Origin of the sequence: Spirilliplanes yamanashiensis, assembly GCF_016863475.1 — a bacterium.
Classification (GTDB): domain Bacteria; phylum Actinomycetota; class Actinomycetes; order Mycobacteriales; family Micromonosporaceae; genus Spirilliplanes; species Spirilliplanes yamanashiensis.
Window position 1 is genome coordinate 1 of record NZ_BOOY01000036.1, and the last position, 57671, is coordinate 57671.

General features: G+C 74.3%; 52 protein-coding genes and 1 pseudogene (1 of these 53 running past the window's edge). 35 read left to right on the plus strand and 18 right to left on the minus strand.

Annotated features, from left to right (window positions below):
- Positions 1–1074, minus strand: a pseudogene (locus Sya03_RS24880) (hypothetical protein); the annotation flags it as partial.
- A 58-nt stretch (positions 1075–1132) separates the two neighbouring features.
- Here Sya03_RS24880 and Sya03_RS24885 point away from each other — a divergent pair.
- Positions 1133–1651 (plus strand): acyl-CoA thioesterase, encoded by a 519-nt coding sequence (locus tag Sya03_RS24885; RefSeq protein ID WP_203940835.1) that lies wholly within the window; start codon positions 1133–1135, stop codon positions 1649–1651.
- A gap of 29 nt (positions 1652–1680) precedes the next feature.
- Positions 1681–3573: an acetoacetate--CoA ligase gene (locus tag Sya03_RS24890; RefSeq protein WP_203940836.1), complete on the plus strand. Its 1893-nt coding sequence runs from the start codon at positions 1681–1683 to the stop codon at positions 3571–3573.
- A gap of 7 nt (positions 3574–3580) precedes the next feature.
- On the opposite strand, the gene Sya03_RS24895 is transcribed toward Sya03_RS24890, so the two are convergent.
- A complete protein-coding gene (locus tag Sya03_RS24895; RefSeq protein WP_203940837.1) occupies positions 3581–4264 on the minus strand; it encodes a TIGR03089 family protein in 684 nt (227 codons plus the stop codon).
- A 189-nt stretch (positions 4265–4453) separates the two neighbouring features.
- Between Sya03_RS24895 and Sya03_RS24900 the strand changes: the two genes are divergently transcribed.
- Together Sya03_RS24900 and Sya03_RS24905 are read left to right on the plus strand one after the other, a co-directional pair.
- Complete coding sequence (locus Sya03_RS24900) at positions 4454–5599, plus strand: glycosyltransferase family 4 protein (RefSeq protein WP_203940838.1); 1146 nt, start codon at positions 4454–4456, stop codon at positions 5597–5599.
- A gap of 74 nt (positions 5600–5673) precedes the next feature.
- Entirely contained in the window at positions 5674–6771 is a 1098-nt protein-coding gene (locus Sya03_RS24905; RefSeq protein ID WP_203940839.1) for a mannose-1-phosphate guanylyltransferase, read from the plus strand.
- Between the two features lie 63 nt (positions 6772–6834).
- On the opposite strand, the gene Sya03_RS24910 is transcribed toward Sya03_RS24905, so the two are convergent.
- From Sya03_RS24910 to cofD, 3 genes are read right to left on the minus strand one after another with little or no spacing between them, the layout of a single operon-like run.
- A complete protein-coding gene (locus tag Sya03_RS24910; RefSeq protein ID WP_203940840.1) occupies positions 6835–7410 on the minus strand; it encodes an NUDIX domain-containing protein in 576 nt (191 codons plus the stop codon).
- Positions 7411–7423: 13 nt separating this feature from the next.
- On the minus strand, positions 7424–8452 hold the full coding sequence (locus Sya03_RS24915; protein ID WP_203940841.1) for a coenzyme F420-0:L-glutamate ligase: 1029 nt from the start codon (positions 8450–8452) through the stop codon (positions 7424–7426).
- Positions 8449–9396, minus strand: coding sequence for a 2-phospho-L-lactate transferase (gene cofD, locus Sya03_RS24920; protein ID WP_203940842.1), 948 nt, complete (start codon positions 9394–9396; stop codon positions 8449–8451). The genes Sya03_RS24915 and cofD overlap by 4 nt, the downstream gene beginning before the upstream one ends.
- A 147-nt stretch (positions 9397–9543) precedes the next feature.
- Here cofD and Sya03_RS24925 point away from each other — a divergent pair, with 147 nt between their 5' ends.
- The 3 genes from Sya03_RS24925 to Sya03_RS24935 all read left to right on the plus strand — a co-directional run bounded on the left by Sya03_RS24925 (position 9544) and on the right by Sya03_RS24935 (position 14444).
- Entirely contained in the window at positions 9544–10554 is a 1011-nt protein-coding gene (locus tag Sya03_RS24925; protein WP_203940843.1) for a hypothetical protein, read from the plus strand.
- A gap of 779 nt (positions 10555–11333) precedes the next feature.
- Positions 11334–13907 carry a bifunctional FO biosynthesis protein CofGH gene (locus Sya03_RS24930; protein ID WP_203940844.1) on the plus strand — a complete coding sequence of 858 codons (2574 nt, stop codon included), beginning with the start codon at positions 11334–11336 and terminating at the stop codon, positions 13905–13907.
- Between the two features lie 276 nt (positions 13908–14183).
- On the plus strand, positions 14184–14444 hold the full coding sequence (locus tag Sya03_RS24935) for a WhiB family transcriptional regulator (protein WP_203941132.1): 261 nt from the start codon (positions 14184–14186) through the stop codon (positions 14442–14444).
- Positions 14445–14517: 73 nt separating this feature from the next.
- Here the strand turns inward: Sya03_RS24935 and Sya03_RS24940 are convergent, their stop codons facing one another.
- Positions 14518–15003 carry a metallopeptidase family protein gene (locus Sya03_RS24940; protein WP_370871962.1) on the minus strand — a complete coding sequence of 162 codons (486 nt, stop codon included), beginning with the start codon at positions 15001–15003 and terminating at the stop codon, positions 14518–14520.
- A gap of 203 nt (positions 15004–15206) precedes the next feature.
- Between Sya03_RS24940 and Sya03_RS24945 the strand changes: the two genes are divergently transcribed.
- The 6 genes from Sya03_RS24945 (at position 15207) to Sya03_RS24970 (ending at position 20173) form a co-directional block, all read left to right on the plus strand.
- On the plus strand, positions 15207–15569 hold the full coding sequence (locus Sya03_RS24945; RefSeq protein WP_203940845.1) for a DUF3499 domain-containing protein: 363 nt from the start codon (positions 15207–15209) through the stop codon (positions 15567–15569).
- 156 nt (positions 15570–15725) lie between these two features.
- Complete coding sequence (locus tag Sya03_RS24950) at positions 15726–16889, plus strand: polyamine ABC transporter substrate-binding protein (protein ID WP_203940846.1); 1164 nt, start codon at positions 15726–15728, stop codon at positions 16887–16889.
- A complete protein-coding gene (locus Sya03_RS24955) occupies positions 16886–18019 on the plus strand; it encodes an ABC transporter ATP-binding protein (protein ID WP_203940847.1) in 1134 nt (377 codons plus the stop codon). The genes Sya03_RS24950 and Sya03_RS24955 overlap by 4 nt, the downstream gene beginning before the upstream one ends.
- The gene (locus tag Sya03_RS24960; RefSeq protein WP_239107818.1) at positions 18016–18891 is read left to right on the plus strand and encodes an ABC transporter permease; all 876 of its coding nucleotides are present in this window, start codon (positions 18016–18018) and stop codon (positions 18889–18891) included. The genes Sya03_RS24955 and Sya03_RS24960 overlap by 4 nt, the downstream gene beginning before the upstream one ends.
- Positions 18888–19649 (plus strand): ABC transporter permease, encoded by a 762-nt coding sequence (locus Sya03_RS24965; protein WP_203940848.1) that lies wholly within the window; start codon positions 18888–18890, stop codon positions 19647–19649. The genes Sya03_RS24960 and Sya03_RS24965 overlap by 4 nt, the downstream gene beginning before the upstream one ends.
- A 41-nt stretch (positions 19650–19690) precedes the next feature.
- Positions 19691–20173: a hypothetical protein gene (locus Sya03_RS24970; protein WP_203940849.1), complete on the plus strand. Its 483-nt coding sequence runs from the start codon at positions 19691–19693 to the stop codon at positions 20171–20173.
- A 15-nt stretch (positions 20174–20188) separates the two neighbouring features.
- On the opposite strand, the gene Sya03_RS24975 is transcribed toward Sya03_RS24970, so the two are convergent.
- The 6 genes from Sya03_RS24975 to Sya03_RS25000 all read right to left on the minus strand — a co-directional run bounded on the left by Sya03_RS24975 (position 20189) and on the right by Sya03_RS25000 (position 26496).
- A complete protein-coding gene (locus Sya03_RS24975; protein ID WP_203940850.1) occupies positions 20189–21193 on the minus strand; it encodes a hypothetical protein in 1005 nt (334 codons plus the stop codon).
- A 27-nt stretch (positions 21194–21220) separates the two neighbouring features.
- The gene (locus tag Sya03_RS24980) at positions 21221–21964 is read right to left on the minus strand and encodes a type 1 periplasmic-binding domain-containing protein (protein ID WP_203940851.1); all 744 of its coding nucleotides are present in this window, start codon (positions 21962–21964) and stop codon (positions 21221–21223) included.
- 38 nt (positions 21965–22002) lie between these two features.
- The gene (locus tag Sya03_RS24985) at positions 22003–22377 is read right to left on the minus strand and encodes a DUF779 domain-containing protein (RefSeq protein ID WP_203940852.1); all 375 of its coding nucleotides are present in this window, start codon (positions 22375–22377) and stop codon (positions 22003–22005) included.
- A 4-nt stretch (positions 22378–22381) separates the two neighbouring features.
- Positions 22382–23905, minus strand: coding sequence for an acetaldehyde dehydrogenase ExaC (gene exaC, locus Sya03_RS24990; protein WP_203940853.1), 1524 nt, complete (start codon positions 23903–23905; stop codon positions 22382–22384).
- Positions 23906–23943: 38 nt separating this feature from the next.
- Positions 23944–25224, minus strand: coding sequence for a GAF domain-containing protein (locus tag Sya03_RS24995; protein WP_203940854.1), 1281 nt, complete (start codon positions 25222–25224; stop codon positions 23944–23946).
- A gap of 90 nt (positions 25225–25314) precedes the next feature.
- On the minus strand, positions 25315–26496 hold the full coding sequence (locus Sya03_RS25000) for an SUKH-3 domain-containing protein (protein WP_203940855.1): 1182 nt from the start codon (positions 26494–26496) through the stop codon (positions 25315–25317).
- Between the two features lie 88 nt (positions 26497–26584).
- Between Sya03_RS25000 and Sya03_RS25005 the strand changes: the two genes are divergently transcribed.
- The 10 genes from Sya03_RS25005 (at position 26585) to ahcY (ending at position 38792) form a co-directional block, all read left to right on the plus strand.
- The gene (locus Sya03_RS25005) at positions 26585–26911 is read left to right on the plus strand and encodes a hypothetical protein (RefSeq protein WP_203940856.1); all 327 of its coding nucleotides are present in this window, start codon (positions 26585–26587) and stop codon (positions 26909–26911) included.
- The gene (locus tag Sya03_RS25010; RefSeq protein ID WP_203940857.1) at positions 26908–30840 is read left to right on the plus strand and encodes a toxin glutamine deamidase domain-containing protein; all 3933 of its coding nucleotides are present in this window, start codon (positions 26908–26910) and stop codon (positions 30838–30840) included. Before Sya03_RS25005 ends, Sya03_RS25010 begins: the two co-directional genes overlap by 4 nt.
- On the plus strand, positions 30833–31285 hold the full coding sequence (locus tag Sya03_RS25015; protein WP_203940858.1) for a hypothetical protein: 453 nt from the start codon (positions 30833–30835) through the stop codon (positions 31283–31285). The genes Sya03_RS25010 and Sya03_RS25015 overlap by 8 nt, the downstream gene beginning before the upstream one ends.
- On the plus strand, positions 31282–32046 hold the full coding sequence (locus tag Sya03_RS25020; protein WP_203940859.1) for an endonuclease V: 765 nt from the start codon (positions 31282–31284) through the stop codon (positions 32044–32046). The genes Sya03_RS25015 and Sya03_RS25020 overlap by 4 nt, the downstream gene beginning before the upstream one ends.
- A complete protein-coding gene (locus tag Sya03_RS25025) occupies positions 32039–33415 on the plus strand; it encodes a phosphomannomutase/phosphoglucomutase (protein ID WP_203940860.1) in 1377 nt (458 codons plus the stop codon). The genes Sya03_RS25020 and Sya03_RS25025 overlap by 8 nt, the downstream gene beginning before the upstream one ends.
- Before the next feature lie 92 nt (positions 33416–33507).
- The gene (locus Sya03_RS25030) at positions 33508–33699 is read left to right on the plus strand and encodes a Trm112 family protein (RefSeq protein ID WP_203940861.1); all 192 of its coding nucleotides are present in this window, start codon (positions 33508–33510) and stop codon (positions 33697–33699) included.
- Positions 33699–34922 carry an SIS domain-containing protein gene (locus Sya03_RS25035; RefSeq protein ID WP_203940862.1) on the plus strand — a complete coding sequence of 408 codons (1224 nt, stop codon included), beginning with the start codon at positions 33699–33701 and terminating at the stop codon, positions 34920–34922. The genes Sya03_RS25030 and Sya03_RS25035 overlap by 1 nt, the downstream gene beginning before the upstream one ends.
- On the plus strand, positions 34919–35884 hold the full coding sequence (locus Sya03_RS25040; RefSeq protein WP_203940863.1) for a cation diffusion facilitator family transporter: 966 nt from the start codon (positions 34919–34921) through the stop codon (positions 35882–35884). Before Sya03_RS25035 ends, Sya03_RS25040 begins: the two co-directional genes overlap by 4 nt.
- Entirely contained in the window at positions 35884–37032 is a 1149-nt protein-coding gene (gene manA / locus Sya03_RS25045; protein WP_203940864.1) for a mannose-6-phosphate isomerase, class I, read from the plus strand. Before Sya03_RS25040 ends, manA begins: the two co-directional genes overlap by 1 nt.
- A gap of 275 nt (positions 37033–37307) precedes the next feature.
- On the plus strand, positions 37308–38792 hold the full coding sequence (ahcY, locus tag Sya03_RS25050) for an adenosylhomocysteinase (RefSeq protein WP_203940865.1): 1485 nt from the start codon (positions 37308–37310) through the stop codon (positions 38790–38792).
- 157 nt (positions 38793–38949) lie between these two features.
- Here ahcY and Sya03_RS25055 read toward each other — a convergent pair whose 3' ends face one another.
- The gene (locus Sya03_RS25055) at positions 38950–39246 is read right to left on the minus strand and encodes a hypothetical protein (protein WP_203940866.1); all 297 of its coding nucleotides are present in this window, start codon (positions 39244–39246) and stop codon (positions 38950–38952) included.
- Between the two features lie 124 nt (positions 39247–39370).
- Here Sya03_RS25055 and Sya03_RS25060 point away from each other — a divergent pair, with 124 nt between their 5' ends.
- From Sya03_RS25060 to hpf, 10 genes are all read left to right on the plus strand, one after another.
- Positions 39371–40240: a helix-turn-helix domain-containing protein gene (locus Sya03_RS25060; RefSeq protein WP_239107819.1), complete on the plus strand. Its 870-nt coding sequence runs from the start codon at positions 39371–39373 to the stop codon at positions 40238–40240.
- Positions 40241–40271: 31 nt separating this feature from the next.
- Positions 40272–40484, plus strand: coding sequence for a DUF397 domain-containing protein (locus Sya03_RS25065; RefSeq protein WP_239107820.1), 213 nt, complete (start codon positions 40272–40274; stop codon positions 40482–40484).
- A 123-nt stretch (positions 40485–40607) separates the two neighbouring features.
- Complete coding sequence (gene efeU, locus Sya03_RS25070) at positions 40608–41471, plus strand: iron uptake transporter permease EfeU (protein WP_203940868.1); 864 nt, start codon at positions 40608–40610, stop codon at positions 41469–41471.
- A gap of 9 nt (positions 41472–41480) precedes the next feature.
- Positions 41481–42617 (plus strand): iron uptake system protein EfeO, encoded by a 1137-nt coding sequence (gene efeO / locus Sya03_RS25075; protein ID WP_203940869.1) that lies wholly within the window; start codon positions 41481–41483, stop codon positions 42615–42617.
- Positions 42614–43882, plus strand: a complete 1269-nt coding sequence (gene efeB / locus Sya03_RS25080; RefSeq protein WP_203940870.1) for an iron uptake transporter deferrochelatase/peroxidase subunit — start codon at positions 42614–42616, stop codon at positions 43880–43882. The genes efeO and efeB overlap by 4 nt, the downstream gene beginning before the upstream one ends.
- 58 nt (positions 43883–43940) lie before the next feature.
- Positions 43941–44630, plus strand: coding sequence for an MtrAB system response regulator MtrA (gene mtrA, locus Sya03_RS25085; RefSeq protein ID WP_203940871.1), 690 nt, complete (start codon positions 43941–43943; stop codon positions 44628–44630).
- A gap of 13 nt (positions 44631–44643) precedes the next feature.
- Complete coding sequence (gene mtrB / locus Sya03_RS25090; protein ID WP_203940872.1) at positions 44644–46329, plus strand: MtrAB system histidine kinase MtrB; 1686 nt, start codon at positions 44644–44646, stop codon at positions 46327–46329.
- On the plus strand, positions 46326–48134 hold the full coding sequence (locus tag Sya03_RS25095; RefSeq protein ID WP_203940873.1) for an LpqB family beta-propeller domain-containing protein: 1809 nt from the start codon (positions 46326–46328) through the stop codon (positions 48132–48134). Before mtrB ends, Sya03_RS25095 begins: the two co-directional genes overlap by 4 nt.
- Positions 48131–48934 (plus strand): ComF family protein, encoded by an 804-nt coding sequence (locus Sya03_RS25100; RefSeq protein WP_203940874.1) that lies wholly within the window; start codon positions 48131–48133, stop codon positions 48932–48934. The genes Sya03_RS25095 and Sya03_RS25100 overlap by 4 nt, the downstream gene beginning before the upstream one ends.
- 217 nt (positions 48935–49151) lie before the next feature.
- Complete coding sequence (hpf, locus tag Sya03_RS25105) at positions 49152–49781, plus strand: ribosome hibernation-promoting factor, HPF/YfiA family (protein ID WP_203940875.1); 630 nt, start codon at positions 49152–49154, stop codon at positions 49779–49781.
- A gap of 47 nt (positions 49782–49828) precedes the next feature.
- Here hpf and Sya03_RS25110 read toward each other — a convergent pair whose 3' ends face one another.
- Together Sya03_RS25110 and Sya03_RS25115 are read right to left on the minus strand one after the other, a co-directional pair.
- The gene (locus tag Sya03_RS25110) at positions 49829–50980 is read right to left on the minus strand and encodes a GNAT family N-acetyltransferase (protein ID WP_203940876.1); all 1152 of its coding nucleotides are present in this window, start codon (positions 50978–50980) and stop codon (positions 49829–49831) included.
- Positions 50977–52116, minus strand: coding sequence for a GNAT family N-acetyltransferase (locus Sya03_RS25115; protein ID WP_203940877.1), 1140 nt, complete (start codon positions 52114–52116; stop codon positions 50977–50979). Before Sya03_RS25115 ends, Sya03_RS25110 begins: the two co-directional genes overlap by 4 nt.
- A gap of 184 nt (positions 52117–52300) precedes the next feature.
- Between Sya03_RS25115 and secA the strand changes: the two genes are divergently transcribed.
- Entirely contained in the window at positions 52301–55216 is a 2916-nt protein-coding gene (gene secA, locus Sya03_RS25120) for a preprotein translocase subunit SecA (RefSeq protein ID WP_203940878.1), read from the plus strand.
- Between the two features lie 184 nt (positions 55217–55400).
- On the opposite strand, the gene Sya03_RS31905 is transcribed toward secA, so the two are convergent.
- The 3 genes from Sya03_RS31905 to Sya03_RS25135 form a co-directional block, all read right to left on the minus strand.
- Complete coding sequence (locus tag Sya03_RS31905) at positions 55401–55877, minus strand: Rv3235 family protein (protein ID WP_239107822.1); 477 nt, start codon at positions 55875–55877, stop codon at positions 55401–55403.
- A gap of 701 nt (positions 55878–56578) precedes the next feature.
- Positions 56579–56788 carry a helix-turn-helix domain-containing protein gene (locus tag Sya03_RS25130; RefSeq protein WP_203941137.1) on the minus strand — a complete coding sequence of 70 codons (210 nt, stop codon included), beginning with the start codon at positions 56786–56788 and terminating at the stop codon, positions 56579–56581.
- A 47-nt stretch (positions 56789–56835) separates the two neighbouring features.
- Positions 56836–57324: an Lrp/AsnC family transcriptional regulator gene (locus Sya03_RS25135; protein ID WP_203940879.1), complete on the minus strand. Its 489-nt coding sequence runs from the start codon at positions 57322–57324 to the stop codon at positions 56836–56838.
- A 93-nt stretch (positions 57325–57417) separates the two neighbouring features.
- On the opposite strand from Sya03_RS25135, the gene Sya03_RS25140 reads away from it, so the two are divergent.
- Positions 57418–57671, plus strand: partial view of a rhodanese-like domain-containing protein gene (locus tag Sya03_RS25140; RefSeq protein ID WP_203940880.1) — the 5' portion only. The gene runs 151 nt beyond the window's last position; only the first 254 of its 405 coding nucleotides appear in the window; the start codon lies at positions 57418–57420; its stop codon lies beyond the right edge, outside the window.

Here is a 57671-nt window from a genome sequence, read left to right on the forward strand (position 1 = left end):
CGGGTCCTCGCCTGCGGCGGCCGGGGGCAGCACCGTGGTCTGCTCGCTGTCGTCCCGGGCCGGGAGCGTCGTGGTCGCCTCGTCGTCGGACCCGGCGGCGGGATCGGACACCGGCTCGTCCTCGGACCCGACGGCGTCGTCCGCTGCGGGATCGGGGTCGGCCGGCGGCTCAGGAGCGGTGGTGGCCCCGACGGTGGGTGGCTCGTCGTCGGCCGCCGGGTCGGCGGCGGGCGGCTCGGCCGTGGTGGCCGCGGCCGTGTCCGGCTCGTCGCCGGCCGCCGGGGGAGGCGGGGGAGTCGGCGGAATCGGGGGAGTTGCCGCCCGCTGGAGGGTGGCGCTGTCGAGGATGCGCGTCGTGGGCTCCTCGGCGGCGGCGGCGGTCGCGGCGGCCAGGCGGGCCGGGTGGATGACCTGGGTGGCGTCGCCGGGCAGGTCGGCCGGGGTGGCGTGGCCGAGGCGGGAGCGGGTCGCCGGGGTGATCACCTGGGTGGCCTCCGCGGTGGCCGGCCGCACCACCTGCGTCGCCTCCGCGGAGGGCGGGAAGACGACCTGGGTGGGTTCCTCGATGGGGCGGCCGCCCGGCACCAGGGCCGCCGGGACGGGCCGCGGCGGCGGGAACACCGCGGGCGCCGGTGGGGCCGGTGGGGCCGGCGGGGCGGTCACCGGGGCGAGGTCGAGGCCGCGCCAGCGGCTGGTGCTCAGCGCCGTGCACAGCAGCGGCACCGCGAGCAGCAGGCCGAGGCCGTGGGCGGGCAGGCTCAGGTCGAAGCCGGGTTTCTCGACCGCGGGCGGGAACAGCGCGGCGAAGCTCGCCGGGCCGGCCAGGGCCCACGCCGTCGCCGTCAGGTAGAGGACCGCCGCCAGCACCGGGCCGGCGGGGGAGAGGCGGGTGAGCAGCAGGACCGCGTACGCGGCGCCGGCGAGGACGAGCAGTGCGACGCCGCCGAGCGTCTCGAGGGTCACCCCGCCGGTGAACGCGCGCCCCTCGACGCCGCGGCCGAGACCGACCGCGCCGAGGATCCACACCGCCGGGGCCAGCACGAGGGCGTACAGGACGGATCTCACGTGCCGCATGCGCCGAACGCTACCGGGACCTGGCAATGCCGGCCATCGTCGGCCGTACCGTGAGGGCATGAGCGATCAGCTGGACGGCCGGCCCACGTCGCACTCGCGGGTGACCCTGAGCCGGATCATGACCGCCATCGACGTGAACCTGTACGGGACGGTGCACGGCGGCGTCCTAATGAAGTTCGTCGACGACGTGGCGGGCGCGGCGGCGGCCCGGCACAGCGGCGGCACGGCGGTGACGGCGGCGATCGACGAGATCGCGTTCCTGGAGCCGGTGCGGGTGGGCGACCTGGTGCACGCGCACGCCCAGGTCAACTGGACGGGTTCCAGCTCGATGGAGGTCGGCGTCAAGGTCGAGGCGGAGCGCTGGGACGCGGCCGGCGGCGAGCGGATGACGGTGGCGACCGCGTACCTGGTGTTCGTGGCCGTCGACGTGGCGGGCGGGCCGCGGCCGGTCCCGCCGATCGTGCCCGAGACCCCGGACGACGAGCGCCGCTGCCGGGAGGCGCTGATCCGCCGCGAGCACCGGCTGGCGCGCCGGCAGGCGATCCTGGCGGCCCGTGCCGCGGGCCACCCGGGCTGAATGTACGTTCAGGTCCGAGGAGGTGAAGCGTGGGCACAGTGTTGTGGACCGCGCCGGCCGACGTCCTGGAGACGTCCCGCATCGGCGACTACATGCGCGCCGTGGGACGCGAGGGCGACTACGCCGGGCTGTGGCGGTGGTCGACGGAGGACGTCGCCGGCTTCTGGCGCTCGATCTGGGACTACTTCGGCGTCGTCGCGCACGACCCGCCGACGGAGACGCTGGCCGATCCGGGCATGCCGGGCGCGCGCTGGTTCCCCGGGGCGACCCTGAACTACGCGGAGCACGTCCTGCGGATGCCGGGCGTGGGCGACGACGAGCCGATCGTCCACGCGTACTCGCAGAGCCGTGACCCGCAGGTGCTCACGGCCCGGCAGCTGCGCCACGAGGTGGCGCGGGTGGCGGCCGGGCTGCGGGCCCTGGGCGTCGCGCAGGGTGACCGGGTCGCGGCCTACGCCCCGAACATCGCCGAGACGTACGTGCTGATGCTGGCCGCGGCGAGCATCGGCGCGGTGTTCTCCAGCTGCGCCCCCGAGTTCGGCGCCCGCAGCGTCATCGACCGCTGGCAGCAGATCGAGCCCACCGTGCTCGTCGCGGTCGACGGCTACCGGTACGGCGACAAGGCGGTCCCGCGCGCCGACGAGGTGAAGGCCGTCGTGGCCGCGCTGCCGTCGGTGCGGCACCTCGTCACCATCGGCTACCTCGACCCGGCGACGGACACGTTCGAGGCGATGAAGCGCGACGCCCCGCTGGAGTTCGCGGCGGTGCCGTTCGACCACCCGCTGTACGTGCTGTACTCCTCCGGCACCACGGGCCTGCCGAAGCCGATCGTGCACGGCCACGGCGGCATCCTGCTCGAACACCTCAAGATGCTCGCCCTGCACTGCGACCTGGGCCCCGGCGACCGGTTCTTCTGGTTCTCCACCACGGGCTGGATGATGTGGAACTTCCTCGCGTCCGGCCCGGCCGTCGGGGCGGCGATCGTGCTGTTCGACGGCAACCCCGGCTGGCCGAGCCTGGACGCGCTGTGGCAGCTCGCCGAGGACGCCGGCATCACCTACTTCGGCACGTCCGCGCCGTTCCTGCTCGCGTGCCGCAAGGCCGGGCTCACGCCCGGCCGCGACCACGACCTGTCCGCGCTGCGCGGCCTCGGCTCGACCGGTGCGCCGCTGCCCCCCGAGGGCTTCGACTGGGTGTACGCCTCCGTCAGCGACTCCCTGCAGCTCCAGTCGATCAGCGGCGGCACCGACGTGTGCACCGGTTTCGTCGGCTCCGCCCCGATGCTGCCCGTGCACTCGGGTTCGATCGCGTGCCGCTGCCTGGGCGCGAAGGTCGAGGCGTACACGCCGGAGGGCAAGCCGGTGATCGGCGAGCTGGGGGAGCTGGTCATCACGGCGCCGATGCCGTCGATGCCGGTCGGCTTCTGGGGCGACGCCGACGGGTCGAAGTACCGCGAGGCGTACTTCGACGTCTTCCCGGGCGTGTGGCGCCACGGCGACTGGATCACGATCGCCGACGACGGCACCTGCGTCATCACCGGCCGCTCCGACGCGACGCTGAACCGCGGCGGCGTCCGCCTCGGCACCGCCGAGTTCTACTCGGTCGTCGAGGCGCTGCCGTACGTGCTGGACTCGCTGGTCGTGCACACCGACGACGACCGCCTGCTGCTCTTCGTGGTGCTCGCCGACTTCGTGCGCCTCGACGACGTCACCGCGGCGATCCGGGCGGAGCTGCGCGGCGCGCTGTCCCCGCGGCACGTCCCCGACGAGATCCACGCCGTGGCGGCCGTGCCGCGCACCCTGTCCGGCAAGAAGCTGGAGGTGCCGGTCAAGCGCATCCTGGCGGGCATGCCCGTCGACCGGGCGGCGGCCCGCGGCGCGCTCGCGAACCCCGACGCGCTGACCGCGTTCGAACGGTTCTGACCGCGGGTCAGACGGCGTGCGCCCGCTCGGCGGTCAGCCGGTCGGCCAGCCTGGCGGCGTCCAGGTGGGCGCACGCCACGATCGTCGCGCCCGCTGCGAGCGGCGTGAGCAGCCAGTCCACCGGGTCCGGGTGGGCGCCGACGTCGATCAGCACGCGGCCGGTCAGCCCCAGCTCGGCGGCCCGGGCCGCGGCGGCCGCGACCACCTCGGCGTGGCTGCGGCCGTCCAGCGCCGCGTCGGTCCCGGTCACCGGTTGGTACGGCCGGAAGTGGTCGCCGTGGGTGCGCACCTCGACGGTGTAGTCGGACCACCCGGCGGGCAGCGGGCGCAGCGGCAGCGCGAACGGGTGCAGCGCCGTGGCGTACCGCTCGGGCGCGTCCGCGTCCTCGGCGCCGGTGCCGAACGCGACGTCGGCGGGGCCGGCGGCGACCGCCACGCCCGCCGTCCAGCAGCCCAGCAGGACGGCGGCGGTCTGCCAGTGCGGCGGCAGCAGCACCGCCGCCGTGTCGCCCGGGGCCAGGCCCGCGCCGTCGACGAGCAGGTTCGCCGTCTTGGCCACCCAGTTGCCCAGGGTGGCGCCCGACAGCTCGGTGCGCTCGCCCGTCGCGTCGTCGTACCAGGTCAGCAGGGGGCGGGCCGGGTCGGCGGCGACGGCCGCGGCGAACAGGCCGCCGATCGTGTCGGTAGTCATCACCGACGACCCTACTCGTCACGCACGGTAGTCGCCGATGCGGCTCAGCGAATTGCCCGGGGGAAAGGCGGCGACGCACGGCCACGGGGGCCGCAGCGCACGTACTCATCGGCGTACGCTGGAGAAGTGGCGTTGCACACAGCAGTGGAACGTCACCCGAAGTTCACTATCTGTTGAGGGAGTTGCCCTGTGACCGCCGGTCGCCCGCCCCGCGTGCTTGTCGACGCCACAAGCGTCCCCGCCGACCGGGGTGGCGTCGGGAGATACGTCGACGGCCTCCTCGGGGCCCTCGGCCGCGTGGGCGACGAGTCGATGGACCTCGCCGTCGTCGCGCTCCGTACCGATGCCGAGCGTTACTCACGGATGCTGCCGCGCGCCGAGGTCGTCGCCGCGCCCGCCGCCGTCGCCCACCGCCCCGCCCGCCTCGCCTGGGAGCAGACCGGCCTGCCGCTGCTCGCCCAGCAGGTCGGCGCCAAGGTGCTGCACTCGCCGTTCTACACGTGCCCGCTGCGGGCCGGCTGCCCCGTCACCGTCACCGTCCACGACGCGACGTTCTTCACCGAGCCCGAGCACTACGACAAGACCCGGCGCACGTTCTTCCGCAGCGCCATCAAGACGTCGCTGCGCCGGGCGAGCCGGGTCATCGTGCCCAGCAAGGCCACCCGGGACGAGCTGATCCGGCTGCTCGACGCCGACCCCACCGTCATCGACGTGGCGTACCACGGCGTCGACCAGACCGCGTTCCACGTCCCCACCGAGGAGGAGAAGGCCCGCGTCCGCGCCCGCCTCGGCCTCGGCGACTCCGGCTACGTCGCGTTCCTCGGCGCCAAGGAGCCCCGCAAGAACGTCCCCAACCTCATCCGCGGCTGGTCCCGCGCCGTCACCGACCTGCCCGACCCGCCCGCCCTCGTGGTCGCCGGCGGCCAGGGCCACGACGACGACATCGACCGCGCCGTCGCCGAGGTGCCCGCCCACCTGCGCCTGCTGCGCCCCGGCTACCTGCGCTACGCCGACCTGCCCGGCTTCCTCGGCGGCGCGCTCGTCGCCGCGTACCCCTCGTACGGGGAGGGTTTCGGCCTGCCGATCCTGGAGGCCATGGCCTGCGGGACGCCCGTGCTGACCACGCCGCGGCTGTCGCTGCCCGAGGTCGGCGGCGACGCCGTCGGCTACACCACCGAGGACCCGGACCGCATCGCCACCGACCTGCGCGACCTGCTGCAGGACGAGCAGCGCCGGATCACCCTCGCCAAGGCCGGCTTCGACCGGGCCAAGGAGTTCACCTGGGACTCCAGCGCCGAGGTCCACATCGCCGCCTGGCGGCGCGCGGCGGAGTGAGCGATTCGTGATCGTTACGGCCCGTTCACGCCATCCGGCCCCGAAGGGTGTGCGGTGACCGGCATGATGGCCTGATGTTGTACGCCGTCATCCCGGCGGGCGGCAGCGGCACGCGCCTGTGGCCGCTGTCCCGCGCCGGCCACCCGAAGTTCCTGCACCCGCTCACCGGCACCGACGCCTCGCTGCTGCAGGCCACCGCCGAGCGCCTCGCGCCCCTGAGCGGCCCGGAAGGCACGTTCGTCGTCACCGGCGTCGCCCACGCGGCCGCCGTGGCGCGCCAGCTCGTCGGCGTACCCGAGGCCAACATCCTGGTCGAGCCGTCCCCGCGCGACTCCTGCGCCGCGATCGCCCTGGCCGCCGCCGTCATCGCCCGCCGCGACCCCGACGCCATCATGGGCTCCTTCGCCGCCGACCACCTCATCGCCGACACCCCCGGCTACGTCGAGGTCGTCCGCCAGGCCATGGCCGGCGCCGCCGACGGCCTGCTCATGACCGTCGGCATCCAGCCCACCCGCCCCGAGACCGGCTACGGCTACCTCCAGTGCGGCGGCCCCATCGGCGACGGCGGAGTGCTCAAGGTCGAGGAGTTCAAGGAGAAGCCGGCCTACGACGTCGCCGAGGCGTACGTGAAGTCCGGCAACTACCTGTGGAACGCCAGCATGTTCGTCTGGAAGGTCGAGGTCTTCCTCACCGAACTGGCCCGCCAGCAGCCCCAGCTGCACGCCGGCGTGCAACGCATCGCCGCCGCCTGGGACGGCCCCGAACGCGAAGAGGTCCTCGGCGAGGTGTGGCAGACCCTGCCCCGCATCTCCGTCGACTACGCCGTCATGGAGGGCGCCGCCGCCGCCGGCAAGGTCGGCACGGTCTCCGGCGACTTCGGCTGGAACGACGTCGGCGACTTCCACACCCTCGGCGAGGTCCTCAGCGCCGACGTGGCCGGCAACGTCGTCCTCGGCTCCGCCGGCGACGAACAGAACGGGGTCGTCCTGCGCGACGCCGAGGGGCTGGTGATCGTGCCGCAGAGCGGGCGGCTGGTCGCCGCCCTGGGCGTCCGCGACCTGATCATCGTGGACACGCCGGACGCGGTGCTGGTGTGCCCCCGGGACCGGGCGCAGGAGGTCAAGAGCATCGTCGACGAGCTCAAGGACCGCGGCGACCACCACTACGTGTAGGGCCTGGGCCGGGTCGCGCCCTCCGGGTGTTCCTGGGGGCGCGACCGCGGCCTGCGGTTGCCGTCAGTGGCCGGCGCGGAGTTTGAGGCGGTCCAGCGCCGGGCCGATGAGCTGCACCGTCCCGCCGCCCAGCGGCTCCGGCAGCGCCCCCGGCTCGAACCAGCCCAGCGCCGCCGACTCCTCGCTCACCCGCTCGACCGCCCCCGCCGGCGCGTACGCCACGTACCGCACGTCGTGGTGCGCCGACGGCCCGCCCGGCGTGCCGTCGACGCCCGCGCACCGCACCGGGTGGATGTCGATGTCGATCGGCACCGGGTCCAGCTCCAGCCCCGCCAGCCCCGACTCCTCGGTGGCCTCCCGCAGCGCGGCCGCCGCCAGGGTGAGGTCGGCCGGTTCGCAGTGCCCGCCGAGCTGCATCCACGTGCCGATCCGCCCGTGCAGGCACAGCAGCAGGCGCCCCGCGTCGTCCACCACCAGCGTGCTGGCCGTGACGTGGCCCGGCCGGTGCGCACGGGTCATCGCGATCGGCCCGGCCGCCAGCAGGTCCAGGGTGCGCACCCGGTTGGCCTCCGCCGCGTCGGAGGTGGCCGTCCACCGGGTGAGCACGTCGCGGGCGTCGTCGTAGAGCTGTTCGATCACGTCGGCGAGTCTTCTAGACCGCGGTGGCCGTGAGCAAAACGGCGTCCCCGTCCGTGTCCACCACGGCGGTCGCGACGCCCTCGGCCAGCAGCGCCGCCCGCAGCCGGTGCACGTCCGCGCCGAACCGGATGAGCGCCCGCGCCCCGCCGCCCGGCGGCGGCACGCACCGCACCCCGGCGTCGGTGACCTCGACGACGGTGCCGTCCGCGAGATGCGGGCGCACCAGCTCGACCGCCCGCCCGGCCACCGCCGGGTCGAGCGCCGCGCCCGCCGTCCCCGCCGCGGGCAGGGTCGCCGCCGCGCGCAGCCCCGCGGCCCGCGCCTCAGCCGTGCCCAGCGAGAACATGTCCGACGCCTCGTCGCGGATCAGCACCGCCGCCCCCGCGTCCGCCGCCTCCGGCGACCCCCACGGCTGACCGCGCACCACCGCCACCGGCACCTGGTCGCGCTTGCCCTTCACCAGCTCACCCGCCGCCGCCAGCTCGTCGGCCACCGCCATCTGGGTGATGTGCAGCTCGTTGCCGTACGGGTCGACCTCGCCGCGGTGGTCGCGCAGCGGCGCGATCCCGGCCGAACCCAGGGCCACATCGGTGAGGCCGTTGCGCCAGGCCCGGCCCATCGTGTCCGAGACGATCACGGCGACGTCCAGGCGGCGCGCCGCGAACGCCGCCCGCAGCCGCCGCGCCGACGCGTCCGGGTCCGCCGGCAGCAGCACCAGGTGCGTCTTGTCCACGTTCGAGGCGTCGATGCCCGCCGCCGCCATCACGAAGCCGTGGTGCGTCTGCACGATCGTGGTCGGCCCGCGCCGCGCCACCACCCGCGCCGACTCCGCCGCCAGCGCCTCCGCGCGCGCCGCCTCGCGTTCCGGGCCGTCCGCCGGCACCTCGACCAGCCGGCCCTCCGCCTTCGACACGATCTTGCTGGTCACCACGAGCACGTCGCCGTCGCGCAGCCACGGCGCGGCGCCCGCGATCAGCGCCGCCAGGTCGTCGCCCGGCACCACGTCGCCGATGCCCACGACCGGCAGGATCTCGAGACTCATGCCAACTCCAACGCCGCGGCCACCATCGCGGCGGTCGCGTCCTCGTCCGTCATCCACAGCGGCACCGCGCGTACCCGCGCGCCCGGCAGTTCCACCCCCGCGTCGGACGAGTCGACCAGCCACCCGTCGAGCAGCCCCCCGGCCGAGCGCGCCCCGTAGAGGCCCGCCACCCCGGCCGCGCTGCACTCCACGCCGATCGTGGCCAGGCAGCGGTCCGCCATGCCGCGCACGGCCGCGCCCGCGATGATCGGCGACACCCCCACGACCGGCGCCGGGCCGTCCGCCAGGGCCTCCTTGATGCCGGGTACGGCCAGCACCGGCGCCACACTCACCACCGGGTTGCTCGGGGCCACCAGCACCACGTCCGCCGAGCCGAGCGCGTCCAGCACCCCGGCGGCCGGCTTCGCCGCCTCGGCCCCCGCGAACACGAACCGGTGCGTCGGCACGTCGCCCCGGTACCGCACCCACCACTCCTGGAAGTGGATGGCCCGGCGCTCGCCCTCCACCTCGGCGACCACGTGCGTCTCCAGCCGGTCGTCCGTGGCCGGCAGCAGCCGCACCCCCGGCTGCCAGCGCGCGCACAGCGCCTCGGTGACCGCCGACAGCGGGTAACCCGCGGTCAGCATCGTGGTGCGCACCAGGTGCGTCGCCACGTCCTTGTCGCCCAGGCCGAACCAGGACGGCTCCGCCCCGTACGCCGCCAGCTCCTCCTTCACCACCCACGACTCGCCGACGCGGCCCCAGCCCCGCTCCGGGTCGTGCGCGCCGCCGAGCGTGTACATCACGCTGTCGAGGTCGGGGCAGATGCGCAGGCCGTGCATCTGCACGTCGTCGCCCACGTTGACGACGGCCGTCACCTCGGCGCCGATGCGCCGCGCATGGGCGCGTACGCCGAGGAGGAAGCGCGCACCGCCGATGCCGCCGGCCAGGACCACGATCTGCATCGGGCCATCCTCGCGCACCCGGCGACCCACCGACCACCGCCCTGTGGACAACGGGTTGTCCACAGGGCGGAGTGTCCCGGGCACCCTGCGGTGGTCCCGGCGGTCTAGCATGAGCCGATCTTCGAACCCGACGTCAGGGGGCCCACCGTGTCCAGCGAACCGCAGGCGACGCCGCAGGGCGAGCGCGCGCCGCGCCAGTTCACGGAGCCGCTGCGCGAACTCGTCGCGCTGGTCCTCGTCGGTGCCACGGCCGTGTTCCTGCTGGTCGCGCTCATCCGTCTCGTGCCCTACGAGGTCGACAGCTTCACCGAGCGCGCCCAGGCCGGCTTCTACAACTTCGTCAACGTCGCCACGATCGCGTTCCCGATCCTTGCGGTCCTGCTGGTCACCCACATCGGCACCCCGACCGGCCGGGCGAAGCTCGTCACCATGGTCGCCCTGGCGGAGTACGCGGCCGCCGCCCTCTTCGGCATCCTGTTCGGCTTCTTCGTCGGGCTCATCCGCGCCGCCGAGCTGAGCTTCCGCTTCGCGTTCGAGGAGTTCCTCACCAAGGTCGCGTGGCTCGCCGTCCTCGGCGTCGTCGCCTACGTCGTCTACCAGCTGTGGCGCGGCCTCTACCAGCCCGCCAAGCCCAAGCCGGTGTACGAGCCCTACGGCGGCACCCAGTACGGCCAGGCCCAGCAGCCCCCGCCCGGCTGGGGCGGCCAGCCCGCGCCGCAGGGCCAGCAGTGGGGCCAGCCGGCCCCGGGCGCACCCGCCGCTCCGGGCGCACCCGCCGCTCCCGGGCAGTGGGGTCAGCAGCCGCCGCCCGGCCAGCCCACCCCGCCGCCCGGCTGGGGCGAGCCGACGCAGGTCGCCCAGCCGGGCCAGTGGGGCCAGCCGCCGCAGTCCGCGCCGCCGCAGAGTGCCCCGCCGTACTCGGGCAGCTCGCAGTTCGCGCCGCCGCAGTCGGGCGCACCGTACTCGTCCCCGCCGCAGTCGGCCCCGCCCGCGCCGAACGGGCCGTACCCGCCGCAGGGCCCCTATCAGCCGCCGCAGGCGCAGTACGGCTACGGCCAGCCCCCGGCCGGCCCGTCCTTCAACGAGCCGACGGACATGTACGGCCGCCACACCTACAACCCGGACGACCTCCACGGCGAGGACCCGAACCGCCGCTAACCGAGCCGCACGGTCCGGAGCGGGCCGGGAGCAGGGCGGCCAGGTGCTGACGGGCCGGGCTCATGGCGGGCCAAGCTCGTGGCGGTCCAGGCCGCGCGGTGGGCCAGGCCGCGCGGTGGGCCAGGCCGCGTGGTCGGTCAGGCCGCGTGGTCGGTCAGGCCGCATGGCGAGCCAAGTGCGCGGTGGGTCGAGCGCAAGGGCGGGCCGCGACCGGCCCCGCCGCGAACACCCGCTCGCGCCGCTCGTCCCGCGTGCCTTCGAGGCCGCCGGCGCCGTCCCCTCCCGTCCGACTCCTTCCCGTCGGGCGGGGACGCCCGGAACATCCCGTGGTTCGTGACGTATCGCGCACCTCGGGCGAGGGGCGGGCGAGCGCACTTGTCACATGAGCGACCTAGAGTGCACGAGTGGCAGACGCGACGGAGCCAACCCCCACCAGGCCAGGCATGACGACCCCCGCGACGCCGACCGCCCACGGCCCTGCCCGGCCCACGGCCGGCCATGGAGTGGATCCGGCCGCAGCCGCCGTCGGCGACGTCGCGGAAACCGCGACGGGCCGGGAGAGCGCAACGGGCTCGCGGAGCGCGGTGGACCCGGCGATCGCGACAGGCCCGGAGATCGCGATCCGCCCGGAAAGCGCAACAGACCCGGAAAGCGCAACAGACCCGGAAAGCGCGACGGGCCGGGAAAGCGCGACGGGCCGGGAAAGCGCGACGGGCCGGGAAAGCGCGACGGGTTTGGAAGCCGGCCCCGCCGCCCCGGGGAGCGCCGCCCCCATCGGCATGCCCCACACGCCCCCCGCCCCGCCCACCGAAGCCGCCATGCGCCGCGCCCTGAAGCGGGCCACTGACGGCAAGTCCCTGGACCCGGCCGAGGCGGCGACCCTGCTGGCGGCCCGCGGCCAGGACCTCGACACCCTGCTGGAGGTGGCCGGCCGGGTGCGGGACCGGGGTCTGGAGCAGGCGGGCCGGCCGGGGGTCGTCACGTACTCGAAGAAGGTTTTCATCCCCCTGACCCGGTTGTGCCGGGACCGGTGTCACTACTGCACGTTCGCGACGGTGCCGCACCGGCTGCCCGCCGCGTTCCTGGAGCGCGACGAGGTGCTCGCCATCGCCCGGGAGGGCGCCGCCCAGGGGTGCAAGGAGGCGCTGTTCACGCTGGGCGACCGGCCGGAGGAGCGGTGGCCGGCGGCGCGGCGGTGGCTGGACGAGCGGGGGTTCGACTCGACGCTGGACTACGTGCGGGCGTGTGCGGTGGCCGTGCTGGAGGAGACGGGGCTGCTGCCGCACCTGAACCCGGGTGTGCTGAGCTGGGCGGAGCTGCAGCGGCTCAAGCCGGTGGCGCCCAGCATGGGGATGATGCTGGAGACGACGGCGACGCGGTTGTGGAGCGAGCCGGGTGGGCCGCATTTCGGGTCGCCCGACAAGGAGCCCGCGGTGCGGTTGCGGGTGCTGGACGACGCGGGGCGGGTGGCCGTGCCGTTCACCACCGGGATTCTGATCGGGATCGGGGAGGACCTGGCGGAGCGCGCCGACTCCATTTTCGCGATCCGGCGCAGCGCCCGTGAGTACGGGCACATCCAGGAGGTCATCGTCCAGAACTTCCGGGCGAAGCCGGACACGGCGATGCGCGGGATGCCGGACGCGGAGCTGCACGAGCTGGCGGCGACGGTGGCGGTGGCGCGGATCGTGCTGGGGCCGCGGATGCGGGTGCAGGCGCCGCCGAACCTGATCGACGACGAGTTCGGGTTGCTGTTGCGGGCCGGGATCGACGACTGGGGCGGGGTGTCGCCGGTGACGCCCGACCACGTGAACCCGGAGCGGCCGTGGCCGCAGATCGAGGAGCTGGCGCGGCGGTCGAAGGTGGCGGGGTTCGAGCTGCGGGAGCGGCTGACGATCTACCCCGAGTACGTGCGGCGGGGGGACCCGTGGCTGGATCCGCGGTTGCGGGCGCACGTGGACGCGCTGCGGGACGACGCCGGGCTGGCGGACGAGAACGCCGCCGTGCGGGGGCGGCCGTGGCAGGAGCCGGAGGAGGTGTTCAGCTCGGGGCGGGTCGACCTGCACGCCGCGATCGACACCGAGGGGCGCACGGGGGACCGGCGCGGGGACTTCGACGAGGTGTACGGCGACTGGAGCGAGGTCGCCAGGCAGGTCAGGAAGGACCCCGGCCGGGAGCGCGGCACGGAGGACGAGCGCGGCAGGGAGCGCGGCGCACAGGGCCGGGGCGGCCCCGAGCGGCTGGGGGACGACCTGCGGGCCGGGTTGCGGCTGGCCGAGGGGGACCCGGCGAGTCTGCTGGAGCCGCGCCACGAGGACGCCGCGATGGCGCTGTTCCACGCCGACGGCGCGGCGCTGGACGAACTGTGCCGGATCGCGGACGGGTTGCGGCGCGACGCGGTCGGCGACGACATCACGTACGTGGTGAACCGGAACATCAACTTCTCGAACGTCTGCTACGTGGGGTGCCGGTTCTGCGCGTTCGCGCAGCGCGAGCGGGACGCCGACGCGTACCGGCTGAGCGTGGACCAGGTCGCGGACCGGGCCGAGCAGGCGTGGCGCGACGGGGCGTCCGAGGTGTGCATGCAGGGCGGCATCGACCCGAAGCTGCCGGTGACCGTGTACGCGGACCTGGTGCGGGCGATCAAGGCGCGGGTGCCGGGGATGCACGTGCACGCGTACTCGCCGATGGAGATCGTCACGGCGGCCGCGAAGGCGGGCGTGAGCGTGCGGGAGTGGCTGACGGAGCTGCGGGCGGCCGGGCTGGACACGATCCCGGGGACGGCGGCGGAGATCCTCGACGACGAGGTGCGCTGGGTGCTGACGAAGGGCAAGTTGCCGGCGTCGGCGTGGGTGGACGTGGTGAGCACGGCGCACGAGGTGGGCCTGCGGTCGAGCTCGACGATGATGTACGGCCACGTGGACCATCCGCGGCAGTGGCTGGGGCACTTCCGGGTGCTGGCGGGGGTGCAGGACCGCACGAGCGGGTTCACGGAGTTCGTGGCGTTGCCGTTCGTGCACACCAACGCGCCGATCTACCTGGCGGGCATCGCGAAGGCGGGCCCGTCGTGGCGGGAGAACCGGGTGGTGCACGCCATGGCGCGGGTGCTGCTGCACGGCCGGATCGCCAACATCCAGTGTTCGTGGGTGAAGCTGGGCGACGAGGGCGCGACGGCGGTGCTGAACGGCGGCTGCAACGACCTGGGCGGCACGCTGATGGAGGAGACCATCTCGCGGATGGCCGGTTCGGAGCACGGTTCGGCGCGCACGGTGGCGCAGTTGCGGGAGCTGGCGGCCGCGGCGGGGCGGCCGGCGCGGGAACGCAGCACCGTGTACGGACAGCCGGTCCGACGGTAGACCGGCGCCAGGGCGTTACTTGGAGCCGCTCTCGATCGGTATCGCATCAAGCGGGACACGCGTAACGGGGACGGTCCGGGCCCCGTTACATGTCTCGCGGGACGGCCCTATTTAGCAGGTTCGGCTTGACGACGCACGCATTACACGCGTGTAATTTCAGAGGGGTTGTTCGAACGGGCCACCATATAAGCCGCGGTTCGGACAAATAGCACGCCTTCGTGCGTGGGGGGTCAGCGCCGGCACTGCCGCCGGCGCGGAAAAGGAGGCACGCCGATGATGGAGGCCCAGGTTGTTGAGGGTGCGGACCTGATCGGTGACGCGCCGGAATGGCAGGAACAGGCACTGTGCTCGCAGACCGATCCGGAAGCCTTCTTCCCGGAGAAGGGCGGATCGACCCGCGAGGCGAAGCGGATCTGCGGCCGGTGCGAGGTGAAGGTCGACTGCCTGGAGTACGCGCTCGGCCACGACGAGCGGTTCGGCATCTGGGGCGGGCTCTCCGAGCGGGAGCGCCGCAAGCTCAAGCGCCGCGTCGCCTGAGGTAATCGCACCATCGAAGACTGACGTCACTGTCCTGGGCGCGGAGCCGGGGGGCCCGCCTCAGGACAGTTCGTCAGGACAGCTCGTCCGGATCCACGCCGAGCAGGTTGGCCACCTGCTCGATGATCACGTCGTGCACCAGGTCCGCGAGGTCCTCGCGGTCCATCGCGCGGAACTCCAGCGGGCGCCGGTACAGCACGATGCGCGGTGGCAGCTCCTGGCGGCCCGGACGGCCGGGCAGCAGCCGGGCCAGCGGGACCTCGCCGTCCTCCAGCACGTCGGAGTCGTAGACGTTCAGCTCCGGCGGCACGTCCTCGACCGCGAACTCGACGCCGGCCAGCTCCTTGGCGTACCGGCGCTCCAGCGTCTCCACCGTGTCGAGCACCAGGTCGTCGAAGATCTCGGCCTTGGTCCGCGACAGCGGCACCGTCGCCGGGACGAGCCGGCCGCGCAGGCCGCGCCCGTGCCGGTCGCGCCGGGCCGGGCGGCCCGGGCCCGCGGCCCGCGTCGCCTCCGTGCCCGGCCGGGGGTCCGGCCGGCGGCGCTCCGGGCTGGTCACCGGTGGTTCAGGGGGTACGCGTGGCTCACGTCGGCCAGCGTATGCCATCGCCGGGGCATCGTCGTGCGGCAACCGCGACTCGCGGCCCCACCTGCGGTTTCGGGCGGGCGACGGGACCATGACCGAATCGTGACCACGCGGCGGTCGGCGTGTCGCGGCGGCAGGGGCGGCGCGCGGGGCGGCGGGAGAGATACCGTGCCGCCGTGAGGTCACCACGGCGCTGCTCCCGCAACGGCTGCCCCCGGCAGGCGGTCGCCACGCTGACCTATGTCTACAACGAGTCGACGGCGGTCGTGGGACCCCTCGCCGCGTTCGCCGAGCCGCACACCTACGACCTGTGCGAGCCGCACGCCCGCACCCTCACCGCGCCCCGCGGCTGGGAGCTGGTGCGCCACGACGGCGAGTTCGCGCCGCCGCCGCCCACCACCGACGACCTGGTCGCGCTCGCCGAGGCGGTCCGCGAGGCCGCCCGGCCCGCCCCGCCGCCGCGTCCCGAGGCGCACGACGACCTCGCCGCCCACCAGACCGGCCGCCGCGGCCACCTGCGGGTCATCCCGCCGAACTGACCGGCACGGGTGACACGAACGGCCCGTCGCGGGCGCTGCGGAGGCGTGCGCCACGCACCCGTCCGGCGGAGTGGTCGAGCCGCTCGATGCATGACATGATTCGGGCGTCCCGGACCGCGTTCCTGACGTAGCAGGACGACCCCATCAGGAGCCGCGATGCGCCGCTCGACGCTGCCCTTGACCCGCCGCACGCTTCTGCGTGGCACCGCCGCCGCGTCGCTGGCCACCGCGCTGGCCGCCTGCGGCACGAAGGGCGCGAAACAGACCGAGGCCAGCTGCGTCAGCGAGGACGTGTCCGGCGCGGAGAAGACCCTCCAGTTCTCCAACTGGACGCAGTACATCGACGTCGACGGCGACGCCCGGCCGACGCTCGCGGCGTTCCAGCAGCAGACCGGCATCACGGTGACCTACACCGAGGACATCAACGACAACAACCAGTTCTTCGGCAAGATCCAGCAGCAGCTCAGCGCGTGCCAGCCCACCGGCCGCGACGTGATCGTGCTGACCGACTGGCTCGTCGGCCGGCTGGTGCAGCTCGGCTGGGTGCAGAAGCTCGACCTGGCGAAGATGCCGAACGTGCAGGCCAACCTGCTGCCGTCGCTCAAGGGCCGCTCCGTCGACCCGCAGAACGACCACGCCGTGCCGTGGCAGGGCGGCCTGGCCGCGATCGCGTACAACGCGGGCGCGACCAAGGAGGTCCGCACGATCGACGAGCTGCTCACCCGCGCCGACCTCAAGGGCCGGGTCACGCTGCTCGCCGAGATGCGCGACACGATGGGCCTGATCATGCAGTCCAACGGCCACGACCCGTCGAACTTCACCGCGGCGCAGTTCGACGACGCGCTGGCCAAGCTCAAGCGGGCCGTCGACGCCGGGCAGATCCGCAAGTTCACCGGCAACGAGTACACGACCGACCTGGAGCGCGGCGACATCGCGGCGTGCCTGGCCTGGTCGGGCGACGTGCTCCAGCTCAGCGCGGAGAACGACCGGATCCGGTTCGTGGCGCCCGACTCCGGCGCGATCCTGTTCAGCGACGACGCCCTGGTGCCGAACCGCGCCGGGCACAAGGCGAACGCCGAGCAGCTGCTGAACTACTACTACCAGCCGGAGGTGGCGGCCAAGGTCGCCGCCGAGGTCAACTACATCTGCCCGGTCGTCGGCGCGCAGGAGGCCATGACGAAGATCGACCCCGAGCTGGCCGAGAACCCGCTCATCTTCCCGACGCCGGAACTGCTCGGCAACGCCAAGGACTTCATGGTGCTCGACGAGGCGGCCTCGAGGGAGTACGAGCGCAAGTTCCAGACGGTCATCGGGGCATGAGCGACCTCGTCCTGCAGGGGCTCACCAAGCGGTTCGGTGAGTTCACCGCGGTCGACGCGCTCGACCTGACCGTCCCCGCGGGGTCGTTCTTCGCGCTGCTCGGGCCGTCCGGCTGCGGCAAGACGACGACGCTGCGGATGGCCGCCGGCCTGGAGGAGCCCACCGCCGGGCGGATCCTGCTCGGCGACCGCGACATCACCGGCCTGCGGCCGCACCAGCGCCCGGTCAACACCGTGTTCCAGAGCTACGCGCTGTTCCCGCACCTGGACGTCGCCGGCAACGTGGCGTTCGGCCTGCGCCGCCGCGGCGTGCGCGACCACGCCGCCGAGGTGGCGCGGATGCTGGAGCTGGTGCAGCTCGACGGGCTGGGCCGGCGGCGCCCGGCGCAGCTGTCCGGCGGCCAGCAGCAGCGGGTCGCGCTGGCCCGCGCCCTGGTCAACCGGCCGCAGGTGCTGCTGCTGGACGAGCCGCTCGGCGCCCTCGACCTGACGCTGACCCGCCGCATGCAGGTCGAGCTCAAGCGCATCCAGACCGAGGTCGGCATCACGTTCGTGCACGTCACCCACGACCAGGAGGAGGCCATGACGATGGCCGACACGGTCGCGGTGATGAACGCGGGCCGCATCGAGCAGCTGGGCCGCCCCGCCGAGCTGTACGAGTTCCCGCAGACGCCGTTCGTGGCGAACTTCCTCGGCCAGTCGAACCTGCTCGCCGCCGAGGTGGTCGAGCGCGGCGCCGGGTACGTCGCGGTCCGGGCGTACGACAACCGCTACTCGGTGCCCGCCGGCCGCTGCCGGGCCGCCGGCCCCGCCGCCTACCTGGGGGTACGCCCGGAGAAGGTGCACCTGGCCGAGGCGGCGGCGCAGGTCCCGGCCGGGCACGACAGCGTCGCCGGCGTGGTGACCGACTGGTCGTACGTGGGCGTCGGCAACCGCTACCTCGTGCGCGCCCCGTGGGGCACCGAGCTGGCCGTGTTCTCCCCGAACACCGGCGAGGGCTACTACCCGCCGCTCGGCGGCGAGGTCGTCGTCCACTGGGACCCGGCGCACGCGTTCCTGCTCGACCGGGAGCCGGGCGCCGGGGACGCCACCACCCCCGTCGCGCCGGAGCCGACCGGGGTGCCGGCGTGACGGTGACGGCGGCGGCCCGGCCCGCCCGCGCGGCCCGGCGCACCCCGTACCTGCTGATCCTGCCCGGCCTGCTCTGGCTGGCGGTCTTCTTCGCCGTCCCGGTGGTGCAGCTCGGCGCAACCAGCCTGTACGACCCGAACGGCTCGCTGACCGACGGCTACGCGATGACGTGGTCGTTCGGCAACTACGCGACCGCGCTGGCGGCGTACTGGCCGCAGTTCCTGCGCTCGCTGCTGTACGCCGGGCTGGCCACCGCGATCTGCCTGGCGCTGGGCTACCCGCTGGCGTTCGTCATCGCCCAGCGCGCCGGCCGCTGGCGCAACCTGCTGCTGATCCTCGTCGTGGCGCCGTTCTTCACCAGCTTCCTGGTGCGCACCCTGGCCTGGAAGGCGATCCTCGCCGACACCGGCTGGCTCGCCGGGCTGCTGCGCGACCTGCACCTGCTCGCCCCCGACGGCCGGCTGCTCGCCACGCCGTTCGCGGTGGTGATGGGCCTGGTCTACAACTTCCTGCCGTTCATGGTGCTGCCGCTGTACGCCAGCCTCCAGCGCCTCGACGGGCGCCTGCTGGAGGCCGCCGCGGACCTGTACGCGAGCCCGCTGCGCACGTTCCGGCACGTCACGCTGCCGCTGTCCATGCCGGGGGTGGTGGCGGGCACGCTGCTGACGTTCATCCCGGCGGTCGGCGACTACATCAACGCCGCGCTGCTCGGCACCGTGCGCACCTCGATGATCGGCAACGTGATCGACTCGGCGTTCCTCGTCCGGCTCGACTACCCGCAGGCGGCCGCGCTGTCGTTCCTGCTGATGGCGGCGATCCTGGTCCTGGTGACGGTGTACGTGCGCCGAGCGGGGACGGACGAGCTGCTGTGAGGGGCTCGCGCGTCGTCGCCGGGCTGGTCCTGGCGTACCTGCTGCTGCCGGTCGCGGTGGTCGTCGGCCTGTCCTTCAACGCGCCGTCGAACCGGCTGTCCTACGACTTCGACCGGTTCACGCTGGCGAACTGGGCCGACCCGTGCGGCCCGGCCGGGCTGTGCGCGTCGGTGCTGCGCAGCGCCCAGATCGGACTGCTGGCCACCGTGCTGGCCACCGTCCTGGGCACGCTGCTGGCGTTCGGGCTGACCCGCCACCGGTTCCGCGGCCGCGGCCCGCTCAACGCCCTGGTGTTCCTGCCGATGGCCACCCCCGAGGTGGTGCTGGGCTCGTCGCTGCTGGCGCTGTTCACGGCGGGCGCCGTGCCGCTCGGGTTCTGGACCGTGGTGATCGCGCACGTCATGTTCTGCGTGTCGTTCGTGGTCGTCGTGGTGAAGGCGCGGCTCGCGGGCATGGACCCGCGGCTGGAGGAGGCGGCCGCCGACCTGTACGCGTCGCCGTGGCACACGTTCCGCACCGTCACCCTGCCGCTGGCGATGCCGGGCATCGTGGCGGGCGCGCTGCTGGCGTTCTCGCTGTCCTTCGACGACTTCATCGTGTCCAACTTCAATGCCGGAACCATGACGACGTTCCCCATGTTCGTCTGGGGCAGCGCCCAGCGCGGCATCCCGCCGCAGGTGAACGTGGTCGGCACCGCGATGTTCGCCGTCGCGGTGCTCGCTGTCGTGATCACAACATTCCGAAGAAGGGCACGCTAGGGGTCCTGCGCGCATCGCCGATGATCGCTACGCTGCGTCGCATGTCGAAGCGGGTGATCCTGGTGATCCTGATGGCGGCGGCCCTGGTCGGCGCGGGCGGGGCGACGGCGATCGTGCTGGCGGGCTCGGACGAGCCCGCGGCCGGGTCGCCGGACTGCGTGGCGGCGCAGGAGCGCGCGGAGGCCCAGGTGCACACCGAGGCGTTCCCGCTGCCGGCCAAGCTGCAGCCGTTCGGCCGGTACGAGTCGATCCACTGGCAGGTCCGGGCCCCCGGCGCGTGCGGGCAGACCCCGGCGCCGGCCGGCAAGAAGTACCAGGCGGTCATCAAGCTGAAGCCCGCCGACGCGAAGCGCCTGGCCACCGAGTACGACTGGCTGGTCGCGGACGCGTTCGACTACGAGGGCATGTGGCCGGGCCTGACGCCGCTCGTGCCGCCGGGCGTCAAGTGGACGAACTCGTGGCAGCTCGACGACGTGCTGCTCGACCCGCAGAAGGCCGTCGCCTACGCGTTCGTCACCGGCTGACGCCCCACCGACCTCTCAGCCCGCGGGCACCGGCTCCACGGCGTCCGCCACGCCCGGCGCGTGCTGGCGCAGCTCGGCCAGCACGGCGGCCTCCTCCTCGGCGGGCACCTCGTCCAGGGCCTCGCTCAGCAGCGGCAGGGCGGCCGCGTCGTCGAAGCGTTCCAGGGCGAGCGCCGCCGCCAGCACCCGTTCCAGCGCGCCGCGCTCCGGCTGGGCGGCGATCCGCAGCAGCGGGCACTGCAGCGCGTGGTCGTGCTCGCGCAGCCGGGACGACCACAGCAGCGCCCGGTGCAGCGGCAGGTACCGGCCGACCCGGCCGGCCACGCCCAGCACGGCGTCCTGCTCGCCGGGCAGCTCCCACAGCGCCTCCAGCACCTGGTCGCCGAACTCCACCGGCGCCTCGCGGGCCGCGTAGAGCAGGGTGCGGCGCTGCGCGGCGGGCACCCGCGCCACCGCCTCGGCGAGGCCGCCGCCGTCCGCGGCGAGCGCCTCGGCCATCTCGGCCACCGTCAGCGGCACCGTGCCGGCGGCGAGGCAGGCCCGCAGCCGGTCCGCGGCCTCCCGGTGCCGGCCCAGCGCGAACAGGCTCTTGATCTCGATCTCGGCGAGCTGGTCGCGCCGGGCCTGCTCGCTCGCCGGCAGCCGCTGCGCGCACTCCACGACCGCCGCCCAGTCGCCCTCGGCGAAGCGCAGCCGCGCCTCCCAGGCGTCGGCGTCGTGCGCGGACGCGGTGGCGGCGCGCAGCTCGTCCAGCGTCCGGTTCGCCTCGGCCAGCTCGCCGAGCGGGATCAGCGAGTGCAGCAGCGTCTTCAGCGCCGCGTCCTGCACGGCGCCGCCGGTGCCGGCGTCGAGCACGTCGCGGCACAGCTGCCGGGCGGCGGCGAAGTCACCGGCCTCGATGGACGTGCGGGCCCGGGCCAGCGCCGCGGTGGCGTCGGCGGTGGCGTCGGCGGTGGCCTCCGCGGTGGCGTCGGCGGTCGGGTCGGCGGTGGTGGCGTCGGCGGCGTCAGATCGGCTCACGACCGGCTGTTCGGCACAACCGGCCCGCTACTGAGCGGCAACCCCGGAAACACCCCGGGTCAGCTTGCGCACCCGCTCCACGTCGGCGAGCAGCTGCCCCTCCGCGTACGCGCGGTAGGCCACCCGGCTCGGGTCGTGCCGGCCGGCCTCGTCGACGTGCTCGTGGCTCGCGGCGGTCAGCCGCTCCACCACGACGTCCCCGACGTAGCGCAGGCAGCCGGCGGCCGTGCCCAGGTCGCGCCAGAACGTGCCCGCGTACGGCAGGCACACCCCCGGCGGCACCAGGAAGCCCAGCTCGCGGGCGACGTCCGCGGTCACCGCGATCTGGGTGGGCAGCGCCGCGCCCTCCACCAGGTCCTCGGCGAACACCAGCCCGCCGTCCAGGGCGTGCAGCTCGTCGAGGAACCGGCGGTCCCAGCCGGGCGTGCGCGGCCGGTGGTCGTCGCCCAGGTAGCCGACCGCCCACGGCCCGAGTCCGTCGAGGACGGCGGCGACGCCCCGGTTGAGCGCCTCCTCCGGCGTGCTGCTCGCGGTGCGCAGCACGCCGACGCCGCGCTCGGCCACCTCGGCCCAGTAGGCGTCGGTGGCCTCGCTCGCGGCGGCGGGCTCCACGTCGAGCGCCACGCCGTAGTCGGCGGCGCGCGGGTCGCTGTCGTCCACGGCGAACACCAGCACCGTCTTCGCGGCGCACGTGTCGGCGAACTCGGCGGCCAGGTCCCGGGCGTGGTCGGGGCGGTTCCGGCTGGGGACGACGACGGCGAGATCGGTCATGCCCGGCTGTTCGGCACAACCGGCCCGCACCTGAGCCGCTACCGGTCCAGCTCCGCCGTCTCCTCCGCCGTCAGCAGCCGGCTGCGGATCAGGAAGCGCACCCCCTCGGGCGCCTCCAGCGAGAAGCCGCTGCCGCGGCCCGGCACCACGTCCACCGTCAGGTGGGTGTGCTTCCAGGCCTCGAACTGCGACCGGCTCATCCAGAACGTGACCGGCTCGGCGACGCCGTCGATGCGCAGCTCCTCGAGCAGCACGTCCGACTGGCCCGTGCGGAACTCGCCCTCCGGGTAGCACATGGGCGCGCTGCCGTCGCAGCAGCCGCCGGACTGGTGGAACATGAGCGGGCCGTGCTGCCCCCGCAGCGACCGGATCAGCTCGGCCGCCGCGGGGGTCACCTCAACGCGGTTCACCATCGGCTTAGAAGAAGCCCATGGCCTTGGGCGAGTAGCTCACCAGCAGGTTCTTCGTCTGCTGGTAGTGGTCGAGCATCATCCGGTGGTTCTCCCGGCCGATGCCGGACTGCTTGTAGCCACCGAACGCGGCGTGCGCCGGGTAGAGGTGGTAGCAGTTCGTCCAGACCCGGCCCGCCTTGATCTCCCGGCCCGCCCGGTACGCGGTGTTCATGTCGCGCGTCCAGACGCCGGCGCCCAGGCCGTACAGGGTGTCGTTGGCGATCTTGACGCCGTCGGCGAAGTCGGCGAACGGCACCACCGACACGACCGGCCCGAAGATCTCCTCCTGGAAGATCCGCATCGAGTTCGAGCCCTCGAAGATGGTCGGCTGCACGTAGTAGCCGCCCTCCAGGTCGCCGCCGAGCTCGGCGCGGGCGCCGCCGGTGAGGACCTTCGCGCCCTCCTCGCGCCCGATCGACAGGTACGACAGGATCTTCTCCAGCTGGTCGTTCGACGCCTGCGCGCCCATCGTCGTCTCGGTGTCCAGCGGGTTGCCCTGCCGGATGTTCTCCACCCGCTTGACGCCCGCGGCCAGGAAGTCCGAGTAGTGGCCCTGCTGGATCAGCGCCCGCGACGGGCAGGTGCACACCTCGCCCTGGTTCAGCGCGAACATCGCGAAGCCCTCGAGCGCCTTGTCGAAGTAGTCGTCGTCGGCGCGCGACACGTCGTCGAAGAACAGGTTCGGGCTCTTGCCACCCAGCTCCAGCGTCACCGGGATGATGTTCTCGCTGGCGTACTGCATGATCAGCCGGCCCGTCGTGGTCTCACCGGTGAACGCCACCTTCGCCACCCGGTTCGAGCTGGCCAGCGGCTTGCCGGCCTCCACGCCGAAGCCGTTGACGATGTTCAGCACGCCCGGCGGCAGCAGGTCCGCCACCAGCGACAGCCACAGGTGGATCGACGCCGGGGTCTGCTCGGCCGGCTTCAGCACGACCGCGTTGCCGGCCGCGAGGGCGGGCGCCAGCTTCCACGTCGCCATCAGGATCGGGAAGTTCCACGGGATGATCTGCGCGACCACGCCCAGCGGCTCGTGGAAGTGGTACGCGACGGTGTCGTCGTCCAGCTCGCCCAGGCCGCCCTCCTGCGCCCGGATCGCGCCGGCGAAGTACCGGAAGTGGTCGATCGCCAGCGGGATGTCCGCCGCCAGCGTCTCCCGGACCGCCTTGCCGTTCTCCCACGCCTCGGCGACGGCGAGCTTCTCGAGGTTCGCCTCCATCCGGTCGGCGATCTTGTTCAGGATGTTCGCCCGCGTCGCCACGGACGTCTTCCCCCACGCCTCGGCGGCGCCGTGCGCGGCGTCCAGCGCCTTCTCCACGTCCTCCGCCGTGCCGCGGGCCACCTCGCAGAACGGGCGGCCGTTGACCGGCGACGGATTCTCGAAGTACTGGCCGCGGGCCGGGGGCACGTACTCGCCGCCGATGTAGTGGTCGTACCGGGTCTCGTAGGAGACGATGCTGCCGTCGGAACCGGGCGGCGCGTACACGGTCATGGAGAGCCTCCGTACCTCGTTGTCGGGTACGGCGGACGCTAATGACGCGGACGTTGCAGCCCCGTTGCAAGTCCGTACTCGGCGTTGAGCTGGTTGACGCGGTGGGCGGCGATCGGGCGGCGGGGGGAGTTCGCCGGCAGCAGGGACGTGTAGGCCTGCCACATCTCCAGGTCGTCGGCGCCCCACTCCGCGCGCAGCCACGTCTGCATCAGCCGCGGGTCGCGGCTCGCCAGGACCGCGGCGCGCAGCTGGCCGTCGAGCAGCCGGCGCCGTCGCGCGACGCCGGGTGCGTCGGAGCCGGGCAGCAGGGGCCCCGGGTACGCGGCCAGCGCGGCGGCCGCCCGCCCGTTCTCCAGGTGCCGCTGCACCGTCGTCACGTCCGACTCGACGCGGACCCGCAGCCGGTACGGGCGCGAGTCGAGCAGCGCGTCGGTGAGCACCCGGCGCAGCCGGGACAGCTCCGCGCGCACCGTCACCGGGTTGACGTCGTCGCCGTACAGGTCGATGCCGAGCTGGTCGCCGGTGCGGCCCTCCGGCTGGGCGAGCAGCAGGAACAGCAGCTCGGAGTGCCGTCGGCCCAGCCGGATCGGGCGGCCGTCGACCGTCAGCACCGCCTCGTCGCGGCCGAGCAGGGTGGCGTGGGCGGTGGCCCGGGCGGGGGCGGGGTGCGCCGCCAGGTACGCCTCGGCGGCCAGCGCGGTCGCCTGCACCAGCGCCAGGCTGTGCGGGTTGGCCAGGTGGTCGCCGCCGGTCACGTCGATCGCGCCGAGCAGCAGCCCGGTCGCCGGGTCGTGGATCGGGGCGGCCGCGCACGTGTACCGCTGCACCGGCCGGCTGAAGTGCTCGGTGGCGAAGATCTGCAGCGGGTGGTCGACGGCCAGCGCGGTGCCGGGCGCGTTGGTGCCCGCGTGCTCCTCGTCCCAGCGGGCGCCCGGCACGAAGTTCATGCCCTCGGCGGCCCGGCGCACGGACGCGTGCCCCTCCACCCACAGCAGCCGGCCCGCGGCGTCACACACGGCCATCATCTGCTCGCCGTCGTCGGCGATGCCGCCGAGCAGCTGCCGGAACAGCGGCAGCACCCGCGCCAGGGGGTGGGCGGCGCGGTAGGCGTCCAGCTCGTCGTCGCTGAGCTCGATGGGGGCGCACCGGTCGGGGCTGACGAGCGCGCCCGCGGACCGGCGCCAGGAGTCCTCGACCACGCTGCGGACCTGGCCGGCGGTGCGGTCACCGGTCAGGAACCGTTCGTGGGCCCGCCGTACCTGCGTGCTGCGCTCGGCCGGGTCGGTGCCGAGGGCGAGGGCCAGCCACGGGTTGGACATCGGCGCCTCCTCGACCCCTATCGTGACCGCCGTCACGTACATCGACAAGTTCTGTACGGTGCGTGAGGGTCGGGTGCGTCGGTAGCCGGCCTACCAGGTGCCGTCGTCGCGGACCCGCGGCGCGTCGCGGCCCAGCACCAGCGTGGACAGCGCCTGCGGCAGGCCCGTGCCCAGGTACCACTCGCCGGCCTGGTCGAGGGCGAACACCCGGCTCCGCTCGTCGATCGCGAGGACCCCGTCGCCGTCCTCGGCGCCGATCGGGAACAGCCGGCTGCCCAGCACCCGCCCGAACTCGGCCAGGGTCGCCCAGCTGTGCGCCGCCGCGGCCGGCGAGATTACGAACCGGCGCACCCACAGCCGCTCGCCGGGGCCGCGGTGCGCACAGTCCGCCGACGGCACCAGCGCCAGCGCCCGCTCCGCCGCCGGGAACGACGGCAGCCCGGCCACCGCCGTCCGCGCCCGCCCGGCCCGGTCGCTCAGCGGCGCCCAGCCCGCACCCGCCAGCACGGCCGCCACCCCGGGCGCGAACCCGGCGGTGCCCACCGACGGCGGCAGCGGCGCCGCCGGCACCGCCGGGGTGGCCGCCGCCCAGCCCAGCGCCGCCGCGGGCAGCAGCCCGAACGCGACCAGCGCCCGGACGCACGTCTCGCACGGCGGCCGGCCGGCCCCCGTCGCCGGGTCGCCCGGCTCGCGCAGCAGCGTGACCTCCCACGGCGTACCCGAGAACCAGGCCCGGGCCGACGGCAGGTCCAGCGGCGGCCGACCCGCGGCCGCGCGGCGCCGGTCCGCCTCGTGCAGCGCGTCGGAGACGGCGACGAGCTCCGCGTGCCGCTCCGCCCCGCGGGTCAGCCGCGGCTGCCCGCGCAGGTGGGCGCGGACCAGCGGATGGTGCCGCAGCTCCTGGTCGCCCTTCGCCCCGTGCGCCGTCACGAGGCCCGCCGGCGTGCTGATCGTGCACACCGCCGCGGCCAGCCCCGACCGGGTGAGCGCGCGCCGCAGCCGCACCGCCGGGTCGGCCGTGCGCACCACCCCCGCCCGGGCCGCCCGGTGCGCGCGGACGTCGCGCAGCACCACCTCGTCGGGCACCGCCGGCCAGTGCGACAGCTCGCCGGTCTCGCGGTCGATCACCGTCGGCGTGCCGTCGCCGGGCAGCTGTCCGTCGCCTGTGGACACCGGCCGGATCAGGAACCCCAGGTCGAACTCGACGACCCGCGCGCCCCACGCCACCGCCAGCGCGTCCGCCTCGGCGCGGCTGATCCCCCGACTGTCCACAGGGGAACCGTAACGGACCACGCGGGGCGGTGGGGGCCGGTAATGTGCCGGTCCGGGGTGGGGAGACGGCGGGGGAGAGGGGTGCCGCGTGAGCGGTCACGAGATCCGGCTCGACCCGGCGCGGGCCCACCGCGGCGGGCGCGACCTGGCCGACGCCGGGCGGCAGATCGCCGCCGTCCGCGCCGGCCTCGGCGCCGCCCTCGACGCCGCCGGCCAGGCCCGCCCGTGGGGCGGCGACGACCTCGGCGCGGCCTTCCACCGCACGTACGCCCCCGGCGCGCAGGCCGTCCTCGACGCCTGGCAGACCATCGCCGCGTACGTCGAGGCCCTCGGCGCCGCCGCCGTCACCGGCGTCGCCGACCTCACCGCGGCCGATGCCCAGGGCGGCGAACGCGTCCGCGGGGCGCGCCGGTGAGCGTGCTGCCCAGCCCCGTCCCGCACCCGCTCGACTGCCTCTGGTTCGACGTCCCCGGCTGGGCCCGCGGCCTGTTCGAGTTCGCCCTCGGCGTCGACTGGCCCGACGGCGACGAGACCACCGTCTGGGATCTCGCCGACCAGTGGCACACCGTCGCCGACGCCCTGGCCGCCCCGCAGTCCGACGCCGCCCGCGCCGCCCACGAGACCTGGGCCGCCCTCGGCGGCGACACCGACCTGGCCGCCGCCTTCGGCGACGCCTGGCACGGCCTCACCGACGGCCCCGACGCGCCCCTGCCCGCCCTCATCGCCGCCACCCGCGAACTCGCCACCGTCGTCGAGGGCTGCGGCACCGACATCGAGGCCGCCAAACTCGAGGTCTGGATCGAGGTCGGCATCTTCGCCGCCGAACTCGCCGCCCTCGCCGCCGCCGCCCTGTGCACGGCCGGCGCCGCCGCCGGCGCGGCCGGCCCGATCGTCGCCGCCACCCGCTTCGCCATCACCCGCATCTTCCGGCGCCTGCTCGCCAAGCTCAGCGCCGCGTCGCTGCGCGGCCCCGCCCGGCTCGCGCTGTCCGCGGCCGAGGAGGGCGCCGCGGAGGCCGCCACCCAGCTCGCCGTCCAGCACCACCAACTCACCCACAGCCGCCGCGACGACCTCGACTGGCTCGCCGTCCGCGACGCCGCCGCCGGCGGCCTCGCCGGCGGAGCCGCCGCCCCGCTCGCGTCCCTCGGACGGCACGGCCGCGGCAACACCTTCCTGGAGAACGTCGCCCGCGAGATGGGCGGCGAGGTCCTGGCGTCGAACGCGGCGTCCCTCGCCGTCTCGGGGGAGCTCAGTGACCTGGGGGAGATGGGGAGCAGTGCGGTGTCAGGGACGCGCAGCTCCGTGACGACGCAGGCCACCGACGCGCTGGGCGGGCGGCTGGAGGCGCTGCCTCCGGCTGCCCTTCCTGCTGAGCCGGGCGTTCCTCGCGGGGTGACGGGCGCGTCTCCCACCTCCGCCGTGTCGGTGTCGGATCCCAGGCCGTCTGGTGCGAGGGGCTCCGCGGGGGTTGCCGTGGAGTCGGTCGCGGTGGCCGGGCGGTTCGCATCGTCCGAGAGGGACGCCTCCCTGCCCACTTCGGCGCCGGGTGCGGTGACCTCCCTTTCCCCTCCGGCGCCGGGTGCGGTGACCTCACCGGCATCGCCGGGGGTGTCGACACCTCTTGCGCCGTCGGGCGGGCAGCCCTCGTCGCCCGGTGCGCTTCCGGTTTCGTCGCCGGCCTCGCTGTCCGGACCCTCGTCAGCCGCAGCACCCGTGGCTGCGGGGGCGATGCCGCCGGGTGCGCCGGCACCGGCCGGGCCGCCGGCGGTTGCGCCTTCACCGCCACCGCCGGGTGCGTCTCCCTTGCCTCCCGCGGCGCCGCCGTCGGGCGCGCTGCCCTCGACGCCCGCCACTCATCCAGCGGTGGCCCCCGCGCCGGCTCCCGCCACGGCTGTCCACTCCGGACCGTCGTCGCCGGGCGCTCCGGCCGGCGGCCCGCCGCGCCCGCCGTCCCCCGGCTCCGACCTGCCCGCCGACGACGACGGACCCGCGCCGCCGCCGCACGCGGTGGTCCCGTACCTCGGCCTGCCCGTCGCCGTCCCTGACCCGGCGGAGGCCGCCGACACCCGCCGGCGCCGCGCCCACGCCGGCTGGGCCCGCCTGCTGCGCACCGGCGCCACCGCCGCCCACGACGCCGACCGGCAGGCCCAGGCGTGGTCGGCGGCGGCCGCGGTCTCCCGGGACTGGGCCGTGCACCACGAGGCCCGCGGCGAGCCCGAGGCGGCCCAGCGCTGGTGGTCCCGGCACCGCGCCGAACAGGCCAACGCCGACCACTGGCACGCCGAGCGCGACGCGCTCCTAGCGGGCGACGGCGGGCGCGGCGCGCACCCCGACGACGAGGGCCCGGTGCCGACGCCGACCGGCCCGGACGACCCACCGTCGGCGGCGTCCCGGCGCCCGTACGGGCTGGCCGGCGGCCTGCGCGAACCGCTCGCCGTCCACCAGCGCGACCTGGAGGCGGCGCTCCCGCGCGACACCGCGGGCCGCCCGCTGCGCACCCCGGACCCGCGCGAGGGCACCTGGCTGCGCCTGGCGAACGACGGCGGCCCGGGCGCCGACCCCACGCGGGCCGTCAACTGCCAGGACTGCGTCCTGTCGTTCTACGACACGTGGCTGCACGGCCGCCCGCACGTCGCGGCCCCGCGCACCTTCGACGGCTACCTGGCCGCGGACGTGAGCCGCCCGCCCGGCGGCGAGCGGAACGGCCCGCGCCGCGCGGAGCAGGTCACGGGCGGCCGCTACCAGACGGTCCTGGCCGACGTCACCGCCCTGCCCGCGGACGTGGCGGCCCGGCAGACGGCGGACGCCTTCGCCGCCCTGGACGCCCAGCTGCGTACGGCGGGCCCGGGCTCGATGGCCCTGATCATCAACGGCTGGCCGGACGGCTCCGCGCACGCGTGGACGGCGGTCAACCAGGACGGCACGGTCCTGTGGGTCGACCCGCAGCGCGGCGTGGTGTCGGACACCGGCCCGCTGTACACGGGCGTCTCCCGGTTCGACGCCCTGATGCTGGGCCCGGACGGCATCCCGGCGCCGCTGCCGGAACGCCCGCCGGGCGCGTGGTCGGCGCTCCCGCCGCTCGACGCGCCGCCCACCCCGCCGACGGACCGGACCCCGCTGAGCGTCCTGGACACCTCGCCCGCGGGGGCCGCCCCGGGCGGCGCGCCGGACGTGCGTGCGCGACGCCTCGCCGCCCAGGCCGCCCTCGACGCCTCGGACGGCTCGATACCCGCGGTGATCGCGGGCGCGCCGGACCTGGAGGCGGCCTTCGCCGCGGGCGTCCGGCCGGCAGACCTCGCGGCGCACCTGGATGCCGCGACGGTGGCCCGCCTGTGGCCGGGCCTGTCGTCCGCCGATGCGGCGCGGGCGGCGGCGTTATTCGCCGACCCAACGGCACGGTCCGCCCTGGAGCGGGCGTGGGCCGACCCCGCGAACGGCGAACCCCTGCTGGCGGAACGGCTCGTCCGGGACCTGCCCCGGCGGCCCGGCCTGCTCGCGGTCATCGAACGGTCGCCGGAACTGCACGACAGCCTGCTCGCCCGCCCGCTCACCCTGTTGCACGTGGCGGAGCACCCGGAGGCCGTCGCGGCCCTGGCCGAGATCGTCGCCGAAGCGGACGTGGCCGAGGTCGCGGACAACCCGAATCCGCCGCCGGCGCCGCTGACGGACCGCCAGGCCGCGATCAGCGCGGCCGCCGCAGTGCCGGTGCCCACGACCGGGCAGGAGGGCTTCGACCTCGCCCGCCGCCGCGACGACACGTACGTCGCCGCCTATCTCGACGACCTGTACGCCGCGGCGAGGGTGGCGCAGCAGGAACTGAACGGGTGGGCGCAGTCCCTCGCCGATCGGTTCCCGGGAGCCCGGGCGGGGTGGCGGACGGCGGAGAAGGACCGGCGACGGGCGCTGGACAAGGTGGCCGACTACGACGGCGACGTCGCGCGGCTGACCGACCTGGCCGGCGCGAAGGTGGAGTTCGGCACCGTGGCCGACCTGTACGAGGCGCTCGCGGTGCTGACCGGGACACCCGGGATCACGCTGGTGCGGTTCGAGGACCGTTTCCTCGGCCCGATGCGGAGCGGATACCGCGACGTCCAGATGCTGGTGCGGCTGTCCAACGGCCACATCGGGGAGTTCCGGCTGCACCTGGCCGCGATCGACGAGGTGGCTGCCTGGGAGCACGCGCTGTTCGAGGTCCGGCGGGACCTGAAGGCTCTGGCGGCGGCGGGCGGCCGGCGTCTGACGACGACGGAGCGGTCGCTGGTGAATGGCATACTTCGCCTCGAGCAGCACAGCTTCCACGAAGCACTGATGTCGTCGATGGGTGAGGGGCGCGGGCGTGCCTGAGTATCCCGGTCTGGTCCTCCCGTCGTATCACGAGCACTACGGGGCTCCGGTCAAGATCCTCGCCACCCCGGACGGCGGCATGGTGGTCTGGCGGGCGTCCTCCGAGACCGGGGCCTGGGAGCGGCGCGACGACCTGGCCGGCGACGTCCTGTTCGCCCGGGGCGAGGACAGCTACGTGCGGACGCCGCAGGCCTTCGTCGAGACGACGGAGCAGTGGCGTGCCCGGTGGAAGGTCGCCGACGGGGCGGTCGCCGCGCTGTACGAGACCGCCGACGCGCTGCGCGCCACAGCCCGCGACGAGGGCCGCGCGCTGACGCCCGCCGAGGTCGCGCTCATCCGGGGCATCTGGCGGCGGACGTACCGGATGGTCGAGGAGCGGCTGCGGGCCGAGGGCAACCCCGCCGCCGACCCCGACCTGCTCGAGCGCGAGGGCGGCGCGGCGTGAATGCCCCCTGGCCGACCACCGAGGCCGAGGCGCTGGCGGTCCAGGACGCGTTGCGGGCGCGGGTCGAGCAGGCCGCCGAGGGGGCCGTCGTGCCGCGGACGGTGGCCGGGCTGGACGTGGCGTACCACGAGGACGGGGAGCGGCTCGCCGCCGCGGCGGTCGTGCTCGACGTGCGGACGCACGAGGTCGTGGATCTGGCGGTGACGGTGGGGCGGGCGGCGTTCCCGTACGTGCCGGGGTTGTTCGCGTTCCGGGAGGTGCCGGCGTTGCTCGACGCCCTTGGGCGGTTGCGGGTGGAGCCGGACGTGCTGGTGTGCGACGGGCACGGGGTGGCGCATCCGCGCCGGTTCGGGCTGGCGTGCCATCTCGGGGTGGTGACCGGGCGGCCGGCGTTCGGGGTGGCCAAGACGCCGTTGGTGGGGGCGTGGGCCGAGCCCGGGCCGACCAGGGGTGACTCGGCGGCGCTGGTCGACGGTGGTGAGGAGGTGGGCCGGGTGGTGCGGACGCGGGACGGCGTCAAGCCGGTGTTCGTGTCCGTGGGGCACCGGATCCACCTGGGCGATGCGGTGAAGATCACGATCGGGCTGGCGCGGGGTTTCCGGCTGCCGGAGAGTACGCGGGCCGCTGACCAGGCGTGCCGTGCCGCGTTGCGGGGTGCCACGGTCGGCGGACAGATCGGCAGTGCGTCTCCGGCGGTTCGGGGCTCCGCTACTCTCGGCCCGTCAACGGCACATCGTGGCAAGGGAGCCGGCGTTGTCTGATCTGTCACGCTTCGTCAAGGCGTACGACGTGCGCGGCACTGTCCCGGACCAGCTGAACGAGCCGGTTGCTCGGGCGCTGGGTTCGGCGTTCGTCGAGATGCTGCGCGACTCCGGGGAGGACGCCGGGCGGATCGTCATCGCGCACGACATGCGGGACTCGTCGCCGGCGCTGGCGGACGCGTTCGCGGCGGGCGCCAATGCGGCCGGGGCGGCGGTGCTGCACACCGGGCTGGGGTCGACGGATCAGCTGTACTTCGCGTCGGGGCAGCTCGGGCTGCCGGGGGCGATGTTCACGGCGAGCCACAACCCGGCGCAGTACAACGGCATCAAGCTGTGCCGGTCGGGGGCGCGGCCGGTCGGGCAGGACAGCGGGCTGGCGTGGATCCGGGACCGGGCGCAGGAGCTGCTGGACACGGCGCAGCTGCCGGAGGTGCCGGCGGACGTGGAGCACCGCGACGTGCTCGGCGAGTACGCGGCGCACCTGCGCACGCTGGTGGACCTGTCGGGCATCCGGCCGCTGAAGGTGGTCGTGGACGCGGGCAACGGCATGGGCGGGCACACGGTGCCGGCGGTGCTGGGCGACGCGAAGCTGCCGGCGCTGCCGCTGGACATCGTGCCGATGTACTTCGAGCTGGACGGCAACTTCCCGAACCACGAGGCGAACCCGCTGGAGCCGGCGAACCTGCTGGACCTGCAGGCGGCCGTCAAGGAGCACGGGGCGGACATCGGGCTGGCGTTCGACGGCGACGCGGACCGGTGCTTCGTGATCGACGAGCACGGCGACCCGGTGTCGCCGTCGGCGATCACGGCGCTGGTGGCGGCGCGGGAGCTGGCGAAGCACCCGGGCAGCACGGTGATCCACAACCTCATCACCTCGGCGGCGGTGCCGGAGATCATCGCCGAGAACGGCGGGACGCCGGTGCGCAGCCGGGTGGGGCACTCGTTCATCAAGGCGGAGATGGCGCGCACGAACGCGGTGTTCGGCGGCGAGCACTCGGCCCACTACTACTTCCGGGACTTCTGGTTCGCCGACACCGGCATGCTGGCGGCGATGCACGTGCTGGCGGCGCTGGGCGAGCAGGGCCGGCCGCTGTCGGAGCTGGGCGCCGGGTACGAGCGCTACTCCGCGTCGGGCGAGATCAACTCGACGGTGGCGGACCAGCAGGCGAGCGTGGCGAAGGTGCGGGCGGCGTACCCGGACGCGGAGACCGACGAGCTGGACGGGCTGACGGTCCGGTTCGACGACGGCGCCTGGCTGAACCTGCGGGCGTCCAACACGGAGCCGCTGCTGCGCCTCAATGTGGAGGGCCCGAAGCCGGACCGCATGGCGGCACTGCGGGATGAGGTTCTGGCGATCGTGCGTGGGTAGGATCCTGCGCGCAGCCTGATTGCGACGGGCTGCGCGGGGCCCCACCGCGTGCGGCCGCGCAGCCTGGGACAACACGACAAAGGAGCCGTCCGGTGGCCCTCGACCCGCAGTTGCTGGAGATCCTGGCCTGCCCCGACACCCACCACGCGCCCCTCGAGCACGACGCGAGCGCGCAGACCCTCACCTGCACGGAGTGCGGCCGGGTCTTCCCGATCCGCGACGACATCCCGGTGCTGCTGCTGGACGAGGCCACCGGGGGACCGACGGAGGAAGGCGGGAACTGATGGGCAGCCCGATCGATGGGACGGCGGGGCTGACCGGCCGCCGCGTCGCCGACGAGGAACTCCTGGACGACGAGTCGTACCTGCTGGCCAACGACCCGGGCGAGATGCTGCGGGCGACCGCGTCGGCCGGGGCGCAGGTGCGCGAGTCGGCCGCGATGGCCGCCGAGACGGACCTGCGGGCCCTGGAGGACGACGGCCGCCCGCGCGCCGTCGTCATCGCGGGCATCGGCACGGCCGGGCGCACCGGTGACGTGCTCGCCACGGTGGCCGGGCCGCGCTGCCCGGTGCCGGTGATCGCGCACCGCAGCGCGGGCGTGCCCGGCTGGGTGGGCGCCGCCGACGTGGTGATCGCCGTGTCGGCGTCCGGGCGCAGCCCCGAGGCGCTGGGCGCGGCCGACGCCGCCGCCCGCCGGGGCGCCCGGCTGGTGGCCGTGGGGCCGCCCGACTCCGAGCTGCAGGGCGTGGCCGAGCGCGCGCGGGCGCCGTTCATCGCGGTGCCGCGCCGGGCGCCGGCCCGCGCCAGCCTGTGGGCGCTGACCGTCCCGGTGCTGCTCGCCGCCCGTACCCTCGGGCTGGTCAAGGTCAACGAGGCGGACCTGGCGGAGACCGCGGCCCGGCTCGACGCGGACGCCGAGCGGTGCCGCCCGGGCGCCGAGAGCTTCGTGAACCCGGCCAAGTCGCTGGCGCTGGGGCTGGCCGGTTCGGTGCCGGTGGTGTGGGGGTCGTCGCCGCTGGCGACGGTGGCCGCCCGCCGGTTCGCGGACACGCTGGCCGCGAACGCCCGCTACCCGGTGATCGCGGGCGCGCTGGGCGAGGCCGGCCGCGGCCGCGTCGGCCTGCTCGACGGGGTGTTCGGCGGGCTCGCCGAGTCGAACCGGGACATCTTCGCCGACCCCGACGAGGGCGACGGCGACCCCACCCGGCTGCGGGTGGTGCTGCTGCGCGACGGCGGCCTGAACCCGGAGGACGACGCCGACGAGCCGGTGGCCGTCGAGGAGCGCCGCGCCGACGCCATCCAGACGCTGGCGGAGCGGCGCGGGGTGCGCTGCGACGTGGTGACCGCCGAGGGCGGCTCCGCCCTGGAGCGGCTGGCGTCGCTGGTGGCGGTGCCGGACTTCGCGTCGCTGTACCTGGCGCTGGCGCACGGTCTCGACCCGATGGCCGTGCCGGCCGTGACGGAGATGAAGGAGCTGAGTACGCCGATCGCCGAGGGCCGGCCGTGAGTGCCTCCGGCGGTACGAAGGCGATCATCGCGGCGCTGCTGGCGAACCTGGGCATCGCGGCCACGAAGTTCGTCGCGTGGGTGCTGACGGGCTCGTCGTCGATGCTGGCCGAGTCGATCCACTCGGTCGCCGACTCCGGCAACCAGGCGCTGCTGTTGCTGGGCGGCAAGCGCGCGAAGCGCCGGGCCACGGCGGAACACCCCTTCGGGTACGGGCGCGAGCGCTACATCTACGCGTTCATCGTGGCGATCGTGCTGTTCAGCGTGGGTGGCCTGTTCGCGCTGTACGAGGCGTACCACAAGTGGAGCCACCCGGAGGGCATCACCGAGTATCAGTGGGTGCCGGTGACGGTGCTGGTCGTCGCGATCGGGCTGGAGTCGTTCTCGTTCCGGACCGCCATCAAGGAGTCGAACCACGTACGCGGCACCGCGTCGTGGCCGGACTTCGTGCGCCGCGCCAAGGCGCCCGAGCTGCCGGTGGTGCTGCTGGAGGACCTCGGGGCGCTGATCGGCCTCATCCTGGCGCTGTTCGGCGTCTCGATGACGCTGGCCACGGGCGACGGCCGGTGGGACGCGGCGGGCACCGCGATGATCGGCCTGCTGCTGGTGACGATCGCTTTCATCCTGGCCGTGGAGACGAAGTCGCTGCTGCTGGGTGAGGGCGCCGGGCCGGAGGAGACCGCGCGGATCGAGGCCGCGATCACCGCCGCCCCGGGCGTCGAGCGCGTCATCCACATGAAGACGCTGCACCTGGGCCCCGAGGAGCTGCTGGTGGCCGCGAAGATCGCGGTCGGGCGCTCGGCGACGGCCGAGGAGATCGCGGCGCAGATCGACGAGACGGAGCGGCGCATCCGCGAGGCCGTCCCGATCGCCCGGGTGATCTACCTGGAGCCGGACATCTACCGGGCGGCGACCGGTCCGGCGGCCAGCGGTGCGAAGGCCGCCGCCGACGGGGGACAGTGATGCACGAGCTGCGAGGGGCCGTCCGGCCGTACGCGTGGGGGTCGACGACCTTCCTGGCCGGGTTGCAGGGCCGGGCGGTGCCGAGCGACGGGCCGGAGGCGGAGCTGTGGCTGGGCGCCCACCCGGGCGACCCGGCGACGGTGGAGCTGCCGGAGGGCCCGGCCCGGCTGGACACGCTCATCTCGGCCGACCCGAAGGCGACCGTGGGCGAGCGGGTCGTGGACGAGTTCGGGGCGCGGCTGCCGTACCTGCTGAAGGTGCTGGCGGCGGACGCCCCGCTGTCGTTGCAGGCCCACCCGACGATCGAGCAGGCCCGGGAGGGGTACGCGGCGGAGCAGGCGGGCCCGGGCCGGGGCATCTACACCGACCCGAACCACAAGCCGGAGCTGCTGGTGGCGCTGACGCCGTTCGCGGCGCTGTGCGGGTTCCGGGCGCCGGACGTGTCGGCCGCCGTGCTGACGTCGTTCGGGCTGCCGGAGCTGGCGCCGGTGGTGGCGGCGCTGCGGGCGGGCCCGGCGGGGCTGCGCGACGCGGTGGCGGCGCTGCTGACGTGGCCGGAGGACGAGCGCCGCGAGCTGGTGGCGCGGGTGGTGGCCGCCGAGCCCGACGAGCGGTACGCGGCCGACCACGCGCTCGCCACGGACCTGGCGGCGCACTACCCGGCCGACACGGGTGTGCTGGTGGCGCTGCTGCTGAACCACGTGCGCCTGGAGCCGGGCGAGGCCATCTGGATGCCGGCGGGCAACCTGCACGCGTACCTGCGCGGCGCGGGCGTGGAGATCATGGCGGCCAGCGACAACGTGCTGCGCGGCGGCCTGACGCCGAAGCGCATCGAGGTGGACGAGCTGCTGCGGGTGCTGCGGTTCGAGGTCCTCGACGACCCGGTGGTGCCGGCCGAGGAGGTCGCGCCGGGGGTGGTGCGGTGGCCGGTGCCGATCCGCGACTTCGCGCTGCACCGGGTGACCGTCGGCGGCGCCCCGGTGACGGTGGACCTGGCCGGGCCGCGGATCGCGCTGGGCGCGGCGGGGGCAGTGACGGTGGACGGCCTCGAGGTGGCGCCGGGCCGGGCGGGGTTCGCGCCGGCGGAGGACGGGCCGCTGACGGTGGCCGGTGCGGGTGTGGTGTACATCGCGTCGGCGGGGGTCTGACCGCTCCCGCAAACAGGGACAACAAGGTCCTAGGCGAAATTTCGCCATTTTCCTTGACACGTCCCTTCACGCAATGTGACTCTTTAACTACGCAGCGCCGTGGTGGTCGGGGGGTCATCACGGGCTGTGCGGTTACCAAACCGGGGGGATGCACGGGGCGGCAGGTTCACCTGCCGTCCCGTGCGCTACGTTCCGGCCCCTGCAGCCGTTGAGCAGGCGACCCGACCAGCCGCGTATGGTTGGTGGCGCAGTCGAGACGTCTGACAGGAGTTTTCATGACGAGCACCCTCCCGGCCACCGGCTCTCCCCGGCCGCTCACCGTCGCCGAGGGCGACTTCAAGGTCGCGGACCTGTCGCTCGCCGCGTTCGGGCGCAAGGAAATCCAGCTGGCCGAGCACGAGATGCCCGGCCTCATGTCCATCCGCCGCGAATACGCGGCCTCCCAGCCGCTGCGCGGCGCGCGGATCACCGGCTCGCTGCACATGACGATCCAGACCGCGGTGCTGATCGAGACGCTGACGGCGCTGGGCGCCGAGGTCCGCTGGGCCTCCTGCAACATCTTCTCCACCCAGGACCACGCCGCCGCCGCCATCGCGGTCGGCCCGGAGGGCACCCCCGAGGCGCCGGCCGGCGTGCCGGTCTTCGCCTGGAAGGGCGAGACCCTCGAGGAGTACTGGTGGTGCGCGGAGCAGGTGCTGCTCTGGCCGGACGGCGGGGGTCCCAACATGATCCTCGACGACGGCGGCGACGCCACCCTGCTCGTCCACAAGGGCGCCGAGTTCGAGAAGCTCGGCAGCGTGCCGGACACCGCGGACACGGACTCCGAGGAGTACGCGGTCGTGCTGGAGCTGCTGCGCCGCTCCCTCGCCGAGGACCCGCAGCGCTGGACCCGCGTGGCCGCCGACATCAAGGGCGTCACCGAGGAGACCACCACCGGCGTGCACCGTCTCTACGAGATGCTGCAGAACGGCACCCTGCTCTTCCCGGCGATCAACGTCAACGACTCGGTCACCAAGAGCAAGTTCGACAACAAGTACGGCTGCCGGCACTCGCTGATCGACGGCATCAACCGCGCCACCGACGTCCTCATCGGCGGCAAGGTGTGCGTGGTCCTCGGCTACGGCGACGTCGGCAAGGGCTGCGCCGAGTCGCTGCGCGGCCAGGGCGGCCGGGTCATCGTCACCGAGGTCGACCCGATCTGCGCGCTGCAGGCCGCGATGGACGGCTACCAGGTCGCCACCCTCGAGGACGTGGTCGAGACCGCCGACATCTTCATCACGGCGACCGGCTGCTTCGACGTCATCACCAACGAGCACATGGCCCGGATGAAGCACCAGGCCATCGTCGGCAACATCGGCCACTTCGACAACGAGATCGACATGGCCGGCCTGGCGAAGCGCTCGGACGTCACCCGCGAGACCATCAAGCCGCAGGTCGACGAGTGGCGCTTCGCCGACGGCCACTCGATCATCGTGCTGAGCGAGGGCCGCCTGCTCAACCTGGGCAACGCGACCGGTCACCCGTCGTTCGTCATGAGCAACAGCTTCGCGAACCAGACGATCGCGCAGATCGAGCTGTTCACGAAGATCGACGAGTACCCGATCGGCGTCTACACGCTGCCGAAGCACCTCGACGAGAAGGTCGCCCGGCTGCACCTGGACGCGCTCGGCGCCAAGCTGACCGAGCTCACCAAGGAGCAGGCCTCCTACCTGGGCGTCCCGGTCGAGGGCCCGTACAAGCCGGAGCACTACCGCTACTGATCCGGCGGCACACGCGCGAGAAAAGGGGGCCCCGCTGGGGCCCCCTTTCCCATGGGAGGAAAGGCGAACCGGCAGTTGCCGCTACCGGTCCGCCCCCCGGTTCGTGATCGGCCGCGCGCCCGTGGCCTCGTGGGCGCCCGGGCACGCGGCCGCGTCCCTAGGCCGCCAGGTGCAGCGCCTCCCGGCCGGTGACGCGCACCAGCTTGGCGCCCAGCGCGCGGGCCCAGCGCCGGCGGATGCCGCGCAGCGTGGTCAGGACGGGGCGCTTGTCGGGGCCGTCGACGGGCAGCAGCACCGCCCCGCCCTCCGGCAGGGCCACGACCCAGGCGACGAGGCGGCCGGGCTCGGAGCCCGTGGCGTCGCGGTACAGGCCGACCAGTGTCGGCTTCTCCTCCACGTGCACCCGGCCGAGATGGAGCTGCCAGGGCAGGTCCTGCGCGTCGGGCTCCTGCATGGTGGCCTCCCCGAAGTCACCGCACGGGCGGTCGCCTTGTCCCCATTAGTTCACCTGCATCCCGAACATGCAAGTGCAGATTGTGTCGTGTCGATTGCACGAAGTAGTCGCTAGAGTGTGCGGTGTGGACACCCGGCGGCACCTGGCGGCCGAGCTGAGGCGGCTGCGCGGCGACCGCCGGGCCGCCCCGATCGCCCGGGCGCTCGGCTGGTCGGAGTCGAAGCTGTCGCGCATCGAGACGGCCCGCACCGGCATCGCGGTGGCGGACCTCGAACGGCTGCTGACCGTGTACGGCGTCGGCGACGACGACCGCGACCGGCTGCGCCAGCTCGCCGGCCGCGGCCGCGGGCGCGCCTGGTGGAGCCCGTACCGGGCGGCGGTCAGCGACCCCTACGACGAGTACGTGGCCCTGGAGGCCGAGGCCGCCGTGATGGACGAGTGGGAGCCGCAGGTGGTGCCCGGCCTGCTGCAGACCGACGAGTACGCCCGGGCGGTGGTCGAGGCGGGCCTGGAGTCGCGCGATCCCGACGTGGTGGAGCGCCGGGTCGCCCTGCGGATGGCGCGGCAGGCCGTGCTGACCCGGCGCCCGCGCCCGGTGCTGCGCGTCGTCGTCGACGAGGGGGCGCTGCGCCGCGAGGTCGGCGGCCCGGCGGTCATGCGCCGCCAGCTGCACCGGCTCGCCGAGGTGGCCGGGCGCGACGGCGTCACCGTGCAGGTGCTGCCGTTCTCGGCCGGCGTGCACGGCGGGCTGGCCGGGGCGTTCACCGTCTTCGCGTTCGCCGACGGCCGCGAGCCGGTCGTGCACACCGAGAACCTCACCGGCGGGGCGCTGCGCAGCCGCCCGGCCGAGGTGCGCGTCCACCGCGACGTGTTCGCCGACCTGCGGCGCCGCGCGCTGGGCGAGGACGACTCGCGGGCCCTGCTGGCCGAGCTGGGCGGCGCCCTGTCACCCGTTGGGGGTCCGCCGATCACCCGGCGGGCCGCCGCGCGTTGAGTGCCCGGGGAGTACGCGAAAGGGCGCAACGTTGAACAACCGTGCGATCGGCACCGGCCGCGGCTGGCGCAAGAGTTCCCGCAGCGCGGCCGCGGGTCACTGCGTCGAGGTGGCGATGTCGCCGCTGGAGGTGCGGGTGCGCGACTCCAAGGACCCCGCCGGGCCCGAGCTGCGGTTCGGCGACGACGTGTGGCGGCGCTTCGTCGCCGGCGTGCGCGCGGGGGAGTTCGACCGCCCCGCCTGAGGCCCGCGAATATGACGGTTGTGTGACAGGACCGACTGTCCCGCAGCTTGACGCCGTGGAGCGACCGGTGGTTAAGGTGAGGCAGCCCTAAGTTAGGGATGCCTTGCCACGGCTGGAGCCACGATGTTCGCCACCTATCTCATCGGCCTGCGCGAAGGCCTGGAGGCGACCCTCGTCGTCAGCATCCTCGTCGCCTTCCTGGTCAAGGCCGAGCGCCGCGACCGGCTGGTGCAGGTGTGGGCCGGCGTCGGCGCGGCCGTCGCGCTGTCCGTCCTCGTCGGCTGGCTGCTCAGCTACACCTCGACGACCCTGCTGGCGAAGTACGAGCACCGCGAGCTGTTCGAGGCGGTCACGTCCGTCCTCGCGGTCGTCTTCGTCACCTGGATGATCTTCTGGATGCGCTCGGCCGCCCGGTCCATCGCGGGCGAGCTGCGCAGCCGGCTCACCGACGCGCTGGCCGTCGGGTCCGTCGCGGTCGCCGTCATGGCGTTCCTCGCGGTCGTCCGCGAGGGCCTGGAGACGTCGCTCATCTTCTACTCGGCCGTGCAGGGCGCCGCCACCACGGCCGGGCCGCTGTACGCGCTGCTCGGCGGCATCGCCACCGCGGTCGCCATCGGCTGGGTGCTGTACGCGGGCGCCGTGCGGATCAACCTGTCCACGTTCTTCACCTGGACCGGCGCCCTGCTCATTCTCGTGGCCGCCGGCATCCTCAAGTACGGCGTGCACGACTTCCAGGAGGCCGGCGCGCTGCCCGGGCTCACCGACGTCGCCTTCGACATCAGCGGCGTGCTCGACCCCTCGTCCTGGTACGGCGCGCTGCTGGCCGGCATGTTCAACATCACCCCGGCGCCGACGGTGCTCGAGGTCGTGGCCTGGCTCGGCTACGGCGTGCCCGTCCTGCTGCTGTTCCTGCGGCCGGCGCGCCGCACCCCGGCCGCGGCCGGCACCACCCCCGCAACCACCCCGGCGCCCGCGCCGCAGCAGTAGGAGCATCCGATGCGTACCCCCAAGATGATCGCCCTGGCCGCGGCCGGGCTGCTGGCCGGCGGCGGCCTCGCGGCCTGCGCCGACGAGTCCGGCCCGGCCGGCGCGCCGGCGGCCGGCGGGCCGATCGCCGTCACGGCCAGCGACACCGCGTGCGAGGTCGCCCGCGACACCGTGGACGCCGGCACGTCCGTCTTCAGCGTCACCAACGGCGGCACCAAGGTCACCGAGTTCTACGTGTACGCCCCGGGCGACCGGGTCATGGCCGAGGTCGAGAACATCGCCCCCGGCCTGACCCGCGAGATGCGCGTCGAGCTGAAGGCCGGCAGCTACGAGACCGCCTGCAAGCCCGGCATGGTCGGCAAGGGCATCCGGTCCGCGCTCACCGTCAGCGGCTCGGCGGCGCCGCTGACCGAGGACGCCGCCCTCAAGGAGGCGACCGACAGCTACTCGCGCTACGTCAAGAGCCAGACCGCCGCGCTGCTGGACAAGACCCGCGAGTTCGTCGACGCCGTCAAGAAGGGCGAGGTCGACAAGGCCAAGGCCCTGTTCCCGGTGGCCCGCACGTACTGGGAGCGGATCGAGCCCGTCGCCGAGATCTTCGGCGACCTCGACCCGAAGATCGACGGCCGCGAGGAGGTCGTCGAGGAGGGCATGGAGTTCACCGGCTTCCACCGCATCGAGAAGGACCTCTGGGTCACCGGCGACGTCTCGAAGTCCGGCCCGATGGCCGACCGGCTGATGGCCGACGTCGAGGAGATCGTCGCCAAGGCGAACGCCGAGACGCTGTCGCCGCTCAACCTCGCCAACGGCGCCAAGGAGCTGCTCGACGAGGTCGCCACCGGCAAGATCACCGGCGAGGAGGACCGCTACTCGCACACCGACCTGTGGGACTTCGACGCCAACGTCGAGGGCTCGAAGGCCGCCATCGCCGCGCTGCGCCCGGCGCTCGAGCAGCGCGACCCGGCGCTGGTCGCCACGCTGGACACCGAGTTCGCCAACGTGGAGGCCGCGCTCGCCGAGTACCAGGTCGGCGACGGCTACAAGCTGCACACCGAGCTGACCGAGGCGGACAAGAAGGGCCTGTCGGACGCGATCAACGCGCTCGCCGAGCCGATCAGCAAGGTCGCGGCGGTCGTCGCCAAGTGACCGGACCGGCCACCAGCGGCTTCTCCCGGCGCCGGGCGCTCGCGGTCGCGGGCGCCGGCGTCGGGCTGGCCGGGGTCGCCGCGGCCGGCGGCGCCCTCGCCGGGCGGTCCGTCCAGGGCGAGGGCGGCCCCGCCGCGCAGCCGGGCGGCGCCGTGGCGTTCACCGGCGCCCACCAGGCCGGCATCGTCACCCCCGCCCAGGACCGGCTGCACTTCGTGGCGTTCGACGTGATCACGAAGGACCGCGCCCGGCTCGTCGCCATGCTCCAGGCGTGGACGGCGGCCGCCGCCCGGATGACCGCCGGCCGGGACGCCGGCGAGATCGGGGCGGTCAACGGCGTCCCCGAGGCGCCGCCCGACGACACCGGCGAGGCGCTCGGCCTGCCCCCGTCCGGCCTGACGCTCACCGTCGGCTTCGGCCCGAGCCTGTTCGACGGGCGGTTCGGGCTGCGCGACCGGCGGCCCGCCGCCCTGGCCGACCTGCCGCGCTTCCCGGGCGACGCCCTCGACCCGGCCATCTCCGGCGGCGACCTGTGCGTCCAGGCCTGCGCGCACGACCCCCAGGTCGCCGTGCACGCCGTGCGCAACCTCGCCCGCATCGGCATGGGCGTGGTCAGCGTCCGCTGGTCGCAGCTCGGCTTCGGGCGCACCTCGTCCACCTCGGTCGACCAGGCCACCCCGCGCAACCTGTTCGGCTTCAAGGACGGCACCGCCAACCTCAAGGCCGAGGAGCCGGACCTGCTGCGCGACCACCTGTGGGTGCAGCCCGGCGACGGCCCGGAGTGGATGACCGGCGGCTCCTACCTGGTCACCCGCAAGATCCGGATGATCATCGAGACGTGGGACCGCACCTCGCTGCGCGAGCAGGAGGCCATCGTCGGGCGCACCAAGGGCAGCGGCGCCCCGCTCAGCGGCGGCGGCGAGTTCGACGAGCCCGACTTCGCGCTGCAGTCCGAGGGCGCGCCGGTGATCGCCGAGGTCGCCCACGTGCGGCTCGCGCACCCCAGCTCGAACAACGGCGCGCGGATGCTGCGCCGCGGCTACAACTTCGTCGACGGCTCCGACGGGCTCGGCCGGCTCGACGCCGGGCTGTTCTTCATCGCCTACCAGCGCGACCCGCGGACGGCGTTCGTGCCGGTCCAGCAGCAGCTCGCCCGGCACGACGTGATGAACGAGTACCTGCGGCACGTCTCCAGCGGCCTGTTCGCCGTCCCGCCCGGCGTCACCGGCGGCGACGACTTCTGGGGCGCGGCCCTGCTCGCCTGAGCACAAGATCGGCGGGGGTGATGCGGACCGTGTGCGCGACAGTGCAATATTGGGTCGCATGAGAGCAAGGGTGCTTGTCGTCGACGATGATCCTGCGCTGGCGGAGATGCTCGGCATCGTGCTGCGCAGCGAGGGCTTCGTGCCGTCCTTCGTCGCCGACGGCGAGCGCGCCATCGCCGCCTTCCGCGAGAGCCGGCCCGACATCGTGCTGCTCGACCTGATGCTGCCCGGCATGAGCGGCATCGACGTGGCCCGCGCCATCCGCGGTGAGTCCGGCATCCCGATCGTGATGCTCACCGCCAAGAGCGACACCGTCGACGTGGTGCTCGGCCTCGAGTCCGGCGCCGACGACTACGTGGTCAAGCCGTTCAAGCCCAAGGAGCTGGTCGCCCGCATGCGCGCGCGGCTGCGCCGGGGCGAGGACGCCGCGCCCGAGATGCTCACCATCGGGCCGCCCGGCAACCAGATCACCATCGACGTGCCCGCGCACACCGTCAGCCGCGACGGCGACGAGGTCAAGCTGACCCCGCTCGAGTTCGACCTGCTGGTCGCCCTGGCCCGCAAGCCGCGCCAGGTGTTCACCCGCGAGGTGCTGCTGGAGCAGGTGTGGGGCTACCGGCACGCCGCCGACACCCGGCTCGTCAACGTCCACGTGCAGCGGCTGCGCGCCAAGATCGAGCCCGACCCGGAGAAGCCGGAGATCATCCTGACGGTGCGGGGCGTGGGCTACAAGGCCGGCACGGGATAGCCTGGCCCGCACCATGCGTGCCCCGTCCTGGCTCCCCGAACCCGTCCGCCGTGTGCTCAGGCCCGTGCGGCGGCTCTGGCGCACCGGGGCGCTGCGGACCCGGCGCAGCACGGTCGTGGCGCGCCGCGCCTGGCGCCGCTCGCTGCAGGTCCGCGTCGTCACCATCACGCTGGTGTCGTCCAGCCTGCTCGTCGGCGCGTTCGGCCTGTTCGTGGCCACCCGCAGCGCCGACATCCTGCTGAGCCGCGCCACCGCGGACGTCGAGGCCCGCCTCGACAGCAAGGCCCAGTACGCCACCACCCAGCTGCGGGTGCACCGGCAGGTGTTCGACGCCCGCCTGCCCACCACGCTCAGCGACATCGTCCAGTCGCTGTCGGAGGGCGACCCGGGGCAGTCCGGCGGCGCCGTGGTGACGCTGCGCGGCGAGCAGTACCCCAACCTGCGGCCGGTCACCCTGCCCGCGGTGGACACCTCCGAGGTGATCAGCCCCGAGCTGGTGCGCGCGATCGCCGAGCGCGGCGAGGTGGCCTGGCAGGTGCGCACCGCCGACCTGGGCGAGGGCCGGCAGAAGTACCTGGTGTACGGCTCGCCCGTGCCGACCCGCTTCGGCCAGCTCCAGCTCTACTACCTGGTGCCGCTGACCACCGAGGACAGCGCCGCCAACGAGATCCGCACGACGGTGCTCATCACCGGCCTCGTGCTGGTGCTGCTGCTGGGCATCCTCGCCGCGCTGGTCACCCGGCTCGTCGTGCAGCCCGTCCGGGTCGCCGCCCGCACCGCCCAGCGGCTGTCCGCCGGCCTGCTCGACCAGCGCATGAAGGTCGACGGCGAGGACGACCTGGCCCGGCTCGCCGCCAGCTTCAACCAGATGGCGGAGAACCTGCAGCGGCAGATCGTGCGGCTGGAGGAGATGTCGCGCCTGCAGCGACGGTTCACCTCCGACGTCTCGCACGAGCTGCGCACCCCGCTGACCACCGTCCGGATGGCCGCCGACCTGATCTTCGCCGAGCGCGACGACTTCGACCCGGCCGTGGCCCGCAGCGCCGAGCTGCTGCAGGCCGAGCTCGACCGCTTCGAGGACCTGCTCACCGACCTGCTGGAGATCAGCCGGTTCGACGCGGGCTTCGCCATCCTGGACGCCGAGCCGACCGACCTGGTGCCCGTCGTCGGCCGGGTCGTCGAACGCCTGGAGGGGCTCGCCGAGCGCGCCGGCGTCGTCGTCGAGCAGCGGCTGCCCGCCGAGCCGGTGATCGCCGAGGTCGACCCGCGGCGCGTCGAGCGGGTGCTGCGCAACCTCGTCGGCAACGCCGTCGAGCACAGCGAGGGCCGTCCCGTCATCATCACGATGGCCTGCGACGACGCGGCCGTCGCCGTCACCGTCCGGGACCACGGCGTCGGCCTCAAGCCGGGCGAGGAGAAGCTGGTCTTCAACCGGTTCTGGCGCGCCGACCCGTCCCGCGCCCGGCAGACCGGCGGCACCGGCCTCGGCCTGTCCATCAGCGTCGAGGACGCCCGGCTGCACGGCGGCTGGCTGGAGGCCTGGGGCAGCCCGGGGGAGGGCGCCGTGTTCCGGCTGACGCTGCCGCTGCGGGCGGGCGACCGGCTCGCCTCGTCCCCGCTGCGGCTGGAGCCCGTCCCGGCCGGGCAGACCGAGCCCGGCGACCGAACCGAGGACGCACCCGTGGAGGTCGCGCCGTGAGGGCCGCCCACAGCTTCGCCGCCCTGCTGCTCGCCGCGTCGCTCGGCGCGTGCGGGCTGCCCGACCGCACCGCCGTCGTGCCGCGCGGCCCCGGCCCGTCCCCGGGCATCGGCGGCGGCGTCGACACCGCGCCCGTGCGCAAGTCCCGCGGCGCCACCACCGACCGCGCCACCTTCGTCGACAACTTCCTCCAGGCCGCCGCCGGGGAGCCGCAGGCCGCCGCCGACCGGGTGCGCGACTTCCTGTCGCCGCCGCTGCGCAACGGGTTCAAGCCCACCGAGGGCATCGCGGTGGTCCGGCTGCTGGAACGCCCCCTGATCAACCCCGGCTCGTCGGAGGCGGTGCTGCGGGTCCAGCAGATCGGCGTGCTCGGCCGCACCGGCATCCTCGAACCCAGCACCCCCCAGCTGCGCGAGTACCGGCTGGTCATCGCCGAGGTCGAGGGGCAGACCGGCCTGTTCGTCACCACGCCGCCGCCGGTGATGCTGATGAGCGACACCGCCCTGGAGCTGTTCTACGAGCGGCGCCCGATCTACTTCTGGAACGCCGAGAACACCGGCCTGGTGCCCGACGTGCGGTACATGCCGCTGGAGACGTCGCCCGACCTGCAGCCCACCGAGGTGCTGACCTGGCTCGTCGCCGGGCCCGCCCCGTGGCTGCTCGGCGCCGCCCAGCCGCTTCCCGAAGGCACCGACAAGATCGGCAACGCGCCCGTGGCCGCCGACGGCACCCTCCAGATCAACCTCACCGGCCCGGCCGTGCCCGACAACGACCCGCAGGCGCTCGACCGGCTGCGCTGGCAGTTGCAGTGGTCGCTGCGCACCCACCTGACCAGCGCCGCGCTCGAACTGAAGATCGACCACCAGGTGCGCGGCACGTTCCGCGGCACCGACTACCTGCCCGCCAACCCGGCCTGGCGGCCCGTCGGCCTGCCCGAGCGGTTCTGCGTCGTCGGCGGGCGCATCCGCCGGATGACCACCGCCGCCGGCAACCAGGCCGCGCCCGTGCCCGCCGTCGACGACGCCACCAACCGCACCATTCGGTCGGCGGCGCTCGCCACCGGCGGCCCGACCACGTACGCGGCCCTGGTCGTCGCCGAGGGCCGCGGCAGCGTGCTGCGCGTCGGCACAGCCGCGGCCGGGGCGGCGGCGTCCTTCTCCCGCGCCGCGCTACCCGGGACGGTGGGGCGGCCCGTCTGGGCGGTCACCCCCGACGCCGGCACCCCGACCGGCGGGGCCGGGCTGGTCGTCGCGAACGGCCGGCTGTGGAGCTTCACCAGCAACGGCGCCGACCCGCGGCTCATCGACTGGCAGAACGGCCCGGCCGGCGTCGGCGACGTCGCCGTCGCGCCCGACGGCCGGCGCGTCGCCGTGCTGGCCGGCGGGCGGCTGTACGTCACCGTCGTCACGCCCGGCGAGGGCGGCCTGCGGCTCGGCCCGCCCCGGCTGATCGGCACCGTGCTGCGCGAGCTGACCGCCGTCGACTGGGGCAGCGAGCAGTCGGTGCTGCTGGCGGGCGTGCGGCCGGACAGCGGGCGCGTCGCGATCATGGACGTGACGATCGACGGGGCCGCCCAGTCCGACCGGCTCGCCGACCTCGGCGAGCCCCGCGTCACCTACCTGGCCGCCTACCCGGCGAACCCGGTGAACAGCGGCGGCGCCGACGTCGTGTCGTACATGGCCGACGGCATCGCCTACGACGCCAACTCCGGGCCGCAGCGGCTCACCCTCGCCGACGTCGCCGGGCCGCTGCCGTCCGCGGGCGGCGCCGCCGACACGCCGACCGCCCCGTTCTTCCTCGGATGAGCCTGCTCGGCACGCTCGCCGACCTCGTCCTGCCCGCCGCGTGCGCGGGCTGCGGCGCGGACCGCGTCCCGCTGCGCTACGGCGTCTGCGCGCCCTGCGCCGCCGCCCTGGAGGCGCTGACGCCCGCCCCGGCGGGCCCGTCGCCCCGCCCGGCCGGGCTGCCGCCGTGCACCGCCCTCGGCGCGTACGGCGGCCCGCTGCGCGGGGTTCTGCTCGCGTACAAGGAGCGGGGCCGGCACCGGCTCGCGCGCCCGCTCGGACACCTGCTCGCCGGCGTCGTGGCGGCCGCCGTGCCACCCGGGCCGGTGCTGCTGGTGTGCGTGCCGTCGACCGCCCGGGCGGCCCGGGAGCGGCGCGGCGACCACCTGGCCCGGCTCGCCGCACACGGGGTGCGTCGTCTGCGCGCCGCCGGCTGGGACGCTGCGGTGGTCCGACCGCTCCGGGCGCTGCCCCGCCCGGATTCGGCGACGCTGGACCGGTCCGGCCGGGCCGCAGCCGCGCGAGCGTCCCTGCGGGCCCGGCCGTCCCGGCTGGCGCCGGTGCGGCGGGCGGCGACGGAGGGCGCGCGGGTGGTGCTGGTCGACGACATCGTCACGACGGGCGCCACGCTGGCCGCGGCCACCGCCGTGCTGAACCGGGAGAACGTGCCGGTCGACGCGGTCGCGGTGCTCGCCGCGACCCGGCGGCGCGAACGGATCACGGGAGGTGACAGCCCGCATGCGCCCGATGGTGCTTCCTGGGCGAATCCCCCCGAATGGGTTGCCCGAACGAAGGGTGACTCGCGTGCCTCCAGGCGTTAGCGTCGAGGTGACGAGGGTATGACGCTCCATCTACCCCGCCGCCGGGGTGGCTCTCCCGAGAGCCGCCGCACCACCGGAAGGAGGCAGCCGATCGTTTGACCGGTCACGCCGCGCGGGTGTGAGGCAGCCCCGATCCGGGCGAGGCCGGGCTTCACCAGTTGCTGACTGAGCGCCGCGGAGCGCTGCAGCAGATTTCCAACATTGGGGGAGGTCACGCGTGGACATTGTCGTCAAGGGCCGCAACGTGGAGGTCCCGGACCACTACCGGGTGCACGTCGCCGAGAAGCTGGCCAAGGTCGAACGCTACGACCAGAAGCTCATCCGGGTCGACGTCGAACTGTTCCATGAACGAAACCCCCGGCAGGCCGACGTCTGCCAGAGGATCGAGATCACCGTGGTGACCCGCGGCCCCGTCATCCGGGCCGAGGCGAGCGCCAAGGACTTCTACGCCGCCCTCGACAGCGCCATCACCAAGCTCGACACCCGGCTGCGCCGGGCCGCCGACCGCCGCCGCGTCCACCGCGGCCGGCACGCCCCGATCTCCGTCGCCGCCGCCACCGCGAGCCTGCCGACGGACCTGATGCTCGACGGCCAGGGCCGCACCGGCTCCGCCACCGCCGTCGCCGAGCCGGACACCTTCTCCGAGCACGACGACCAGCCGTGGCACATCGTCCGCGAGAAGGAGCACCCCGCCGACCCCATGACGGTCGACGACGCGCTCTTCCAGATGGAGCTGGTCGGGCACGACTTCTACCTGTTCCAGGACAAGGACAGCGGCCGCCCGTCGGTCGTCTACCGCCGCAAGGGCTACGACTACGGGATCATCTCGCTCGCCGCGAACCCGTAGCCGAACCGTCCGGTCGTCGCTGCGCTCCTCCGGACCGGCCTGGTCGGTCAGGCGGTCCGGAGCACCGCGGTCACCAGGTCCTCCGCGACGAGGGCGTACTGGACGTCGTCCGCGCGGGCGCCGGACACCCCCGGCAGCCGCGAGCGCAGCAGGCCCTCCCGGTGGAAGCCCGCCTTCTCCAGCACCCGCTGCGAGCCCGTGTTCGCCGGCAGGGTGCCCGCGATTAGCCGGGCGATCCCCGTCTCCGCGAACGCCCACAGCGCCAGCAGCTGCGCCGCCCGCGTCGGGTAGCCGCGGCCGCGCCAGGCCGGCAGCATGCTGTAGCCGATCATCGCCTGGCCGGTCCGCGGCTCCTGGTAGTACAGCCCGATCTCGCCCGCCCGCTCGCCGGTGACCGCGTCGGCGATGACCAGGTCGGCGCGCTCGCCGGCGAGCCAGCGCGCCGCCGCGCGCTCGCAGCGCACCGCCAGCTCGGCCGGCTCCGGCGCCACCGGCGGCACGCTCGTCGCCACCACGTCGGGCAGCCGGGCCAGCTCGGTCAGGAACGCCGTGTCCGAGGCGTCCAGCGGGCGCAGCGTCACCACGCCGTCGCTCAGCTCGCCGCCGGGCAGGTCCGGCAGCAGCCGCGGCGCCGGCTCCGCCGGGTCGTCCGCCAGCCGCACGAACGCCAGCAGGTCGTGCCGCACGCCGTCGCGCACGCCCACGCCGCGCCGCACCGCCTCCCGGGTGAACCCGGCGCCCAGCGCCACCCGCTGGCTGGCCGCGTTCGCCCAGTCCGCCAGCAGCTCCAGCCGGTTCAGGCCGCGCCCGAACGCCCACCCGGCCAGCGCCCGCACCGCCGCCGTCGCCACGCCCCGGCCGCGCGCGCCCGGCATCGTCCAGTAGCCCACCTCGGCCTGCGCGAACTGGGGGACCGCCCGGTCCATGCCGACGCCGCCGAGCAGCTCGCCGGTGTCCGCGTCGGCCACCGCGAACGCGGCCATGCCGTGCGCGAACGCCGCCGGCGCGAACTCACCGATCCAGCCGCGCGCGTCCTCGGCCGTGTACGGGGCCGGCAGGTGCGGCAGGAACCGCCGCGTCACCGGGTCGTTCATGCCGGTCAGCAGCGCCTCGGTGTCGGCGGGCCGGAACGGGCGCAGCAGCACCCGGTCGCCCGGCACCTCCTCGATGGGCTGCCCGTCGGCGTCGACGACCGTCATGCGGACTCCTCGTCGGTGAGATCGCCGGGGAGCAGGGCGCCCACCCAGGCATCGCGGCGCTCCCCGCGGTGGCCGATGCCGCCGCGGGCGACGCCCTCCAGCCGGAAGCCGGCCTTCTCCGCCACCCGCCGTGACGCGTCGTTACCCACCCCGGCCCGCCATTCCACCCGGTCCAGGCCGACGTCGCGCAATCCCCACCGGGCGAGTGAGCGCAGCGCCGCCGGCATCAGGCCCCGGCCGCGGGCCCGCGGCGCCGTCATGAAGCCGACGTCGGCCACCGCCGGATCGCCCGGCGACACCCGCAGCTCGATGACGCCCGCCAGGTCGCCGTCGTCCAGCGCCAAGACCGCGCCGGTGCCGCGGGCCCAGACGTCGGCGGCGTGCTCGCGCACGAACCACTCGGCGTCGGTGTCCCGGTACGGGTCCGGCACGGTCGTCCACGTGACCGTCAGCGGGTCGCGGCAGGTCGCCACGAGCCCGGGCACGTCGGCGCCGGTGAGCGGCCGGAGCCGCACCGTGCCCGCATCCAGCACCGGCTGGGCGGAGCCGAACAGGCGCGCCCGGCGGCGTACCCCCTCGGGGAGCTCGACCGGCGCGGCCGGGACGCGGCCCGGCAGCAGCGACCCGATCCAGCCGCCCGGCCGGCCCCGCCGGTCCGGCGGGGCCGCCAGGGCCAGCTCACCACTGATCGTGAAGCCCGCGCGGAGGGCGACCAGCCGCGACGCGTGGTTGCCCAGCTGCGCCTGCCACACCAGCCGGGCGAACCCCACCTCGTCCAGCGCCCACCGGGCCAGCGCCAGCGTGGCGCGGGCCGCCACGTTGCCGCCGCGGGCCCACGGGGCCGTCCAGAAGCCCACCTCGGCGCTGTTCAGCAGCCGGTCGACGCTGATGACGCCCACGCTCGCCACCAGCTGCCCGTCCGCGAACACGCCGAACGGCGCGCCCGTGCCGTCGGCCCACGCCGCCGGGCTGATCCGGCCGGTGAAGTGCTCCGCGTGCTCCCGCAGGTACGGCGCCGGCAGGCCCACCCAGCGCTGGATGTCCGGATCCTGGCACGCCTTGAAGACGGCGTCGGCGTCCGCCGGTCGCCACGGGCGCAGCGTGAGATCATCGGCGTGCAGCTCGACGGGTTCCATGCGGGCCATGGTGCCCGGCCCGCCCGCCCCGACCAAGCCGTATTCCCGGCCCGCCGATCTTCGCTCTCAGCGAACTCCCAGTGCTGTTTCGACCGTTTCGCGCAGTTGCGGGGAGGCTCGGGTCACAGGCCCGTCCGGGGGCCGCCTACGATGGATCGGTTGCCCGTCCAAGGAGCGTTGACCCGTGTCGATACTGGAAAAGATCCTCCGTGCCGGCGAGGGCCGCCTCGTGCGCCGCCTCAAGGCCATCGCGGACGCCGTCAACTCGATCGAGGATGAGTACACAGACCTCACCGACGACGAGTTGCGCGACCTCACCGACCAGTACAAGCAGCGCTACGCCGACGGCGAGAGCCTCGACTCGCTGCTGCCCGAGGCCTTCGCCACCGCCCGCGAGGCCGCGCACCGGGTGCTGGGCCAGCGCGCCTACGACGTCCAGCTCATGGGCGGCGCCGCGCTGCACTTCGGCAACATCCCCGAGATGAAGACCGGTGAGGGCAAGACCCTGACCGGCGTCTTCCCGGCGTACCTGAACGCGCTGTCCGGCAAGGGCGTGCACATCATCACGGTGAACGACTACCTCGCCCAGCGCGACGCCGAGTGGATGGGCCGCGTGCACCAGTTCCTCGGCCTCACCGTCGGCGTCATCCTGCCGAACCGGCCCGCCGCCGAGCACCGCGCCGCCTACGAGTGCGACATCACCTACGGCACCAACAACGAGTTCGGCTTCGACTACCTGCGCGACAACATGGCGTGGTCGAAGGACGAGCTGGTCCAGCGCGGCCACAACTTCGCCATCGTCGACGAGGTCGACTCGATCCTCATCGACGAGGCCCGCACCCCGCTGATCATCTCCGGCCCGGCCGACCACTCCGGCCGCTGGTACGGCGAGTTCGCCGCCATCGTCAAGCGCCTCGAGCGCGGCAAGGACGGCTCCGGCGACTACGAGGTCGACGAGGCCAAGCGCACCGTCGCCATCACCGAGAAGGGCGTCGGCCGCGTCGAGGACCGGCTCGGCATCGACAACCTCTACGAGTCGGTCAACACCCCGCTCGTCGGCTACCTGAACAACGCCATCAAGGCCAAGGAGCTGTACAAGCGCGACAAGGACTACATCGTCAGCGCCGAGGGCGAGGTCCTCATCGTCGACGAGTTCACCGGCCGCATCCTGCACGGCCGCCGCTACAACGAGGGCATGCACCAGGCCATCGAGGCCAAAGAGGGCGTCGAGATCAAGCAGGAGAACCAGACCCTCGCCACGGTCACCCTGCAGAACTACTTCCGCCTGTACGACAAGCTCGGCGGCATGACCGGTACCGCCCAGACCGAGGCCGGCGAGTTCAACAAGGTCTACAAGGTCGGCGTCGTCACCATCCCGACGCACCGCCCGATGATCCGCATCGACCAGCCCGACGTCATCTACAAGACGCAGAAGGCCAAGTTCAACGCGGTCATCGAGGACATCGCCGAGCGCCACGCCAAGGGCCAGCCCGTCCTCGTCGGCACCGTCTCCGTCGAGAACTCCGAGATCCTCGCCACCCTCCTGCGCCGCCGCGGCATCCCGCACAACGTGCTGAACGCCAAGTTCCACGCCCAGGAGGCGACGATCATCGCCCAGGCGGGCCGCAAGGGCGCCGTCACCGTCGCCACCAACATGGCCGGCCGCGGCACCGACATCCTGCTCGGCGGCAACCCCGAGTTCCTCGCCTCCGCCGAACTGCACCAGCGCGGCCTCGACCCGATCGAGAGCCCCGAGGAGTACGCGAAGGCCCTCGAGGAGGTCCTGCCCGAGTGGAAGGCGGCCTGCGAGGCCGAGGCCGCCGAGGTCACCGACGCGGGCGGCCTGTACGTGCTCGGCACCGAGCGCCACGACTCCCGCCGCATCGACAACCAGCTCCGCGGCCGCTCCGGCCGCCAGGGCGACCCGGGCGAGTCCCGGTTCTACCTGTCCCTGCAGGACGACCTCATGAAGCGCTTCCGCGCCGGCGCCGTCGAGGCCGTCATGGACCGCTTCAACATCCCCGAGGACGTGCCCATCGAGTCGAAGATGGTCACCAAGCAGATCAAGAGCGCGCAGACCCAGATCGAGGGCCAGAACGCCGAGATCCGCCGCAACGTCCTCAAGTACGACGAGGTCATGAACAAGCAGCGCCAGGTCGTCTACGCCGAGCGCAAGCGCGTCCTCGACGGCGAGGACCTGCACGACCAGGTCCGCCACATGATCGACGACGTCATCACCGAGTACGTCACCGTGGCCACCGCCGACGGCTACGCCGAGGACTGGGACCTCGACCAGCTGTGGACCCAGCTCAAGCAGCTGTACCCGGTCGGCCGGACCGTCGACGACATCGTCGAGGAGGCCGGCGGCGAACGCGGCTCCCTCGACCAGGACTTCCTGCTCGCCCAGCTCAAGACCGACGCCCACGACGCGTACGACCGCCGCGAGCAGGAACTGGGCGCCGAGGCGCTGCGCGAACTCGAGCGCCAGGTGCTGCTGTCCGTCATCGACCGCAAGTGGCGCGAGCACCTCTACGAGATGGACTACCTCCAGGAGGGCATCTCCCTGCGGGCGTACGCCCAGCGCGACCCGGTGGTGGAATACCAGCGCGAGGGCTTCGACATGTTCGCCGCCATGATGGAGGGCATCAAGGAGGAGGCGGTCGGCTTCCTGTTCAACCTGGAGGTCCAGGTCCAGGAGCAGCCGACGGTCACCGTCGACCCCAGCCAGGCCGTCCCCCTGCCCACCGGCGACTCCAACGTCGAGGTCAAGGCGAAGGGCCTCGGCGGGGGCCGCCGCCCGCAGAACCTGCAGTACACGGCCCCGGCCATCGACGGCGAGGCGGGCGCGGGCTCCCCGCAGCTCATCCGCGAGCCGCGGCAGGAGCCCCAGCCGAGCGCCCCGGCCCTCGGCCTCGGCCAGCCGTCCGCCCCCGACGGCGGCCGCCGCCCGCAGGTCCCGGCCGGCCCGGCCCACACCGCGGCCCGCCAGTCGGCGGCGTCCCAGGCGGCGGGCAGCAACGGCCCGTCGCGCAACGCGCCCTGCTACTGCGGCTCGGGCAAGAAGTACAAGCGCTGCCACGGCGCCCCCGGCGCCGCCTGACAACAGGCGAGCACCGAACCGACGAACGGCCGGCGGGACCTTCCCGCCGGCCGTTCGCGTTCTCGTCCCCTCGCCGGGCCTCGCAAGCTTCGGCACCGGCAGGGGTCGGTGAGGCCCGGGGCGCCTGCCGCCCCTGTCCATCGGCAGGCGCCCCGGGGGTCCGGGCCCCGACGTCGTGCCGGGGTCAGAGCAGGCGGGCCACCGAGGCCGCCCACGTGTGCGGGCCGCCGTCGAGGCGCAGCGCCAGCGCCCACGTCCGCGCCGCCGTCACCAGCAGAACCGTCGCCTCGACGCTGCCCGGCCGCGGCTCACACAACCGCAGCCGCAACACCGCCGCCGGATCCGGCCGCCGCCCGTGCCGGTCCGCCACCCGGTGCGGCGCCGGCCGCCGCGGACCCGCGCGGCCGGCGGTCGCGAGCGCGCGCTTGGCCTCGGCGATGCGGTGCATCGCCGCCCGGGTGTGGGCGATGATCTCCGCCGCCTCGACCGGGCGGCACAGCGGGCGCAGGTGCGCGGGAGGCCGGTAGCCGTTGAGCACCTCGACCAGCACGGCCACGTAGCGGCGCACCGCCTGCCGCGCCTCGGCGGACGGCCCGGCGACGATCGGCGGCGGGCCGGCGGGGGACCGGGGCGGCTCGAGGAGCGCGACGGCGGCGGTCATCGGGCGGTCCTGTGACGTGGTGATGAACGCGGCGCCCGCGTGGGCCGGGCTCGCGTGGGCCGGGCTCGTGGTGGTCGGGCCCGTGGTGATCGGCGAGGGCGGACCTGGCGTGGTCCACATGGGCTCCGCCTCGGGGTCCGTCGGAGTGGGCCAGGAAGTGTCGGTGGTGGGTGGGAGGGTCGGTGAGCTCCAGAAGACGTGGTCCGCCTCGTCGTCGTAGGGCGGGTCGCAGCGCGGGACCGGCCGCACACGGATCGCCGGCCGCAACCGGGCGGGTCGTCGTGTGTTCGGCATGACCTCGATCGTCCGCACCGCGGATCACCCGCCAATCCTTGCGTTTGCTTTCGTTTGCCTGTGACGAAGAGTCTGCCGAACAGCGATCAACACCGTCAATGCCTGTGGATAACTCCCGTGACCCGCCGGCAGCGGCCCCGGCGGCGCAGTGGAAGAGAAGCGGCGAGGGCGCGTCGAGGCTGCGGGTGCTGGCGGGGCCGAGGCGCGATCCGACCGGTCAGGCGCGAGGAGAAGGTGTGTGGCGGCGACTAAGGCGCGAGGCAGGCCAAGGACAGGCAAGAGATCGCAGCGAAGGAAGCCAGGGTGCGACGGAAGGGTTCACGCGCAGGTGGAGAAGGTGGCGGCGGGTCAGCGAAGGAGGGGCTGGCCCAGGCATCGGAGGCCCCGCGGCGCCGGTAATCGCCCCGTCAGTCGTCGCGGTCGACGAGGGGGTTCGTGCGGACCCAGTCCGCCGTCTCCGCGTACTTCTGCTCGATGTACGCCTCCAGCCGGGCCCGTTCCACCCGCCACTGACCACGCCCGCCGACCTTGATCGCGGGCAGTTCGCCGCTGCGGACCATGTGGTAGACCTGCGAGTCCGACACGTTGAGCTCGGCGGCCACGTCGGACAGCTGCATGAAGCGGCCTTCCACGTCCCATCTCCTCCCGGTCGGCTGCGTCAGGCTCAGTTTGCCACCGATCGCCTGCGCCGCGAATTCTCGCCCACAGGCGCCGGCACGTCGCGGGTGGGCAGGGGGCTGGAGTAGACGACGCTGGTGGTGACGGAGCCGAGGCCGGAGATGCGGCCGGTGATCTCCTCGAGGTGGCCCATGGAGCGGGCGACGACCTTGAGGACGAAGCAGTCCTCGCCGGTGACGTGGTGTGCCTCGACGATCTCCGGGGTGGTGTCGAGCAGGGCGTGGAAGGGCCGGTAGTTGCCGGTGGGGTAGCGCAGGCGGACGAACGCCATGATCGTGAGGCCGACGGCGGCGGGGGAGACGTCGGCGCGGTAGCCGGTGATGATGCCGGCTTCTTCGAGGCGGCGGACGCGGTCGGTGACGGCGCTGGGGGACATGGCGACGTCGCGGGCGAGGTCGGCGTAGCTGAGGCGGCCGTCGCGCTGGAGGGCGGTGAGCAGCTTCCAGTCGGTCGCGTCCAGGGTATCCTCGGCCATGCGGCCAACGTACCGGGGATTCAGCGGCTGGGGAACACCAGAACCGGGGATCGGCCCTGCCGCGCCGCAAGATTGAAAACTAGCGTGGGCGCCATGACGAACACAGACGCCGTGGCCTTCTTCCGGCAGAAGCTGACGATGGAGACCGACGCCGCCGACGTGCACGCCGCGCTGGCGTCGGGGGAGCCGGGATTCGTGCTGGTGGACAGCCGCGACGACGCCGCCTGGCGGCAGGGGCGCATCCCGGGGGCGGTGCACCTGCCGGCCGCGCAGGTCGCCGCGCGGGTGCACGAGCTGCCCGCGGGCGTGCCGGTGGTGACGTACTGCTGGGGGCCGGGGTGCAACGG

Bases quoted from the DNA above. Each gene is read 5' to 3' on its own strand.
- Sya03_RS24970 (WP_203940849.1), top strand. From the start codon at position 19,691: ATGTCGAAGCGGGTGATCCTGGTGATCCTGATGGCGGCGGCCCTGGTC.
- Sya03_RS25055 (WP_203940866.1), bottom strand. From the start codon at position 39,246: ATGCAGGAGCCCGACGCGCAGGACCTGCCCTGGCAGCTCCATCTCGGC.
- Sya03_RS24905 (WP_203940839.1), top strand. From the start codon at position 5,674: ATGTTGTACGCCGTCATCCCGGCGGGCGGCAGCGGCACGCGCCTGTGG.
- Sya03_RS31905 (WP_239107822.1), bottom strand. From the start codon at position 55,877: ATGACCGCCGCCGTCGCGCTCCTCGAGCCGCCCCGGTCCCCCGCCGGC.
- ahcY (WP_203940865.1), top strand. From the start codon at position 37,308: ATGACGAGCACCCTCCCGGCCACCGGCTCTCCCCGGCCGCTCACCGTC.
- Sya03_RS24980 (WP_203940851.1), bottom strand. From the start codon at position 21,964: ATGACCGATCTCGCCGTCGTCGTCCCCAGCCGGAACCGCCCCGACCAC.
- Sya03_RS24995 (WP_203940854.1), bottom strand. From the start codon at position 25,224: ATGTCCAACCCGTGGCTGGCCCTCGCCCTCGGCACCGACCCGGCCGAG.
- Sya03_RS25130 (WP_203941137.1), bottom strand. From the start codon at position 56,788: ATGCAGCTGTCCGACGTGGCCGCCGAGCTCAACGTGTCGGACTCGCAG.
- Sya03_RS25115 (WP_203940877.1), bottom strand. From the start codon at position 52,116: ATGGAACCCGTCGAGCTGCACGCCGATGATCTCACGCTGCGCCCGTGG.
- Sya03_RS25100 (WP_203940874.1), top strand. From the start codon at position 48,131: ATGAGCCTGCTCGGCACGCTCGCCGACCTCGTCCTGCCCGCCGCGTGC.
- cofD (WP_203940842.1), bottom strand. From the start codon at position 9,396: ATGCAGATCGTGGTCCTGGCCGGCGGCATCGGCGGTGCGCGCTTCCTC.
- Sya03_RS24915 (WP_203940841.1), bottom strand. From the start codon at position 8,452: ATGAGTCTCGAGATCCTGCCGGTCGTGGGCATCGGCGACGTGGTGCCG.
- Sya03_RS24885 (WP_203940835.1), top strand. From the start codon at position 1,133: ATGAGCGATCAGCTGGACGGCCGGCCCACGTCGCACTCGCGGGTGACC.
- Sya03_RS25110 (WP_203940876.1), bottom strand. From the start codon at position 50,980: ATGACGGTCGTCGACGCCGACGGGCAGCCCATCGAGGAGGTGCCGGGC.
- mtrB (WP_203940872.1), top strand. From the start codon at position 44,644: ATGCGTGCCCCGTCCTGGCTCCCCGAACCCGTCCGCCGTGTGCTCAGG.
- efeO (WP_203940869.1), top strand. From the start codon at position 41,481: ATGCGTACCCCCAAGATGATCGCCCTGGCCGCGGCCGGGCTGCTGGCC.
- efeU (WP_203940868.1), top strand. From the start codon at position 40,608: ATGTTCGCCACCTATCTCATCGGCCTGCGCGAAGGCCTGGAGGCGACC.
- mtrA (WP_203940871.1), top strand. From the start codon at position 43,941: ATGAGAGCAAGGGTGCTTGTCGTCGACGATGATCCTGCGCTGGCGGAG.
- Sya03_RS24950 (WP_203940846.1), top strand. From the start codon at position 15,726: ATGCGCCGCTCGACGCTGCCCTTGACCCGCCGCACGCTTCTGCGTGGC.
- exaC (WP_203940853.1), bottom strand. From the start codon at position 23,905: ATGACCGTGTACGCGCCGCCCGGTTCCGACGGCAGCATCGTCTCCTAC.
- Sya03_RS25135 (WP_203940879.1), bottom strand. From the start codon at position 57,324: ATGGCCGAGGATACCCTGGACGCGACCGACTGGAAGCTGCTCACCGCC.
- Sya03_RS25035 (WP_203940862.1), top strand. From the start codon at position 33,699: ATGGGCAGCCCGATCGATGGGACGGCGGGGCTGACCGGCCGCCGCGTC.
- Sya03_RS24930 (WP_203940844.1), top strand. From the start codon at position 11,334: ATGCCCCACACGCCCCCCGCCCCGCCCACCGAAGCCGCCATGCGCCGC.
- Sya03_RS24935 (WP_203941132.1), top strand. From the start codon at position 14,184: ATGGAGGCCCAGGTTGTTGAGGGTGCGGACCTGATCGGTGACGCGCCG.
- Sya03_RS24955 (WP_203940847.1), top strand. From the start codon at position 16,886: ATGAGCGACCTCGTCCTGCAGGGGCTCACCAAGCGGTTCGGTGAGTTC.
- Sya03_RS24985 (WP_203940852.1), bottom strand. From the start codon at position 22,377: ATGGTGAACCGCGTTGAGGTGACCCCCGCGGCGGCCGAGCTGATCCGG.
- Sya03_RS24895 (WP_203940837.1), bottom strand. From the start codon at position 4,264: ATGACTACCGACACGATCGGCGGCCTGTTCGCCGCGGCCGTCGCCGCC.
- manA (WP_203940864.1), top strand. From the start codon at position 35,884: ATGCACGAGCTGCGAGGGGCCGTCCGGCCGTACGCGTGGGGGTCGACG.